Genomic DNA, 57,525 nt, shown 5'->3' with positions numbered 1-57,525 from the left:
GCGGAGTTGCTGGAGTTGCTGATGATGTCGTCGGCGATGAACAGCCGGCCCTTGTGGTAGCGGAACTCGGCCGATCCGGGGACGAACCCGGTCTCGGCCCGGCGGATGTCCTTGTCGTCGGGGTTGACCATCAGCACCGTCTGCTTCATCGTCGCGCCGTCGATGCTGACGACCTGTCCGCCCTTGTCGTAGGGCGGCCGCTTGTAGGCGATGATGTTCGAACCGTCCATGCGCAGCGGGAACATGGTGTACCGCTCGCCGGCGTCGGCCCGGTCGGTGGTCTGCTTGCCGGTGTTGAGGTCGAAGGACACGATCTCGTTGGTCCGGGGACCGCCCGCGTTGCCGGTGCCCTGGTGCTCGATGGACGGCAGGTAGACCTTGCCGTTGCCGACCACGATCTTCTGGCAGCGCTCGACCTCGGTGTAACCGCACTTCGGGTCGTAGTTGCCGGAGGTCAGCGAGATGGTGGTCTTCAGCTGACCGGCCTCGTCGATCACGAAGATGTCGCTGACGCCGGTGGCGTTGGGCGCGCTGCGGTTCACGTTCGCGGCGACCACCAGCGGCTTGGTGGAGAGGATCTGCCCGTACTCGATGCCCTGGGACATCTTGTACGAGTACTTGGGCGCGCCGGTGTTCGGGTCGAGGACCTGCGCGTGCAGGGTCTGGCTGCCGAGCCGGCCGCACTTGCGGAGGACGCCGAGGGCCTCGCCGCCGCCGTAGCCCATGTCGTAGCAGCCCTGGCCGTCGACCTTGGGCTCCCACAGGACCCGGCCGTCGTTCAGGCTCCAGGCACCGCCGCCGTGGACGCCGCCGGCGGCGACGGTCTGGCCGCTGATGGTGACCTCGTCCAGGCGGATCTTGCGGTCGCCGCCGGTGCTGGACTTGGCCTCGGCGGACCAGAGCAGCTTGCCGGAGTTCAGGTCGATGACGCCGACGCTGTTGCAGGTGGGCGACTTCTCCTCGGCGGTGGGCAGCTTGTACTGGAAGAGGACGGCCGTCTTGTTGTCGGAGACGTGCTTGCTGGCGGCGCACACGTGGCCGGGCAGCGGGACCGTCCACTTCTGGCTGCCGTCGTTCAGGTTGTAGCCGACGACCTTGGCGATGTCCGACTTGGCGTAGACGGTGTCGGTGACCCAGGAGCCGTAGGTGCCGATGGTGTTGTAGCCGCCGTCGGGGGCGGGCGGGACCTTCGGCTGCTCGACGTTGACGAGCACCTTGGAGTTGACGTTCCCGGTGGCCTTCTCGCTGCCGCCGGAGCCGCCCGGCTTGTTCTCGCCGGCGGCTGACGAGCCGTTGGCGCTGGGTTCGACCGTGCCGCCGTCGTCGCCGGCGACCAGCCAGACGCCGCCCGCGATGATCACCGCGATGGCCACCACGGCGGCACCGATGATCATCAGCTGGTTGCGCTTGGCCCGGGCGCCGGGGTTGCCGGCGGGGGCGTTCTGCGCCTGGAAGACGTGCTGCGGCGTGGTGGGGTAGCCGGGCTGCTGCGGGTAGCCGTAGCCCTGCTGGGGGTAGCCGTAGCCCGGCTGCCCCGGCTGCCCGACCGGATGTCCGGGCTGTCCGGGCTGCCCCGGGTGGCCGGGCTGCTGGGCGCCCGGGGCCTGCGGGGGCGCCGGGGGTACGGGCGGGGCCTGCGGGGGCGCCGGCGGTACGGGCGGGGCCTGCGGGGGCGCCGGCGGTACGGGAGGTGCCGCCGGGGGCGTGGGCGCGCCGAAACCGGCCCGGGGGTCCTGCGGGGCGCCGAACCCGGCCCGGGGGTCCTGGGGCGCGCCGAAACCGCCCGCGGGCGGCTGGTTCGGCGGCTGCGGGGGCTGGTTGGGCGGGGGCGGGGGCGGGGTGCTCATCGGGTGGCGTTGCCTCTCGTTCTCACTTGCCGAAGACCATCAGGAGCTTCTCCGGTCCCGAGTTCCTCCCGCTCAGACGGCTGGCGGAGAGGAAGAGCCGGCCGTCCGCGAAGTCGACCTGCGGGCTGAAGAAGGTGCGTTCGACCGTCGCCGCACCGGACGGGTTGCGCAGCAGGGTGGTGGGCTGGCCGCCGGCGGCCGGGTAGGAGACCACCTCGCCGCCCTTCTCGAAGCCGGGCTCCAGGTAGGCGATGAGCCGGCCGTTCTCCGCCTTCAGGGGGAGCGCGCTGCGGCCCTCGCCGGAGGGGACGCGCCACTTGACCTTGCCGGTGCCCAGGTCGAAGGCGGCGATCTCGTTGGGAGATCCCTCGGTGGGCATGTACATCGTGTTGGCGGCGCCGTCGACGACGACGCCCTGGCAGCTCTGCGGTCCGGCGAAGACGGAGAACCCGCAGCGGGCCGAGAACTTGCCCTCGCCGCTGAGGTTGGTGCGCAGCTTGCCGTCGTTCGTGAAGACCGCGATGGCGCGTTCCTTGGTGGCGCGCTTGGTGGCGTCCACCACGACCGGGTCGGTGGAGTACACCTTGCTGACCGACCAGCCCTTCTCCAGCTTGAAGGTCCACTGGGGCTTGCCGGTGGCCGGGTCGACGCTCTGGAGTTCCTCGCTGTCGCCGCCGCAGCCGGCGATGGCGATCAGCTTGGTGCCGCCGCCCGCGAAGGAGTTGGGCTTGCAGCCGGTGGCGGGCGGGCCGAAGAGCTTGTCGCCGGTGCTCACCTTGAAGGCGCTGGCCGTGCCCATGCGGCTGACGGTGACGGTGTCACCGGTGATGGCCAGGGTGGAGGTGGTCATGATGTCGAAGGGGCCCTCCTTGGGCACCTCCTTCGTCCAGCCCTCCTTGCCGGCCTTGAGGTCGATCAGCTTCAGCTGGTTGCAGTCGCCGGACTCGCTGGTCTTGACGGCGAGGACCGTCCTGGCGTCGGCGGTGCGCTGGCCGGTGGCGGCGCAGATGGTGCCGTTGATGGGCACGGTCCAGCGCTGCTTGCCGTCGGTCACGCCGTAGGCGGTGACGGACTTGTAGACGGCCTTGACGACGGTGTCGCCGACGACCCACTGGGCGGGCGCCTCGGCGCCGCCGCCGGGCAGCTCGACCTGGTTCGTCTTGAGCCAGAGCACCTTGTCCTCGCCGGGCTTGCGGCCGGCGTTGAGGTCCTGCTCGGTACCGCCGTCACCGCTGCCGTCGCCGTCGTCCACGGAGGCCGACGGGGACGGCCCGCCCGGCTTGGCGTCGCCGCTCGCGCCGGGAGTGCCCTGGGCGGTGGGGGTCGTGGAGTCGCCGTCGTGGACGAAGGCGAAGTAGCCGCCGGTGCCGAGGACGAGGACGCCGGCCACCGCGGCCGCGATCAGGACGGTGGTCTTCCGCTTGCCGGGCGGGGTGGGGAAGGGCGGGCCCTGCGGGGGGCCGGGCGGCATCGGCGGCGGGAAGCCGTAGCCCTGCGGGGGCTGCTGGGGATACCCGTGCGGGGGCTGCTGGGGTTGCTGGGGCTGCTGCTGCGCGTAGGGGTTGGGGCCCTGCTGCGGGTAGCCGTACCCCTGTTGCGGTGGTCCGGGCAGGTGCCCGTAACCCTCGGGAACAGGCGGCGGGTTCGTCATCAGCGCATACCTTCGCTTCGGGCGGCCGTGGGGGGATGACCTTTCTACCACCCGGCACCGACGCGGCACGGGCCGGTCGCACCCCTGTTCCCAAGGGAGGACCGGCCCGTGATGCCGTCGTTATGGGGGCCCGGGGGCCGTCCGGCGCCGGGTCAGGCCCCGGCCTCCTCGGCGAGCTCCAGCCAGCGCATCTCCAAGTCCTCCCGGTCGGAGAGGAGTTCGCGGAGCTCCGCGTCGAGTTTGGCGACCTTGTCGTAGTCGGTGGCGTTCTCGGCGATCTGGGCGTGCAGGTTGCTCTCCCGGTCGGACAGCTTGTTCAGCTGCCGCTCGATCTTCTGGAGCTCCTTCTTGGCGGCCCGCGCGTCGCCCGCCGAGGAGGTCTTGGCGGGGGCCGGAGCGGGCGCCGGGGCGGCCGCCTCGACCATCCGGCGGCGGCGCTCCAGGTACTCGTCCAGACCGCGCGGCAGCATCCGCAGGGTGGCGTCGCCGAGGAGCGCCATGACGGTGTCCGTGGTCCGCTCGATGAAGAAGCGGTCGTGGGAGATGACGATCATCGTGCCGGGCCAGCCGTCGAGCAGGTCCTCCAGCTGGGTGAGCGTCTCGATGTCGAGGTCGTTGGTGGGCTCGTCGAGGAAGAGGACGTTCGGCTCGTCCATCAGCAGCCGCAGGAGCTGGAGCCGGCGCCGCTCGCCGCCGGAGAGGTCGCCGACCGGCGTCCACTGCTTCTCCTTGGTGAAGCCGAACTGCTCGCACAGCTGGCCCGCCGTCATCTCGCGGCCCTTGCCGAGGTCGACCCGGTCGCGGACCCGCTGCACGGCCTCCAGGACCCGCAGGGACGGGTCGAGCTCACCGACCTCCTGCGACAGGTAGGCCAGCTTGACGGTCTTGCCGACGGTGACGGTGCCGGCCACCGGCTGCGACTCGCCCTGGGTGCGGGCGGCTTCGGCCAGGGCGCGCAACAGGGAGGTCTTGCCCGCGCCGTTGACGCCGACGAGGCCGATCCGGTCGCCGGGGCCGAGCTGCCAGGTGAGGTGCTTGAGCAGCACCTTGGAGCCGGCCTGGACGGACACGTCCTCCAGGTCGAACACGGTCTTGCCGAGGCGGGCGTTGGCGAAGCGCATCAGCTCGCTGCGGTCGCGGGGCGGCGGCACGTCCGCGATGAGGGCGTTCGCGGCCTCGATCCGGAAGCGGGGCTTCGAGGTGCGGGCGGGGGCACCGCGGCGCAGCCAGGCGAGCTCCTTGCGGACCAGGTTCTGCCGCTTGACCTCTTCGGTGGCGGCGATCCGCTCGCGCTCGGCGCGGGCGAACACGTAGTCGCTGTAGCCGCCTTCGTACTCGTGGACGGCGCCGCGCTGGACGTCCCACATGCGGGTGCAGACCTGGTCGAGGAACCAGCGGTCGTGGGTGACGCACACCAGGGCGGAGCGGCGCTCCTGCAGGTGGGCGGCGAGCCAGGCGATGCCCTCGACGTCGAGGTGGTTGGTGGGCTCGTCGAGGACGAGCAGGTCCTGCTCGGCGATGAGCAGCTTGGCCAGGGCGATGCGGCGGCGCTCGCCGCCGGAGAGCGGGCCGATGACGGTGTCCAGGCCCTGGCCGAAGCCGGGCAGGTCGAGGCCGCCGAACAGGCCGGTGAGCACGTCGCGGATGCGGGCGTCGCCGGCCCACTCGTGGTCGGCCATGTCGCCGATGATCTCGTGCCGGACGGTGGCGGCCGGGTCGAGGGAGTCGTGCTGGGTGAGGACGCCGATCCGGGCACCGCCGGTGTGGGTGACCCGGCCGCTGTCGGGCTCCTCCAGACGGGCGAGCATCCGGATGAGGGTGGTCTTGCCGTCGCCGTTCCGGCCGACGACTCCGATCCGGTCCCCCTCGGACACGCCGAGGGAGATGCCGTCGAGCAGGGTACGGGTGCCGTACACCTTGCTGACTGCCTCGACATTGACCAGATTGACGGCCATCAGACGCGCTCCAGGGAAAGGGAAGGATCAGCCCCTCAGCCTAACCTTCCCGCCGGGCCGTGAGCGCTCGACCAGCGCCCATCCGGTGACCACCATCCCGATGGCGACGGGCGCGGTCACGGGCACGGCGACGAGGACGGCGCTGTGGCCCTCCAGCAGCCCGCCGAGGCCGGTCATGGAGAGCCCGAGCACCCCGAACAGGCACAGTGCGATCCCGCAGGCGGCGATCGCTCCGGGCCCGGGCGCCGCCGGCCGGGCCGGCGGCGGGGTCTCGAACCGGCGGAACACGGCGACGAGCAGGGCGGTGCCGGCGGCGGCGAGGACGACCCGTACGGGCAGCTGCGCCCACCAGGCCGCGGTGGCGGGCCGGGGCAGCGCGGGGCCGAGGGCGAGCTGGGCGGCGTACACGCCGAGCATGGCGGTGAGGTGCCAGAGGAAGGCGGTCATGGCGATGCCGTTGGCGGCGACGACGGCCCGCCACGCCCGGGGCCGGGCGAGCATCCGGGCGGCGGGCCCGCGGAGCAGTTCCACGGCGCCGACCAGCCAGAGGGCGTGGCAGAGCAGGGCGAGGGTGGGCGGGGCCATGTTGGAGACCTTCTCGCCGGGCATCCCGACCATGGACAGCGGGTACGGGCCGAGGGCCACCAGCAGGACCGCGCCGGCGAGCCCGGCGGCGGCGAGGGCTGCCGGGCGGGTGATCCGGCCGTCGGCGCGGAGGAAGCCGAGCTGGTGGACGGCGAGCCAGACGAAGGCGAAGTTCAGGAACTCCAGGTAGGGCACGCCGGCCGCGAACCGCAGCCCGTCGACGGCGGCGGCCGCGGCCGCGAGGGCGGCGGGCACGGCCCAGCCGTGGCGCTCGTGCAGGTGGAGCAGGGGCGGGGTGAGGGCGACCATGGCGAGGTAGATCCCGATGAACCACAGCGGCTGCGTGACCAGCCGGAGCGCGGCACCGGTCAGCCCGTGCCCGCCGCCGGCGGCCTGCACCGCCAACGCGAGCGCGGCCCACACCAGGACGAACACCAGCGTCGGCCGCAGCAGCCGCCGCAACCGGGCCCGCACGAAGGCGGTGTAGACGGGCTGCCCGCCGAGCCGCCGGGCGAGGGAGCGGTGGCTGAGCGCGTGCGAGAACCCGCCGACGAAGAAGAACACGGGCATGACCTGAAGCAGCCAGGTCAGCGGTTGGAGCCCGGGCAGGACGGCGAGCAGGTTCCCCATGCGGCCGTCCGGGGTGACGGCGGCCATGAGCCAGTGCCCGAGCACGACGGTCGCGAGCGAGGCGACGCGCAGGAGGTCGACGTATCGGTCCCGCCCGGCGGGCGTGGCGGCGGCGATTTCACCGGCGGTGTGTCCCATGCGGACACGTTCCCGGCCGGCCGGGTGCCCGCGGCACCGCTCGGCTACTCATCTCCGCCTGAGTACCGGTGTCGGCCCAGCCGGACCGCCTTGACCGGCGGGCCTGCTAGGCCGGGAGGACGGTGGCTCCCGGGGCCGGGGAGGGGGCCGTGCGGGTGGTGCGGCAGGTGCCGGACGCCTCCAGGGCCGCGGCGACCTTGAGGGCGGACTCCTCGTCCCGGACCAGGAACGCCGTCGTCGGGCCGGAGCCGGAGACCAGCGCGGCCAGCGCACCCGCCTCCGTGCCGGCGGCGAGCGTGGCGGCCAGTTCGGGGCGCAGGGACAGGGCCGCCGCCTGGAGGCCGTTCGACAGCTCCCCGGCCAGCGCGTCGGGGTCGCCGGACGCGAGCGCGGCGAGCAGGGCCGGGGACGCCTCCGGCGCCGGGACGTCCTGCCCGGCGGTCAGCCGGTCGAACTCGCGGAACACGGCCGGCGTCGACAGTCCGCCCTCGGCGACCGCGAACACCCAGTGGAAGCGGCCCGCCGCGACCGGCGTGAGGAGTTCACCGCGCCCGGTGCCCAGCGCCGCCTCGCCGACCAGGCTGAAGGGGACGTCGCTGCCCAGCTCCGCGCAGATGGCGAGGAGCTCTTCCCGCGGCGTGCCGAGCCCCCACAGGGCGTCGCAGGCCAGCAGGGCACCGGCGCCGTCGGCGCTGCCGCCCGCCATCCCGCCGGCGACCGGGATCCGCTTGGCGATGTGCAGGTGGACGGCGGGCTCCAGGCCGTGCCGGGCGGCGAGGAGCGCGGCGGCCCGGGCGGCCAGGTTGGTGCGGTCCAGCGGGACCTGGTCGGAGTCCGGGCCCTCGCAGGTGATCCGCAGCCCGTCGGCCGGAGTGGCCGTGACCTCGTCGTACAGGCCGACGGCGAGGAAGACGTTGGCCAGGTCGTGGAACCCGTCGGGCCGCGCGGCGCCCACCGCCAGCTGGACGTTGACCTTCGCGGGGACGCGTACCGTGACGCCGGCGGCGGCGCTCACAGCGCGGGCCTCTCGGCCGCGGGCTTGTGCTCGGCGATGGCCGCGAACTCCTCCACGGTGAGGGCCTCGCCGCGGGCCTGCGGGGAGATCCCCGCCCCGACCAGCGCGGCTTCGGCGGCGGCCGCCGAGCCCGCCCAGCCGGCCAGCGCGGCCCGCAGGGTCTTGCGGCGCTGCGCGAAGGCCGCGTCGATCACGGCGAACACCTCGGACTTGGAGGCGGTGGTCCGCACCGGTTCGGCCCGGCGGACCAGGGAGACCAGCCCGGAGTCCACGTTGGGCGCGGGCCAGAACACGTTGCGGCCGATGGCGCCGGCCCGCTTGACGTCGGCGTACCAGTTGGCCTTGACCGAGGGCACGCCGTACACCTTGTTGCCGGGCTTGGCGGCCAGCCGGTCGGCGACCTCGGCCTGCACCATCACCAGGGTCCGCTCGATGGTGGGGAACCGGTCGAGCATGTGCAGCAGCACCGGGACGGCCACGTTGTACGGCAGGTTGGCTACCAGCGCGGTCGGCGCCGGGCCGGGCAGCTCCTGGACGAGCATCGCGTCGGAGTGCACCAGGGCGAACCGGTCGGCCTTCTTCGGCAGCCGGGCCTCGATGGTGGCGGGCAGCGCGGCGGCCAGGACGTCGTCGATCTCCACGGCGGTGACGCGGTCGGCGGCCTCCAGCAGGGCGAGGGTCAGCGAGCCCAGTCCGGGGCCGACCTCGACGACCACGTCCTCCGGACGCACCTCGGCGGTGCGGACGATCCGGCGGACGGTGTTGGCGTCGATGACGAAGTTCTGGCCCTTCTGCTTCGTCGGTCGGACGCCGAGGGCCCCGGCCAGTTCCCGGATGTCGGCCGGCCCGAGGAGGGCCTCGTTGCCGGCGCTGCTGTCGTGCTGCTCTGCGGTGCTCACCGGTAAAGCCTACGGCCGCAGTGCGGCCACGGACTCGCCCCCCGCTGCACGTAGAGCTTCTTCGCCCGGTACGTCTGTTCCGCCCCGCTCGCGTCCTGGGGGCGTCCGCTGCCGCCGAGGCCCTGCCAGGTCCGTACGTCGAACTGGTACAGGCCTCCGTAGGTGCCGGACGGGTCGACGGCGCCGGGCCGCCCGCCGGACTCGCACTGGGCCAGGGCGCCCCAGTCGAGCCCGTCCGCCCCGGCCACCGAGGTGGGCAGCGGCTTGGTGCCGACCTTGATCAGGGCGTCGACGGGCTCGCGGACGGTCTCCTCGGCGATCCGGCGGGGCTTCTGCCGGACCCCGTTGACCGTCCGGAGGGCGAAGGTGACCCGGCGGGCGCCCGGACGGCCGGCCCGTTCCACGACCTCGGTCCCGGCGAACAGCCCGGGGTCCTTGACCCGCCTGGTGGCGTACGGGATCTGCTCCTCGCGGACCTCACGGGTGCCGGTGATGCGCAGGACGGTGACGGTCTGGCCGTCGCGCGGGAAGGAGTCGGGCGGCACGGAGGTGGTGTCCTGGCCGCTGAGGACGATGCCGGCCTGGTCGAGGGCCTCGCGGACGGTGGCGGCGTTGGTGCGGATCGTGGACTCGCGGCCGTCGGCCATGAAGGTGACGCTGCGCTCGGTGCGCACGTTGAGGGCGAGGCCGCGGCGCGGGACGGGCGCGCTGCGGGACGCGGACAGGTAGGCGCCCTCCACCCGTACGCCGAGCTGCCGCAGGGCGGCTTCGACGGTGACGGCGGTGGTCCAGGCCTGGCGTTGTTCGCCGTCGAGGGTGAGCCGGAGCGGGCGGCCGTAGCGGACGACGATCTCGTCGCCGTCGTCGAGGTCGGAGCCGGGGGCGGGGGCGACGAGGTCGTGCGCGCCGATGCCTACGCCCTCGCGGCGCAGCAGTTCGTCGACGTCGTCGGCGAAGGTGTGGAGGGTGCGGGGGACCCCGTCGACGGTGAGGCGGACGGACTTGTCGGCGGCGACGAAGGCGGAGGTGCCGCCGGCGAGGAAGGCGACGACGAGGGCCTGCGGGACGATGCGGCGCCAGCTGTCCGCGGCGGGCCGGCCGGCCGGAGCGCCGCGGCGGCGGCCGCCGGTCCGGGCGGGTGCGGGGGTGGCGGGCGGGGCGGGGGCCTTGCGGCGCCGGCCGGGACGGGGGCCGGGGACCGGGGCGGTGGGGTCCGGCGGGGCCTGGTCCGGGAGGTGGGGGTCCGGGAGGGTCGGGGCGGGGGCTGCGGGGTCGGGGCCGTCGTGGGGGTCCGCCGGGAGGGGGCCGGCCGGCCCGTAAGGATCGGGGGCGTACGGATCGGGGGCGTACGGGCCGCCCGCGGCCCCGTCCGGGTACGGGCTCGGGTACGGGTACGGCTCCCGGGGACGGGCCGGGCCGGGGTCCGGGCCCGCGCCGCCGTACCGGCCGGCCTCCGAACCGCCGTAGGGATCGGGGTACGCGCCGGGCTGCGCGACTGGGTACGGGTCGGGGTGCGGATCGGGAAACGGCTCGGGGTACGCGTACGCCTCCGGGTACGGGTACGGGTACGGGGCGACGGCGGCGCCCGCGTACGCCGGCGCCGGGCCGCCGTAGGGGTCCCCGTACACGTCCGGCTCCGCGTACGCGTCCGCGTACGGCTGGGTATCGCTCACGGCGCTCGCTCCACTGGTCCGGCCCCCGCTGGTTCGGGCAGGGGAGACTAGCGGAGCGGCGGTCACGGAGTAAATCCGTGTGGTCACACAGCGTGTCGGCGACCCGGCCGGAGCCCTAGTAGTCGAAGGCGCGTGCGGTGTTCGCGGCCAGGGCCTCGCACAGGTGGTCCACGTCGATCCCGCGGACCGCGGCCATCGCCCGGACGGTGACGGGAATCAGGTAGGGCGCGTTGGGGCGGCCGCGGTACGGGGCCGGGGTGAGGTACGGGGCGTCCGTCTCGACCAGGACCCGGTCCAGCGGGGTCACGGCCAGGGCGTCGCGCAGCGGCTGGGCGTTCTTGAAGGTGACGGTTCCGGCGAAGGACAGGTAGTAGCCGGCTTCCGCGCACTCGCGGGCCATGTCCGCGTCGCCCGAGTAGCAGTGGAAGACGGTGCGCTCGGGGGCGCCTTCCTCGCGCAGGATGCGCAGCACGTCGGCGTGGGCCTCCCGGTCGTGGATGACCAGGGCCTTGCCCTGCCGCTTGGCGATCTCGATGTGCGCGCGGAAGGAACGCTCCTGCGCGGCCATGCCGTCGGGCCCGGTGCGGAAGTAGTCGAGCCCGGTCTCGCCGACCGCCTTGACGTGCGGCAGCGCGGCCAGGGACTCGATCTCGGCGAGGGCGTCGTCGAGGGCGGCCTCGCCGCCGCCGGGCCTGGCCCCCTGCCGCGACCAGCCGTCCGGATCCCCCAGGACGATGCGGGGCGCCTCGTTCGGGTGTAGGGCGACCGCCGCGTGGACGCTCTCGTACGCGGCGGCGGTCTCGGCCGCCCACCGGGAGCCCTTCACGTCGCAGCCGACCTGCACGACGGTGGTCACGCCCACCGAGGCGGCCCTGGCGAGTCCCTCCTCGACGGTTCCGCGCTGCATGTCGAGGTGGGTGTGGGAATCGGCCACCGCCACCCGGAGCGGTTCGGGCAGCGGCGGCATCTCGTCCTTGGAGCTCATACGGCCGATCTTATGACCGGCCCAGCCACGACCTGAGGCGGGCACGGAGGCCGCGGCCCTCGCCCCGGTCCTCGGGCGTCACCCGGACCGGTCCCGGCGAGTCGTGCGGTACGGCGCCGGGGGCGCCTGCGGTGAGCCGCTCGCCGGAGCCGGTGCGCCCGGCCCGGTGGCGGCCCCGCCGCTCGTGCTCGGAGTGGCCGGCCGCGGTGGCGGGCACGGGGCCCGCGATTCCCGGCGCGATGCGGCTGTAGTGGTACAGGCGGTCGAGCGTGCCGAGCACGGACGACACCTGGCCCTCCCGCATGATGCGGACCACGTGGCCGCCGCAGTTGAGGCAGGTGGGGTTGGACAGCGGTGAGGGGACGCGTTCGCCCGCGACCGTGTAGACGATGAAGGGCTGGCCGTGGGCGTCGGTGTGGTGCTCGATCTCGTAGCCCTGCTCCCAGCCGTAGCCGCAGCGCATGCAGGCGAAGGAATAGGCCTCGTGCACCCTGGGAACTGCCGGGGCGGGGCCGGTCACCGGGGTGTCTGCGATCTCACTCATGCCTGCTCCTCCTGTCCGCCGGTGGTCACTCACCAGTGGACGCCTCGGCGGGCGGGAGCGCATCAGGCCATGTCGACTGTTGGACCGTCTTTGGGAGAATCCTTCCCAAAGCGCCCGCTGCGCGGCCTAGGCTTTGCCTTTCAGGTTAGCCCTTTACTCGTTTACGGCACCTTTTGTTCCGCGTTCTTTGCCGCGACCACGGCGTCGAACACGTCACGCTTGGGCAGGCCCGCCTCGGCCGCGACGGCCGCGATGGCCTCCTTGCGCCGCTCGCCCGCCTCCTCGCGCACCCGCACCCGGCGCACCAGTTCCGAGGCGTCCAACTCACCGGGGCCCTGGGCCGGGGCGCCCTCGACCACGACCGTGATCTCGCCGCGCACGCCCTCGGCGGCCCAGGCGGCCAGTTCGCCGAGCCCGCCGCGCCGGACCTCCTCGTACGTCTTGGTCAGTTCGCGGCAGACCGCGGCCCGCCGGTCCGCGCCGAACACCTCGGCCATCGCCGCCAGGGTGTCGTCCAGCCGGTGCGGGGCCTCGAAGTAGACGAGGGTGCGGCGCTCGGCGGCGACCTCGCGGAGCCGGCCGAGCCGCTCCCCGGCCTTGCGGGGCAGGAACCCCTCGAAGCAGAACCGGTCCACCGGCAGCCCGGACAGGGCCAGCGCGGTCAGCACCGCGGACGGGCCCGGTACGGCCGTCACCCGGATCCCCTGCTCCACTGCGGCCGCGACCAGCCGGTAGCCGGGGTCGGACACGGACGGCATGCCGGCGTCGGTGACCAGCAGCACCCGGGCCCCGCCCTGGAGGGCCTCCACGAGCTCGGGCGTCCTGGCGGACTCGTTGCCCTCGAAGTACGACACGACCCGGCCGGTGGTGTGCACGCCCAGGCCCTGGGTGAGCCGGCGCAGCCGCCGGGTGTCCTCGGCCGCGACCACGTCCGCCTTCTCCAGCTCGGCGGCGAGCCGCGGCGGGGCGTCCGCGAGGTCGCCGATCGGGGTGCCGGCGAGGACGAGGACTCCGGTGTGGGCGGGCTGCGTATCTGTCACCCCCACATCCTCTCAGCCCGCGCCGCCCGTACCGGTCCCGCAACCGATCGGCGGATGGGAGCGGCCGCCACGGATCCGTTCCCTACGATGACCCGGTGACCAGTACCGCGACGCTCCACAAGCCTCCCGCGCCCGACCCGTCCCGCCGGCCGGCCGACGTACGCGCGCGCCTGGTGCCGCCGTACGCAGAGCCGTCCGCGCAGCTGTGGGTGGCGCTGGGGGTCCCGGCGGCGCGGACGGCGGCCGTGAACCGGCTGCTGGCCTGGGCGGGTCCGCTGCTGGTCGCGCTGGTCGCCGGCGTGCTGCGGTTCTGGCACCTGGGCAGCCCGAAGGCGGTGATATTCGACGAGACGTACTACGCCAAGGACGCCTGGGCCACCATCAGGCAGGGCTACGAGGCCAGTTGGCCCAAGGACATCGACAAGTCGGTCATCGCCAACCCGGACGGGGTCGCGCTTCCGCTGGACCCTGGCTACGTGGTGCACCCGCCGGTCGGCAAGTGGGTCATCGGCCTCGGCGAGTGGATGTTCGGGTTCGAGCCGTTCGGCTGGCGGTTCATGACGGCCGTGCTCGGCACGCTGTCCGTGCTCATGCTGTGCCGGATCGGCCGCCGGCTGCTGCGCTCCACCTTCCTCGGCTGCCTGGCGGGCGCCCTGCTGGCCGTGGACGGCCTGCACCTGGTGATGAGCCGCACGGCACTGCTGGACCTGGTGCTGATGTTCTTCGTGCTGGCCGCGTTCGGGGCGCTGCTGATCGACCGTGACCGGGCCCGGGCCCGGCTCGCCGCCGCGCTGCCGGTTGACGGAGACGGCCGGGCCCGGCCGGACGCGGTGGTCGCGGAGACGCTGCGGCTGGGGTGGCGGCCGTGGCGGCTGGTCGCGGGCGTCAGCCTGGGCCTGGCGTTCGGCACCAAGTGGAACGGCCTGGTGGTCCTCGCCTTCTTCGGCATCCTGACGGTGCTGTGGGACGCCTCGGCCCGGCGGGTGGCGGGGGCGGGCGCCCCGTACGCGTCGATGCTGCGACGGGACGCGCTGCCGGCCTTCGTCTCGACCGTGCCGGTGGCGATCGGCGTGTACGTGGCGTCCTGGACGGGCTGGATCCTCAGCCCCGACGACGGCGACGGCGGCTACTTCCGGGACTGGTCGGCGAAGCAGGGCGGGGTGCCGTGGCTGCCGGACTGGCTGACCAGCCTGTGGCACTACGAGACCGAGGTCTACAGCTTCCATGTGAACCTGCACGACAACCACACCTACGAGTCCAACCCGTGGAGCTGGCTGGTCCTGGGCCGTCCGGTCTCCTACTTCTACGAGTCGCCGTCGCCCGGCACCGACGGCTGCCCCGCGACCGAGACCGCCAAGTGCGCCCGGGAGGTCCTCGCCCTCGGCACCCCGCTGCTGTGGTGGACGGCCTGCTTCGCCCTGCTGTACGTCCTGTGGCGGTGGGCCTTCCGCCGCGACTGGCGCGCGGGCGCCATCGCCTGCGCGGTGGCCGCGGGCTACCTCCCCTGGTTCAACTACCAGGAGCGCACCATCTTCTACTTCTACGCGGTGGTGTTCGTCCCGTACCTCTGCCTGGCGGTGGCGATGCTGGTGGGCGCCTTGCTGGGCCCGGCCGGCTCGACCGAACGCCGGCGCGCGATCGGCGCGATCGGGGCGGGCGTGCTGGTGCTGCTGATCGTCTGGAACTTCATCTACTTCTGGCCGGTCTACACGGGCCAGACCCTCCCCATGGACGCCTGGCGCAACCGCATGTGGCTGGACACCTGGGTGTAGCGGGTACGACGCGGGCCCGGCCCCCGGGCGTCGGTGACGCCGGGGGCCGCGGGCGGTGGGTGTCAGCCGCTGCTCTGCAGAGGGAAACCCGAGAACCCGTCCTCGGTCTGGTAGATGAGCGCGATGTTCCTCGCAGCGAGCAGGTCCTTCACGTCCGGTGTGGGTTCGTCCGGCAGTAGGACCGCCGTGCGCAAGGTGTTCTCACCGGGGATGTGCCGGCGGTAGTCGGCGAGCTGGCCGATGGCCATGCGGACGTTGTTGCGGCTCGCCTGCCCCTTGGCCTCGTAGAGGACGTGGTCGGTCTGGTCGTACAGGTCCGGGGTCAGCACTCCGGGCTCGCCGGCCACCGTGATCTGGAAGCTCTTGAACGAGTGACCGGCTTGGGCGAGGTGCTCCTCGAACGCCTTGACGAGAACGCCCTCACGTCGCATCACTCGCCGGATGCCGCCGGCCACGTTCGCCGTCGTTTCACCGGTGACGTGCTGCTCGGTGTTCTTTTCCGTGACTCCCACCTGGGCGGGGAGAACGCCGAGCTTCGCCGCCGGCTCCATGTCGAGGACCGTCGTCTTCGTGGCGGGCTGCATCGCGTCCTTCTCCGTGAGCAGCAGGTTCTGCCCCTGCGCCGCTCTGAGCCGGAAGACGAGTACGCGCCGCAGCTCCCCCTGCTGATCGGGGGCGCGGCGTTCCACGAAGGGCTGGATCGGGTCCACGACCACCTGCCCGACGTACCTCTGGAGGACGGTGGCACTGCCCGCGACCCTTCCGTCCGCAACGAACAAGTGGACCTCGCGTCCGTTGCGAAGGGTGTCGTGGAGGACCTTGTTGCCCCGGACGAGATCCTGGTCGCCCTCACCGCCGGCCCCGGTGTACATGTACAGGGTCCCGTACTCGTCGTCGTCAGCCTGACCGTCGAAGGTGTAGCCGTGCTTCGCTCCGGCGGCCGGGTCCGAGAACACGAAGACCATTCCTGATGCCTTGGCCGGAACGATGCCACCGCTGTACTTCGAGCCCCCGAAGGTTTGGGCGATCTGTTCCCTGGTGGTGGTCAGCCCCGGCTCAAGGATGATCTTTGTCATGCCGTTGAACCTAGCCCCAGGTTCAGCCGACTTGCCAGGGATCTACCTGTCGCACTGGACACTAAGGCCCAGATATTTGAACATGTTCATACAGTTGTGTCTTCTGGGGAGGGGACTGTCTTGAACGGGGTGGGCAAGGGGGCCGTGGTCGGCGGGGTGTTCCTGCTGATGGTGGGCGGCGCCGGGTACGGGGTCTATTCGCTGATCGGGGCCGAGACCGGCGGCGCCGGAGGTACGGAGGGGAAGGCCGCGGCGGTCGGCAGCGGGCCGCCGACGGCGGCGGAGGTCGAGCGTACGGCGAAGGGGTTCCTGGCCGCCTGGGCCGCGGGGGACGAGCGCGCCGCGGCGGACCTGACGAACGACGCGGGGTCGGCTCAGCCGGCCGTGGCCGAGTTCCGGACGAAGGCGCACGTCACCAAGGCGGTGATCACCCCCGGCGCCCCCGCCGGGGCGACCGTGCCGTTCAAGGTCGAGGCCGAGATCGGCTACGAGGGCGGTACGCGCCCGCTCGTGTACGAGTCGAAGCTGACCGTGGTGCGCGGGGCGACCACCGGCAAGGCGCTCGTGGACTGGCAGCCGTCCGTGCTGCACCCGCAGCTGCAGAAGGGCGAGAAGCTGCGTACGGGCACCCCCGAGGCGCCCCCGGTCACCCTGGTGGACCGCAACGGCAAGGAGCTCTCGGCGGACGCGTACCCGTCGCTGCGGCCCGTGCTGGACCAGCTGCGCAAGGCGTACGGCGCGAAGGCGGGCGGCAGCCCCGGCACGGCGCTGTGGATCGAGCCGGCGCTGGCGGACGCGCCCGAGCGGATCCTGCTGACGCTGGCCGAGGGCCGGCCCGGGCGGATCCAGACCCGGCTGGACGCGGTGGTGCAGGCGGCGGCGGAGAAGGCGGTGGCCAAGTACCCGGAGTCCTCGGCGGTCGCGGTCCAGCCGAGCACCGGCGACATCCTGGCGGTGGCCAACAACCGCCGGGACGGCTTCAACGCCGCCATGCAGGGCGCCCGCGCCCCCGGCTCCACGATGAAGATCGTCACGGCGGAGATGCTGCTGGACAAGGGCCTGGTGGCGGCCGACCGGGTCGCGCCCTGCAACGCGACCGCGACGTGGGACGGCCGGACCTTCGGCAACCTCAAGGGCTTCAAGCTGGACGGCGCGACCTTCGCGACCAGCTTCGCGAAGTCCTGCAACACGGCGTTCATCGGCCAGATCGACGACGTGGGCGACAACGGCGCGCTGCCGCGCGAGGCGCGCGAGGTGTTCGGCATCGGCCGGGACGACTGGAAGACGGGCGTCCCGTCGCGGGACGGCACGGTCCCGGAGAGCTCGGGCCCGGCGGCGGCGGCCGCGTACATCGGGCAGGGCGAGGTCCAGATGAACCCGCTGAACATCGCGTCGATCACGGCGACGGCGAAGACGGGCGTCTTCCGGCAGCCGGTGATCGTGCCGGCCTCGCTGGACGGCCGGGCGCTGGCGACGGCGGAACGCCGGATGAAGCCGGAGGTCCGGCGGCAGCTCGTCGCGATGATGCGGCAGACGGCGACCAGCGGGACGGCCGCGGGGGCCATGGCCGGGGTCGGCGGGGACAAGGGGGCGAAGACCGGCTCGGCGGAGGTCGACGACGCGGCGAGCCCGGACAGCTGGTTCACGGGGTACAGCGGGGACGTGGCCGCGGCGGCGATGGTGGAGGGCGGCGGGCACGGCGGCGACACGGCGGGCCCCCTGGTAGCCACCATCCTCCGCGCCCGCTGACCCCACCCCCGGCCCACGGCCGCCCCGGCCCATCGGCCCGCTCGTCCTGCACCGCCCCGGCCCATCGGCCCGCTCGTCCTGCGCCGCCCCGGCCCACCGGCCCGCTCGGCCGCCGCCGGGGCCCGCGTCGGACCACCCGGCCGCCCGCCGCGTGCGCCCCGTCGGCGGGCCGGCCGGACGCGCCGGGCCGGGCCGGGCCGCGTCGGGCCGGGTCGGGTCGGGCCGGGCCGGGCCGGGTCGGGTCGGGTCGGGTCGGGTCGGGTCGGGTCGGGCCGAAGCTACGTGAGGGACTTGCGGAGCGCCTGGATCAGGGACTGGGCGCGGGGGTCCGCCGTGACCGACTTCGCCAGCGCGTTGGTGACGTACCCGAAGCCCACCCCGGCCGACGGGTCCGCGAAGCCGAGGGAGCCGCCCCGCCCCGGATGCCCGAAGGACGCCGGCGAGAGCAGCGGCGACGCCGGCCCGTGCAGCATGTACCCGGGACCGAAGCGCGTGTTGACCACCAGGACGCGGTCCGGCCCGGCGGAGACCTCCGTGCCGGCCAGCGCCGTCATCGCCGGCGTGAAGATCCGCGCGCCGTCCTCGACCACGCCCACCGTGGCCGCGTAGAAGCGGGCCAGCCCGCGCGCCGTGCCGATGCCGGCCGACGCGGGCAGTTCCGCCGCGCGCCACTCCGGCGCGTTCTCGTCCGGCAGCGGGTCGATCGCCGCGAACGCCCGCCGGGTCAGCGAAGCCGGGTCCGCGTACGCCTCGGAAACGTTCCTTCGCGGCCGGGTCCGCAGTGCGCCCGCCCGCTCCGGAGGGTCGACCTGCGCCACCCGGCCCACCCGGTGGGCCTCCGCCCCGGGCAGCCCGATCCAGAAGTCCACGCCCAGCGGCTCCGCTATCTCCTCGGCCAGCCAGGCGCCCAGCGACCGCCCGGTGACCCGCAGGACCAGCTCGGACAGCAGCCAGCTGTAGGTCTGCGCGTGGTAGCCGTGCGCGGTGCCCGGCTCCCAGAAGGGCCGCTGTGCGGCGGTCTCCCGCGCCCCGGTGGTGCCGTCGACGGCCTCCGCCGGGGTGAGGTTCCGGTCCAGGGCCGGTACGCCCGCCCGGTGGGCGAGCAGGTCCCGGACCGTGGTCCGGTCCTTGCCGCCCGCCTTGAACTCGGGCCAGTACGCGGAGACCGGCGCGGCCAGGTCGAGCAGCCCCCGCTGGTGCAGCAGCAGCGGTACGGCGGCGGCCACGCCCTTGGTGGCCGAGCGGACCACGACCGCGGTGTCCTCGGACCAGGCCGGGCCACCGGCGCCGTCCGCGTCCCGGGTGCCGGCCCACAGGTCCACGACCTTGCGCCCGTCCCGGTACACGGCGACCGCCGCGCCCCGGTCGCCCAGCACCTCGAAGTTCCGCGCGAACGCGTCCCTGACGGGCTCGAAGCCCTCCGCCACCACACCCTGGATGTCCACGGCCGGTGCAACACCCACGAATGTGCGCCTATGCCGCGCTCGCGCCTTCGTTATGTCACCGCAACGCGCCCCGCGCCGTCGGAAGCGGGGTGCGCGGGTCGAAGCCGAAGGGCAGCTCCAGCCGGTGGGCGCGCATCAGCTCCTCGTCGCAGAGCAGTTCCCGGGTGTCGCCGTCCGCCGCGATCACGCCCCCGCTGAGCACCACCGAGCGGGGGCAGAGCTCCAGCGCGTACGGGAGGTCGTGGGTGACCATCAGCACGGTCACGTCCAGGGAGCGCAGGATGTCGGCGAGTTCCCGCCGCGAGGCGGGGTCCAGGTTGGAGGAGGGTTCGTCCAGGACGAGGATCTCCGGCTCCATGGCCAGCACGGTCGCGACCGCGACCCGCCGCCGCTGCCCGAAGGACAGGTGGTGCGGGGGCCGGTCGGCGTAGCCGGCCATGCCGACCCGTTCGAGCGCGGTGCGCACGCGCTCCTCCAGCTCGGCGCCGCGCAGTCCGGCCGCGGCCGGGCCGAACGCGACGTCCTCGCGGACGGTGGGCATGAAGAGCTGGTCGTCGGGGTCCTGGAAGACGATCCCGACCCGGCGCCGGATCTCGGGGAAGTTGCGCTTCTCCACGGGCAGCCCGGCCACCTTCACCGTTCCGACGCCGCCGCCCAGGATCCCGTTCAGGTGCAGGACGAGGGTGGTCTTGCCGGCGCCGTTGGGCCCGAGCAGGGCGACCCGCTCGCCGGCCCCGACGGTCAGGTCCACCCCGAACAGGGCCTGGTGGCCGTCGGGGTAGGCGTAAGCCAGGCCGGACACCTCCAGCGAGGGGACCGGTTCGGGCGCGGATGCGGGCCTGGGCGCGGATGCGGTGTTCACGAGATCCATCCCATCAGACAGACGGCCAGCGCCGAGACGGGGAGCACGGCCGCGTACGCCCACTGGGCACGGCCGGCCGTCACCTCGTCGATCGCGGGCATGGCACCGGCGTAGCCGCGGCTGACCATCGCCAGGTAGACCCGTTCGCCGCGCTCGTACGAGCGGATGAACAGGGCGCCGGCGGTCTTGGCCAGCACGCCCCAGTGGCGGATGCCGCGCGCCTCGAAGCCGCGGGAGCGACGGGCGACGGACATGCGGCGCAGCTCGTCGGTGACCACGTCGCCGTAGCGGATCATGAAGGAGGCGATCTGCACGAGCAGCGGCGGGAGCTTCAGCCGCTGGAGGCCGAGCAGCAGCTCGCGCAGTTCGGTGGTGGAGGCGAGCAGCACGGAGGCGGCCACGCCGAGGGTGCCCTTGGCCAGGACGTTCCAGGCGCCCCAGAGTCCGGAGACGGACAGGGACAGGCCGAGGAACTCGGTCCGTTCGCCTTCGGCGACGAAGGGCATCAGGACGGCGAAGGCGACGAACGGGACCTCGATCAGCAGTCGGCGCAGCAGCAGCCCGGCCGGTACGCGGGCCACCGCGGCGACCCCGGCGAGCAGGACGGCGTAGGCGCCGAAAGCCCACATGGCCTCGCGCGGGGTGGAGACGACGACCAGGACGAAGGCGAAGGCGGCCGCGAGCTTGCAGTGCGGGGGCAGGGCGTGCACGGGCGAGTGCCCGTGCACGTACAGCTTGTGGGTGTGCCCCGCGCCCATGTCAGACCGCCGTGGCTTCGGTGGCCGCGCCGTTGCCGGAGCCGGTGCCGTCGGCGTCGGCGTCGGCGGCGCGGCGCCGGCTGCGGGCCGCCCAGAAGATGCCGGTGCCGACGGCGACGGTCGCGCCGACGCCGATGACGCCGGCGAGGCCGACGGAGAGCCGCTCGTCGTCGACGTCCTTCACGCCGTAGTCGGCGAGCGGGGAATCGGCGGTGGCGTGCTCGTACTGGTCGGCCTTGGCGTCGATGCCCTGGTCGGCGGCGACCTTCTCCAGGCCGTCGGGGCTGGCGGAGGCGTAGAAGGAGACGAAGCCGGCCAGGACCAGGGCGGTGACCAGGCCGGTGGCCCACACCTTGCGGGTGGAGCCGGTGGACGCCGGGGCGGGCCGGGCGGCGGCCGGGGCGTCGACGAGTTCGCCGTCGACGCGGAGCTTCAGCGGGGCGAGGAGGCCGCGGGCGCCGTGGACGAGGTCCGGGCGGACGGCGAGGACGGCGCCGACGGTCGCGGCGGTGATGGCGGCCTCGCCGAGGCCGATGAGCAGGTGCACGCCGACCATGGCGGTCAGCACCTTGCCGACGGGCACGTCCGTGGTGCCGCCGACGGCGTAGAGGGCGGTGAAGGCGGCGGCGGAGGCCGGCACGGAGACCAGCGCGCCGGCGAAGGCGGCGACGGTGACGGAGGTGCGGACCTTGGGCAGGACGGCCAGCAGGCCGCGGAAGACCAGGTGCGCGGTGATCACGGTGACCACGCCCATGACCGTGATGTTGACGCCGAGGGCGGTGAGGCCGCCGTCGGCGAACAGGATGCCCTGCATCAGCAGGACCACGGAGATGCAGAGCACGCCCGTCCAGGGGCCCACCAGCATCGCGGCCAGCGCGCCGCCCAGCAGGTGGCCGCTGGTGCCGGCGGCTACGGGGAAGTTGAGCATCTGGACGGCGAAGACGAACGCGGCGACGAGGCCGGCGAGCGGGGCCGTCCGCTCGTCGAGTTCCCTGCGGGCACCGCGCAGGCTGACGGCCACGGCGCCGGCGGCGGCCACGCCGGCCGCCACCGAGACGGGTGCGTCGATGAATCCGTCGGGTACATGCATGGAGTGCACTCCGCTTCGCAGCTCTTCACAAAATCTTTAACCGTCCCAGGATCCCGTCAGTTGCAAACCGTTGGCAATAGCGGGCGGGTCACAAAACCGCCCGCGCGGGTTCGTCGGAATGTGCGAGGCTGGAGAGCAATACGGACTGCTTTGTTCCGCTTTGTGGCGCGAGATACGAGGAGTCGGCCGATGTCTGCGACCACCACCACCGCCGTCGAAGAGCGGGTACGCGCCCGAGTGATCACGGACGACCCCCTCTACCGCGCCATCCCCGTGGCCCTGCGGTTCGACCCCGCCGAGCCCCTCGCCGTGCGGATCGTCTTCCCCGCGGGCCTGTCCCCGGACGGGGTCGAGAACCAGTGGGTCTTCCCGCGCGCCCTGCTGGAAGCCGGGCTCCAGGCCCCCTCCGGCAGCGGGGACGTACGCGTCTGGCCCTGCGGCCGGGTGCAGGCGGTGGTCGAGTTCCACTCCCCGGAGGGAGTGGCGGTGGTGCAGTTCGACATCGCGGCCCTGCGCCGCTTCCTGCGCCGGACGTACGCGGGCCTCACCCGATAGGCCGAAGGCCCGGCCCCCGGTTTTGGCGAATTCCGGGGGCCGGGCCTCCTTTGGTACGCACCGGACGGGACGGGCCGCCGCGGGCCCGGCCGCGTCAGGCGTTGACCAGCTCGCGGTCCGCGTCCGGGCCCTGCTTGCCGGCGGGCGCCTCGGCGGACTCCAGGTGCTTGCGCAGCCCCTCGCCCTCCACGTCCACGTTCGGCAGCGCCCGGTCCAGCCACTTCGGCAGCCACCAGGCACGGTGTCCGAGCAGCGCCAGGACCGCCGGGACGATCGCCATCCGTACCACGAAGGCGTCGAAGAGGACGGCGATGGCGAGGCCGAAGCCGATCATCTTGACCATCTGGTCGTCCATGCCGATGAAGCCCGCGAACACCGCGATCATGATCACCGCGGCGGCGGTGACCACCCGGGCGCTGTACTGGAAGCCGGTCACGACGGCCTGGCCGGGCCGCTCGCCGTGGACGTACGCCTCGCGCATCCGGGTGACCAGGAAGACCTCGTAGTCCATGGCCAGGCCGAAGACGACGCCCACCATGAAGATCGGCATCATGCTCATGATCGGGCCGGGCTGGGAGACCCCGAACAGCGAGCCCAGCCAGCCCCACTGGTACACCGCGACCACCGCGCCGAGCGCGGCGACCACCGAGAGCAGGAAGCCGAGCGCGGCCTTGAGCGGGACCAGGACCGAACGGAAGACCACCATCAGCAGCAGGAAGGCGAGGCCGACGACGAGCGCCAGGTAGGGCAGCAGGGCGTCGTTCATCTTCTGCGAGAAGTCGATGTTGATCGCGGTCTGGCCGCTGACCATCACCTTGCCACCGGCCCCGGCGGTCTCGCGGATCTCGTGGACCAGCTCCTCGGTACCGGCGGAGGACGGCCGGTCGGCGGGGATCACGGTGATGATCGAGGCGTTGCCCGCCTTGTTGGGCTGGGGCGGCAGCACCATCGGGTTGCCGTCGGGCGCCTTGGCGATGCCGTCCAGCCCGGCCAGCTTGCGATGGGTCTCGTCGGCGAGCTTCTTGTCCCCGTCGACGACCACCATCAGCGGGCCGTTGAAGCCGGGGCCGAAGCCCTCGGAGAGCAGGTCGTACGCCTTGCGCTCGGTGGTGGCGACGCCCTTGGCGCCGTCGTCCGGCAGGCCCATCTCCAGCTTGGCGACCGGGATCGCGACGGCGCCGAGGCCGATCACACCGGCGAGCAGGACCATCACGGGGCGGCGGAGCACGAACCGGGCCCAGCGGGTGCCGGCGTTGGGCTTGTCCTCGTGGCCGGCCGGCTTGGCGCGGCCGCCGCCGAGCAGCTTGCTGCGCTGGCCGGCGGGGAGCACCTTGCGGCCGAAGATGCCGAGGGCGGCGGGGACCAGGGTCAGGGCGACGAAGACCGCGATGACGACGGTGCCGGCGGCGGCGACGCCCATCTTGGTCAGCATCGGGATGTTGACCACGGCGAGGCCGACCAGGGCGATGACCACGGTCAGGCCGGCGAAGACCACCGCGGAGCCGGCGGTTCCGACGGCCCGGCCGGCCGCCTCGTCGCGCTCCCGGCCGTCGGCCAGCTCGGTGCGGTAGCGGGAGACGATGAACAGGGCGTAGTCGATGCCGACGGCGAGGCCGATCATCATCGCCAGGGTGCCGGTGGTGTTGCCGAGGTCCAGGACGTTGGCCAGGGCGGTGATCGAGGAGACGCCGATGCCGACGCCGACCAGGGCGGTCAGCAGCGGCAGGCCGGCCGCGACGAGCGAACCGAAGGTGATCACCAGTACGACGGCGGCGACGGCGATGCCGATGGCCTCGCTGGAACCGGTCTCGGGGGCGGCCATCAGGGCGTCGCCGCCGATCTCGACCTGGGTCGCGGAACCCTGGACGGCGGAGCCCGCGTCCTTGAGCGCCTCACGGGTGTCGTCGGTCAGCTCCATGCCGCTGACCTTGTACTTGGCGCTGATGTAGGCGACGGAGCCGTCGTTGCTGACGGCCTGTGCCTGGTAGGGGTCGGCGACCGAGGCGATCTGGTCCTTGCCGGGCCCGTTCCTCAGGTCCGAGACGATCTTCTCGACCTGGGTCTTGACGGCCGGGTCGGTGACCTTGGCCCCCTCCGGGGCCTTGATCACGATCCGGGCGGTGGCGCCGTCGGCGCTCATCTCGGGGAAGCGTTCTTCCAGCAGGTCGAAGGCCCTCTGGGCCTCCGTGCCGGGTATGGAGAAGGATCCGGCGCTGGGGGCGGAGGCCGTCGCCGCGCCGAAGCCGGCGGCGACGAACAGCGCCACCCAGGCGAGGGCGACGAGGAAGCGGCGCCGGAACGCGCCTCTTCCGAGCCGGTAGAGGAAGGTGGCCACGTCGGTGGTTCTCCCGTTCGAGTCGTGGGATGGGATCGGGCAGTGGTGAGCCGACCCGACGACGAGAGCGGCGTGTCAGGAGCAGCAGGAAACGGTGGGTCGCCGTGTGTTTCGCGGTGTTCGGTTGTCGTTCCGGCCGTTCAGACGCCGAGGGCGGGGAAGACCACGGCGTCGGTGAATGCCTTGAGGAAGGACCGGTCGACCGGCCTGTCCTCGATCAGCGGGAGCGAGATGAACGCCCCGATGAGCATGTGCGGGACGAAGGCCAGCGCCGGACAGTCCGGGGCGATCTCGCCCCGGTCCACGGCTCGCCGGAGCATCGCCTGGAGCCCGGTGATCTCAGGGTCGACCAGCAGGTCACGCAGGGCCTGGTGCAGCTCGGGGCTCTCGTGGACCGCGTGGGCCAGGCCACGGATGAGCGCCGTGTCCTTGGCCATCTGGTCGTCGTCGGACGCCTGGATCATCACCGCGAAGTCGCCGCGGATGCTGCCCGTGTCGATCTCCGCGACGGAGACCGGCTGGGTGCAGCGCAGCGCTTTCGCCACCAGCTCGGCCTTGCTCCCCCACTGGCGGTAGAGGGTGGCCTTGCTGGACCTGGTACGGGCGGCGACCGCGTCCATGGTCAACGCCTCGTAGCCGACCTCGCGGAGCAGGTCGAGGACCGCTCCGTGGAGCTCGGCCTCCCGCTCGGGGGTGAGGCGGCCTGCCATCTCTGCCACCTCCCGACGAGCGGAACCGTTTCGTACACCGGAGACGATACCCGTCGCAATACCGAAACGAAACCGTTTCGTTTCGATCCTGGACGTGTCCTCCGTCACCCCTCCGCCCGGCCCCGACCGGCCCCAACCGGGCCCCCTGCCCGCGCCGGTTCACCGTACGAGCACCAGTACGAGTTGCCGGGCCCCCTCCGCGCGGAAAGCATTGGGGGGTGAGCCACGACGTCGCGTACCTCCGGTTCCCGCACCTCCACGACGACCTGCTGTGCTTCGCGACCGAGGACGACCTGTGGGTCGCCCCGCTCGTCGCGGAGGGCGGCGATCCCGGCCGGGCCTGGCGGATCACCGTCGACCGGACCCGGGTCGGCCACCCCCGCTTCTCCCCGGACGGCCGCCACATCGCCTTCACCACCTGGCGCAGCCTCGACCCCGAGATCCACCTGGTCCCGGTGGAGGGCGGCCCGGCCCGCCGACTCAGCTACTGGGGCTCCACCGACACCCGGGTGTGCGGCTGGACCCCGCCCGACAAGGACGGCCGCAGCGACATCCTGGCCGTCTCCTCGCACGGCCAGCCCTTCTCGTACTACTCGTGGGCCTACAGCCTGCCCACCGACGGCAGTCCCGGCGGCCGGCTGCCCTGGGGCCCGGTCTCCCACATCGCGGTGCACGACGAGCCCGACGGGGAGGACGGGGCCCTCGTCCGGCACACCCTGCTGCTGACCGGCAAGCCCCCGCACGAGCCGGCCGCCTGGAAGCGCTACCGGGGCGGCGCCACCGGCCGGCTCTGGCTCCACGGCAAGCGGCTGCTGGAGGGACTCGACGGGCACATCGACGCGCCCATGTTCGTGGACGGCCGGATCGCGTTCCTCTCCGACCACGAGGGCATCGGCAACCTCTACTCCTGCCTGCCCGACGGCGGCGACCTGCGCCGGCACACCGACCACGAGGAGTTCTACGCCCGGCACGCCGCCAGCGACGGCCGCCGCGTCGTCTACCAGTGCGCGGGCGACATCTGGCTGGTCGACTCGCTCGCCCCCGACGCGTCGCCGCGCCGGCTCCCGGTCCGGCTCGGCGGCCCGCGCGCCGGCCGGCGCACCTACCAGGTGCCCGCCGCCAGCCACGTCGAGAGCGTCTCCGTGGACACCACCGGGCGGGCCAGCGCGGTCACGGTGCGCGGCAGCCTGTACTGGCTCACCCACCGGGACGGGCCTGCCCGGACCATCGCCGACACCCCCGGCGTCCGGGTGCGGCTGCCCGAGATGCTCGGGTCGAGCGGGCAGGTCGCGTACGTCACGGACGCCGAGGGCGAGGACGCGATCGAGATCGGCTACCTGCCGCGCGCCTCCGGCGACCGGGAGCCGCGCCGGCTGGCCTCCGGCGGGCTGGGGCGCGTACTGGAACTCCTCTCGGACCCCGACGGGGAGCGCCTGGCCATCGCCTCGCACGACGGGAGGCTGCTGCTGCTCGACACCGACGAGGAGTCCGGGGGCGAGGTCACGGAGTTGATCCGGTCCGTCAACGGGCCCGTGGCCGACCTGGCCTTCTCGCCGGACGGTGCCTGGCTGACCTGGTCGCACCCGGGGATCGGGCGTTCGCTGCGCCAGATCAAGATGGCGCGGATCTCCGGCCCCGGGGCGCGCACGGTCGTGGACGTCACCAACGGCCGCTTCGAGGACGAGAACCCGGTGTTCACCCGGGACGGCCGCTACCTCGCCTTCCTGTCCTGGCGCGGCTTCGACCCGGTGTACGACGTGCACACCGGGGACCTGTCCTTCCCGCTGGGCTGCCGCCCGTACCTGGTGCCGCTGTCCTCGGCGACCCCCTCGCCGTTCGCCCTGTCCGCGGAGGGCCGCCCGGCCGCGGGCGGACTCGACCCGGCCGAGGGGGACTCCGGCGACGGCACGGTGACGGTCGAGGTGGAGGGCCTGGAGAGCCGGGTCACCCCGTTCCCGGTGACGGCCTCGAAGTACTCGGCCCTGCACCCGGTCAGCGGCGGCGGTCTGGTGTGGCTGCGCTGGCCCATCTCGGGCGCGCTCGGCGAGACCTTCGCCAACCCGGCCGACACCACCGGCAAGCCGACCCTGGAGCACTTCGACATCACCAAGGCCCGCAAGTCCGAACTGGCCTCCGGCCTGGACTGGTTCGCCGTCAGCGGGGACGGCACCCGGCTCGTCCTCAACGACGACGGGGACCTGCGCGCGGTGCCCGCCACCGAGTCCGGCGACGGCGACTCCACCGTCTACCTGGACCTGCGGCGCATCCTGCACGAGGTGGACCCGGCGGCCGAGTGGCGCCAGGCGTACGCGGAGGCCGGGCGGATCATCCGCGCGTACTTCTGGGAGCCGGAGATGTGCGGCATCGACTGGGACGGGGTGCTCGACCAGTACCGGCCCCTGGTGGAACGGGTGGCCTCGCCCGACGAGTTCGCCGACCTGATGCGGGAGGTCCTCGGCGAGCTGGGCACCTCGCACGCGTACGTGGCGCCGGCCCGCCGCAACGAGGGCCCGCCGCACTACCAACGGGCCATCGGGCTGCTCGGCGCGAACCTGGTGTGCCGGGACGGTGAGTGGATGGTCAAGCGGATCCTGCCCGGCGACTCCTCCGACTCCAAGGCCCGCTCGCCGCTGGCCGGTACGGGCATCCGCGAAGGGGCCGTCCTGACCCATGTGGACGGCCGGCCGGTGGACCCGGTGGCCGGCCCGTACCCGCTGCTGTCCGCCGCCGGCGGCACCACGGTCGAACTCACCTTCCGCCCGGCCGGCAACGGGAGCGGGGACGGGGGCGACGCAGGCGAGGGGGGCCGGGCGCGCCGCGTGGCGATCGTGCCCCTGATCGACGAGCGGCCGCTGCGCTACCAGGACTGGGTCGCCAAGCGCCGCGAGGTGGTGCGCCGCCTCAGCGGCGGCAAGTGCGGCTACCTGCACATCCCCGACATGGGCGGCTCCGGCTGGGCCCAGTTCAACCGGGACCTGCGGATGGAGATGTCCCGCCCGGCCCTGATCGTGGACGTGCGCGGCAACGCGGGCGGGCACATCAGCGAGCTGGTGGTGGAGAAGCTGAGCCGGAAGATCCTCGGCTGGGACCTGACGCGGAACGCGCAGCCGGTGTCCTACGCCTCGAACGCTCCCCGCGGCCCGGTGGTCGCGCTCGCCGACGAGGCGACCTCCTCCGACGGCGACATGATCACCGCGGCGTTCAAACTGCTCGGTCTGGGCCCGGTGGTGGGCCAGCGCACCTGGGGCGGCGTGGTCGGCATGACGGGCCGGCACACGCTGGGCGACGGCACGGTGATCACGGTGCCGATGAACGCGGCGTGGTTCCCGGAGTACGGCTGGTCGGTGGAGAACCACGGCGTCGAGCCGGACCTGGCGATCCTGCGGACGCCGCTCGACTGGGCGGAGGGGCGGCACGCGCAGCTCGACGACGCGGTGCACCTGGCGCTGGAGCTCCTGGACCGCAACCCCGCGGCGGTCCCCCCGGGCTACGCCGACGCCCCCGACCGCCGCCGCCCCAAACTCCCCCCACGCCCCTGACCCACCCGCGCCCGCCGACCGGCACACACCCCCAGGGGCGCGGGGAACTGCGCGACCAGCCACCCACGGCCCGCGGCCGGGGCACCGCCGGGCCTCGCCCCCGCCGGGGCCGGGCCGGGCCCCGGGCGCGGTGGGTCAGGGGGTGGGGCGGGAGCGGGCGTGTTCGTCGGCGGCGCCGCCCGCGCCGACGAGCCCCCGCTTCCCACCCCCCACCAGCCGCGGCTCGAACCGCCGCATCTCCCGCTGCCCCCCGAACGCGATCACCGCCGGCAGGTACCCCCGCACCGACTGCATCCCCCGCAGCCACCACTGCGCGTACACGTGCGCCGAGCGGCGTTCGATGCCGGCGACGATCCGGTCGACGGCCGGCCCCAGCGGGTACGTCCGGTTCGCCGGCCAGGGCAGCCGCTGCCGCATCTCCCGCATGACGTCGTCCTCGTCGGCACCCCGCACCATGTCGGTGTCGGTCCAGGACAGGTAGCCGACGCCCACCTTCACCCCCTTGTGGCCCACCTCCGCCCGCAGGCAGTGCGCGAAGGCCTCGACGCCCGCCTTGGACGCGCAGTACGCCGTCATCATCGGCGCCGGGGTGATCGCCGCCAGCGAGGCGATCTGCAGGAAGTAGCCGCGGCTCTCCGCCAGCACCGGCAGGAACGCCCGCGCGGTGACCGCGCCGCCGATCAGGTTGACCTCGACGACCCGCCGCCAGGTGTCCGGGTCGGAGTCCACGAACGGCCCGCCGCCCGCGACCCCGGCGTTGGCGATCACGATGTCCACCTTGCCGAAGCGCTGTTTGACCTCCTGCGCGACCCGGACCATGGCCTCGTGGTCGGTGACGTCGGCGTACCAGTGGTCGCTGTCGGTGTGGAGCCGCTCGGAGACCTCCTTGAGGGCTTCCGGCTCCAGCCCGACCAGGGCGATCCTGGCGCCGCGCGCGGACAGCTTGCGCGCCAGGAGTTCGCCGACGCCGCGCGCCGCGCCGGTGACGACGGCGACCTGTCCTTCGAGACTGCTGCGACCACTGCTCACGAGGCCTTCTCCTTGGCGTCGACGGGGCTGACGAGGGTGCGTATGGCGCTGCTGACGGCTTCGGGCGCCTCGATCGGCGTCATGTGCCCCGTCCCGGTGAGTTCGGTCAGGCCGGTGCAGCGGGGCAGTGCGGCGGCCAGCCGCCGGGCGTGCGTGATGGGCGTCAGGCGGTCGGCGGTGCCACAGAGGACGGCCGTCGGCAGGGTGAGCCGGGCCAGCTGCCGCTCCAGGTCCAGGCCTGCCAGCACCTGCGACCAGGCGTGCCGGACCGGGGCCGGGCAGGCGTGGACGACGCGGGCGCAGGCCTCCACCTTGTCGGGGGCCGAACCGGGGGCCATGGTGGCGTACTTGAGCACCTTCCTGGCGAGCGGCGTGACCGGTCCGAGCGGCGCGCGCGAACCGAGTACGGCCCGGGTGATACGGGTCCGGGCGCGGCCCGGGCCCAGCGGCACCACCCGCGCCTCCTCGACCAGCCGGGCGGCGCCGGTGCTGCACAGCAGGGCGGCCGAGACCCGGCTGTCGAAGCCGGGCCGGCCGGCCGCGGCCATGACGGTCATGCCGCCCATGGAGTGCCCGGCGACCACGGCCCGTTCGCCCTCGCCGAGGGTGGCGGCGAGGACCGCGACGAGGTCGTCGGCGAGCGAGTCGGTGCTGTAGAGGCCGCCCGCGGGGCTGCGGCCGTGGCCGCGCTGGTCGTAGGCGATGACCCGGTGGTCGCGGCAGAGTTCGCGGATCTGGGCGGCCCAGAAGGCGGTGGAACAGGTCCAGCCGTGGGCGAGGACCACGGGCGGGGCGTCCTCCTCGCCGTGCACCTCGACGTGCAGCCGGGCCCCGTCGGCGGAGGTGGCGACGAGTTCCCGCCGGGCGGCGGGCGGCGCGTACGGGCCGCTGGTGACGTGCGTCAGGCGGCTCACGCGGCGTCCTCCCCCGCGGCGCCGGCGGACCCGGCCCGCGGGACCACGGACGGAACGGGCTCCCGGTCCCGGTCCCGGTCCCGGTCCCGCGTCCCGTCCCGGTCCCCGTCCCGGACCCGCAGCACCTCGTACTCGGCCAGGTCCACCGTGCGGGTCTCGCGCCGGAACTCGCCCGTGGTGCCGGGCCAGACGGTCGTGTTGCGGCCGGCCGCGTCCAGGTACCAGCTGGTGCAGCCGCCGGTGTTCCACACGGTCCGCTTCATCCGGTCCTGCACCCGCCGGTTCCAGGCGTGCACCGCGGAGGGCCGCACCGCGAGGGCCACCCGCCCGCCCCGTCCGCCGTCCCGCAGGACGTTCAGCTGGCGCAGGTAGTCCGCCATGTAGTTCAGCTGGGACTCGATCATGAGGATCATCGAGCTGTTCCCGAGTCCGGTGTTCGGGCCGATGATCGTCATCCAGTTCGGGAAGCCCGCCGCGGTCGCCCCGCGCAGCGACTGCATGCCGTCCTTCCACTCCTCGGCGAGGGTCCGTCCCTCCGCGCCGACCACCCGGTCGGCGATCGGCATGTCGGTGACGTGGAAGCCGGTGCCGAAGACGATCGCGTCGACCTCCGCCTCCGTGCCGTCGGCCGCCACCAGCACCGAGCCGCGGATCTCCTTCAGCCCGCTCGCCACCAGGTCCACGTCGGGCCGGGCCAGCGCCGGGTAGTACTCGCTGGACAGCAGGATCCGCTTGCAGCCGATCCGGTAGTCGGGTGTCAGCCGTTGCCGCAGGGCCGGGTCCTTGATGGACCGGGCCATGTTGGCCTTGGCCATGGACTCGATCAGGCCGAGCCGGTTCGGGTGCTTGGTGAACGCGCTGACCTGGAGTTCCCGGATGCCCCAGAGCAGTCCGCGCCGGGCGGCGCGGGTGAACGGCAGCTGCCGGTGCAACCAGCGTTCCACCGTGCTGATCGCCCGGTCGGTGCGCGGCAGCACCCACGGCGGGGTGCGCTGGAACAGGGTCAGCCGCTCCACCTGCGGCGCGATGGCGGGCACGATCTGGATGGCCGAGGCGCCGGTCCCGATCATCGCGACCCGCTTGCCCCGCAGGTCGTAGTCGTGGTCCCAGCGGGCGGAGTGGAACACCTTGCCGGGGAAGGAGTCCAGGCCGGGCACCTCGGGCGTCTTCGGGTCGGAGAGCGGGCCGGTGGCGGAGACCACCACGTCGGCGGTGAGTTCGCCGCCCGAGGTCTCGATCCGCCACCGCAGCTCGTCGGTGTCCCAGCGCATCGTGAGGACCTCGTGGTTCAGCCGGATGTGCGGCCGCAGCCCGAAGGTGTCGGCGACGTGCTCCAGGTAGGCGCGGATGTGCGGCTGCCCGGAGAAGGTCCGGGGCCAGTCCGGGTTGGGCGCGAAGGAGAAGGAGTACAGGTGGGAGGGGACGTCGCAGGCGCAGCCGGGATAGCTGTTGTCCCGCCAGGTGCCGCCCACCGAGTCCGACCGCTCCAGCACCACGAAGTCGGTGATGCCCTCCCGGCGCAGCCGGACCGCCGCCCCCAGCCCGCCGAATCCGGACCCGACCACCGCCACGCGCACATGCTCGCCCACGCTCGCCGCCCTTCACAGACCCACAGACCCTGCCAGCAATCACTGGCACGATTGGGAGAGTAGGGCTTCCCCGTACTCATGGGTAGGGGTCGTGCCGGGAAAGTTACCCCCGGTACGCCATAGGCTGCGACCGTGGCGGACGAACAGACGGTACGCGAATACCGGACGGAGGAGCTGGCCGAGGCGGCCGGCATCCCCGTCCGCACCCTGCGGTTCTACCGCGAGCGCAAGCTGCTCCCCCCGCCCCGCCGCCAGGGCCGCATCGCCTGGTACGACGACCACCACCTGGCCCGGCTGCGCACCATCGCGGCCCTGCTGGAGCGCGGCCACACCCTCGGCGGCATAGCCGAGCTGACCGCGGCGTTCGAGAACGGGCGGGACGTGGGCCAGCTCAGCGAGCTGCTCGGGATGGGCTGGTCGGAGGAGACCCCGGTGCGTCTCACCCCACAGGCCCTGGCCGACTACTTCGAGGGCGAGGTCACCGCGGAGAACCTGGCCGCCTCCATGGACCTCGGCTACCTCGCCGCCGACGGCGACGAGATCGTCCACGTCAGCCGCCGCCTGCTCGACGTCTCCTCGGCCCTGGTCCGCGAAGGGGTCCCGCTGGCCGCCGTACTGGAGGCCGGCGCCCGGGTGCGCGAGCACGCGGACGCCCTGGCGGCCCTGTTCGCCGGCCTGATCGCCGAGCACGTGCCGGACCCCGGGGCGACCGCCCGGCTGCGGCCGCTCGCCAAGAGCGTCGTCGAGGCGGAGCTGTCCATGGCCATGGACCGGCTGCTCGCCTCGCGGGGTCAGCCCAGCTCGTAGACCACGGTGACCGGCGCGTGGTCGGACCACCGCTCCGGGTGCGTCTCCGCCCGCTCCACGAAGCCCTTCACCGCCCTGGCGGCCAGACCCGGCGTCGCCACGTGCAGGTCGATGCGCCAGCCGGCGTCGTTGTCGAAGGCCCGGCCACGGTAGGACCACCAGGAGTACGGGCCCTCCTGCTCCGGGTGCAGCTGCCGCACCACGTCGACGTACCCGGCGTCGGCGTAGACCCCGCCGAGCCACTCGCGCTCCTCGGGCAGGAAGCCGGCGCTCTTCCGGTTGGTCCTCCAGTTCTTGAGGTCGGCCTCCCGGTGGCAGATGTTCCAGTCACCGCAGACCAGCACCTCGCGGCCGTCCGCGGCGGCCCTGACCCGGAGCTGCTCCAGGTAGGTCCGGAACTCGGCCATGAAGCGGTACTTCTCGTCCTGCTTCTCCGTACCGGCCTCGCCGGACGGCAGGTAGAGGCTCGCCACGGTCACGCCCGGCAGGTCGATCTCCAGGTACCGGCCGCTGCCGTCGAACTCCTCGCTGCCGAAGCCGACCTGCACCCGCTCCGGCTCCCGCCGGCTGAACAGCGCCACCCCGGCCCGCCCCTTGGCGGCCGCGGGCGCGAAGACGGTGTGCCAGCCTTCCGGGGCCCGCACCTCGTCCGGGATCTGCGTCTCCTCGGCCCTGACCTCCTGCAGGCAGATCACATCGGCGTCGGTCCCGGCCAGCCACGGCACGAAGCCCTTCTTCGCGGCGGCGCGGATGCCGTTCACGTTGACGGAGGTCACGGTGATCAAGAAAGCTCCCCAGATCGGCACAAACGCCCAGCAGCGTACTCGGCCGCGGCCCGCTCCGGTGTGATCCGCCACATCCCGGACAGCCCGGCCGGTCGTACGATGGCCGGATGTCTGACGGGATCGAACTGCGCACGGTGACGTACGACCACCCCGACGCGGTCAAGCTCAACGACGAGGTCCAGATCGAGTACCAGCAGCGTTACCAGGGCGAGGGTGACGCGACCTGGCTGGACCCGGCGATGTTCGAGCCGCCGCGCGGCCGCTACCTCCTCGCCTACGACGCCGACGGCGCACCGGTCGGCAGCGGTGGCTGGCGCAGCCAGGACCGCAACGACGAGGGCTATTCGGACGGCGACGCCGAGATAAAGCGCATGTACGTCATACCCCGCGCCCGGGGCGTGGGCCTCGCCCGGCGGATACTCGCCGAGCTGGAGGCCGACGCCACGGCCGCCGGCCGCACCCGCATGGTCCTGGAGACCGGCGACCAGCAGCCGGAGGCCATCGCCCTGTACCTCTCCGCGGGCTACGAGATGTGCCCCAAGTTCGGCTACTACCGCGAGTACGACTCCAGCCGCTGCATGGCCAAGCCGCTGGACCCGCGCTGACCGGCCCGGAAGCTCAGCCCCGTTCCGCCCACGCCGCGCGGTCCGTGCCCCAGCGGGACGGGCCGCGGGCCCAGTCGCCCGGCCCGAAGGCCAGCGGCGGTGCCGCGTACCGGAGCCGGCCGTAGCCGGAGGCCGCCTCCCGCAGCCAGGGCCCGGGCGCGTACCCCGGGCCTCCGGCGGCCCCCGCGTCCCGCGGCACCTCCCGCACCAGCCAGGACGCCGTCCCGGCCAGCGAGAACCGCAGCGACCGTCCGCCGCCCCCGGCCAGCGCCCGCATCACCCCGGCCGCCGCCAGGTAGCCCGTGCCGTGGTCCAGCGCCTGCGCCGGCAGCACCCCGGGCACGCCGTCGGGCGAGGCGTAGGCGGCGGAGATCCCGTACCCGGCCTGCACCAGCGAGTCGAAGCCCCGTCGGCCGGCCCACTCCCCCGACCAGCCCCAGGCGCACAGCTCCGCCACGACCAGCCCGGGGCGGCGGGCCGTCAGCTCGTCGGCGCTCAGCCCCAGGGCCGCGAGCGCCCCGGGCCGGTAGCCGCTCACCACCACGTCCGCGCCGGCCAGCAGCCCCTCGAACACCTCGCGGTCCGCCGCCCGAGCGAGGTCCAGCCGGGCCGACCGCTTCCCGAAGCCGGTGTCGGCGTGGGCGTCGTCGGCCTCCGGCAGCCCCGGCGGGTCGATCCGGAGCACGTCGGCGCCGAGCAGGGCGAGCGTGCGGGTGGCCACCGGTCCGGCGATCACCCGGGTCAGGTCGAGCACCCGTACGCCGGCCATGGGCAGCCCCGCCGGCGCGGCCGGCAGGGGGCGCGGCCGCGGCCGGCCCGTCCGGGTCTCCACCAGCGGCCGCGGGGCCCCGTAGCCGGTGGCCACGGCGACCGCCAGCCCGCCCGCGGCGTGGACGAGTTCCTGCACCTCGGCGGCCGGCCGCCCGGCCACCGCCGCCGCCAACTCCTCGGGGGACTCCCCCGCCGGCGCCAACGCCCGTAGCAGCGCGGCGCGGTGGTGGGGGTAGTTGGCGTGGGTCCGCACCCAGCCGTCCGCGGCCCGCCAGAACCCGGAGAGCGGCGCGAAGACCACCGGGGCCCGGCCCTCCACCAGCAGGTGCCGCTCGCTGACGAACGCGGTGGCGACGGCCCCTTCGTCCACCCACAGCTCCGCCGGCCCACCCGGCCCGCCGCGCGCCGCCTCCAGCTCCGCGGCGGCCAGCGAGCACACCCCGACGGCCGCCCGGGCCAGCTCCCGTACCGGCAGCGCACCTCCGTCCAGGGGGCTCCCGGCGCCACCCCGGAACCGTACCCGCGCGGCCTGGCCCTCCGCCCCGCCGAGCGCCCGCCAGGCCTGCGCGGTCGCCCCGTCACACCCCATGATCGTCATGCATCCATTCTGCCGACCGGGAAGCAGCGGGAAGCAGCGGATCCCGCCCGGTCCCTGCCCGCCGTCGACGGCGCCACCCCGCTCGACGAGGGAGCGCACCGCCTCGATGCCCTGCGTGGACATCGTCGCCACGGTGGCCGCGCGCAGGGCCACCGAGCGCACGTCGTCGGCACGCATGGCCGCGATGAGCGCCAGCTGTGCCGCTACGCGGGCCGCCACTTCGTCGTCGAGGAAGTAGGCGAGCGGCACGCCGAAGAAGTCTCCGAGGACGCGCAGCGTGCCGATGGTCGGATTGGACGCCTTGCCCTTGGCCAGCGACCACAGTCGGCCGACGGAGAGCTTCGGGTCGTTCGCACCGGCGGCCTCCTTGATGCCGTCGACGACCTCCTGCAGCGTGTAGCGCCTGCCCAGCGGCTGCACGTAGGTGAAGAGGTACTCGATCCGCTGACCGAGCACTTGCTCTTCGGTCATCTCCTGCTCCTCACGCCGGCTGCCGGCACTCTGGCGCCGGGGCGGGTGCCACGCCCTGGAGAAGCCGTGGGCCCGGGAGGACGGCAGTTCCCGGACCCACGGTCCTCGATTGGGGGTGGGGTTACCTGGGCTGGCCCCAGTCGATGTAGGTGGGGGTGCCGTCGTCGTTGCGGAGGTGGAAACGGGCCTGGGAGGGACGCCAGATCCCGATGTTCGCGGCCGGGTTGTCGTTGCCGCCGTCCCAGTTCCCCGACACCGGTATGTCGTTGCCGCCGCCCCAGTCCAGGACGACCAGGCTGCCGTCGTCCATCCGCAGGTGGAACTGGCCGGTCGAAGGCCGGAAGATACCGACGTTGTCCGGACCGGCACCGTCCCAGTTACCGGAGACGGGACGGTCACCGGCCTGGCCCCACTCGACATACGTCGGGCTGCCGTCGTCGTTGCGCAGGTGGAACGTGCCGTTGCGCCAGATACCGACGTTGCCCGCCGCCCCACCGTCCCAGTTCCCCGCCACCGGGATGTCACTGCCGCCACCCCAGTCGAGCAGCACCAGGCTCCCGTCATCCATGCGCAGGTGGAACTGGCCGGTCGACGGCCGGAAGATACCGACGTTGTCCGGACCCGCCCCGTCCCAGTTCGCGGACACCGGCACGTCGCTGCCGCCACCCCAGTCCACGTACGTGGTCGAACCGTCGTCGTTGCGCAGGTGGAACATGCCGTCACGCCAGATACCGACGTTCCCGGCCTTCCCCCCGTCCCAGTTACCCGCAACCGGAACATCCCCGCCGTCGTCCCCGCAGTTCTGGCTGGCGAGCGTCGATCCCATGGTGAAGGGGGTTCCGTCGAAGACGGACCGGCTGACCGAACCGCCGTACTGCTGCTCGTAGTGGAGGTGCGCCCCGGTGGAGTTCCCCGTGTTGCCGACGATCCCGATCTGCTGTCCGCGTGCGACGCGTGTGCCGGCGGTGACGTTGAAGCCGTTGAGGTGGGCGTAGAGCGTCTTCCAGCCGCCCCCGTGGTCGATCACGACGTACTTGCCGTAGCTGCGGTACGAACCGTCGGGATTGGTCAGGGCCGTCGCGATCGTGACAGTGCCTTCGGCGCTGGCCAGTACGGGCTGGTTGACGGTCCCCGCACTGCGCGTCCAGTCGATGGCCAGTTCGGACGGGCTGTGCCCGCTGCGGGTGGTGCCGAACCATGACTGGCCGCAGCTGAAGGGCATCTGGTAAGCGGGACCCGCCGCGTACGAGGGTGACGCGGCGAGGGCGACCAGCCCGGAGGCGGTCAGAGCCAGCGCGGCCACGGATGTCAGGGCGCGACGGGCGACGGTGATGGACATGCGGATTCCTCCGGATTCGGCTGAGGTAGGCGCGGCTGCACCGCCGTGCCCGGCGCGCCGCTGGTGGGCGCGCCGGGTGGGCGTTGGGTGGTGTTACCTGGGCTGGCCCCAGTCGATGTAGGTGGGGGTGCCGTCGTCGTTGCGGAGGTGGAAACGGGCCTGGGAGGGACGCCAGATGCCGATGTTGGCGGCCGGGTTGTCGTTGCCGCCGTCCCAGTTCCCCGACACCGGTACGTCGTTGCCGCCGCCCCAGTCCAGGACGACCAGGCTTCCGTCGTCCATCCGCAGGTGGAACTGGCCGGTCGAAGGCCGGAAGATACCGACGTTGTCCGGACCGGCACCGTCCCAGTTGCCGGAGACGGGACGGTCACCGGCCTGGCCCCAGTCGACATACGTCGGGCTGCCGTCGTCGTTGCGCAGGTGGAACGTGCCGTTGCGCCAGATACCGACGTTGCCCGCCGCCCCACCGTCCCAGTTCCCCGCCACCGGGATGTCACTGCCGCCACCCCAGTCGAGCAGCACCAGGCTCCCGTCATCCATCCGCAGGTGGAACTGGCCCGTCGACGGCCGGAAGATACCGACGTTGTCCGGACCCGCCCCGTCCCAGTTCGCGGACACCGGCACGTCACTGCCGCCACCCCAGTCCACGTACGTGGTGGAACCGTCGTCGTTGCGCAGGTGGAACATGCCGTTACGCCAGATACCGACGTTCCCGGCCTTCCCCCCGTCCCAGTTCCCCGCAACCGGAACATCCCCGCCCTTCCAGAGGGCGCTGACGATGCGCTGGGCGTCGGCGACCTGAGTCTCGTACCGACTGGGGTACGCGGATCGCTGGACCGCTTGGCAGACCTCGCCGATCGGCCTGCTCTCCCAGTTGCTCACCCTCAGCATCGGGTTCAGGAAGGCGTTCGTCGCCCAGGTCGGGTCCATGCGCTGATCGAAGGAACCCCAGCTGGCCCGCTGCTGGAAGAGACCCACGCTGTCGTGGTCCTCCATGTTGGGGTTGTTGCGCAGGGTGGTCTCGACGATGGCGGTGGTCACGGCGATCACGGCGGCCCGCTGCGGGAGGTCGCGAGCCCGGACGGTCTGGATGATGGCCCGGGCGCAGGAGACCCGGTACGCGGTCAGGTAGCCGTGCAGCGTCCCGGTGAGCTGGCTGCTGAGCTGGCCGGCGACGGTGCGGTCGGAGTCGGTCACCGTTCCGCAGGAGTAGTCCGGGGCGAGGGTGACGGCGGCCGGGTTGGAGAGGTCGACGCCGCTCGCATGGGCGGCGGAGGTCGAGGTGAGGAGGCCGGCGGCGAGAGCGGTGGTGGTGGCGAGGGCGGCGATGTGCCGGCGCGGTATTCGGTTCACGGTGAGGTTCCTGGTCCCGTTCCTTGGTGGTCGCTGATGGCTGGTCAGGCAGGGTGGCCCGGGGGCGCGGCGTCCGCGCCCCCGGGGGAGGGCTGCCTACCTGGGCTGGCCCCAGTCGATGTAGGTGGGGGTGCCGTCGTCGTTGCGGAGGTGGAAACGGGCCTGGGAGGGACGCCAGATGCCGATGTTCGCGGCCGGGTTGTCGTTGCCGCCGTCCCAGTTCCCCGACACCGGTATGTCGTTGCCGCCGCCCCAGTCCAGGACGACCAGGCTGCCGTCGTCCATCCGCAGGTGGAACTGGCCGGTCGAAGGCCGGAAGACGCCGACGTTGTCCGGACCGGCACCGTCCCAGTTACCGGAGACGGGACGGTCACCGGCCTGGCCCCACTCGACATACGTCGGGCTGCCGTCGTCGTTGCGCAGGTGGAACGTGCCGTTGCGCCAGATACCGACGTTGCCCGCCGCCCCACCGTCCCAGTTCCCCGCCACCGGGATGTCACTGCCGCCACCCCAGTCGAGCAGCACCAGGCTCCCGTCATCCATCCGCAGGTGGAACTGACCCGTCGACGGCCGGAAGATACCGACGTTGTCAGGACCCGCCCCGTCCCAGTTCGCGGACACCGGCACGTCACTGCCGCCACCCCAGTCCACGTACGTGGTGGAACCGTCGTCGTTGCGCAGGTGGAACATGCCGTCACGCCAGATACCGACGTTCCCGGCCTTCCCGCCATCCCAGTTCCCCGCAACCGGAACATCCCCACCCGCAGACGCGCCGTCGTCGACGATGCTGTTGTTGCGGACCGGCCGGTAGGTGCCGTAGCCGGAGTAGTAGGGGTACGGAATCGTGCGGTGGTGCACGCCGCTGGCGGTGAACTCGTAACCCTTGTACGAGGTCTGAGAGGAGTCGGTCCAGCCGCCGAAGATGACGATGTGACCGCGGGCCCCGGCCGCGTCGTTGAGCAGGGCGTCGCCGGGCTTCAGCTCACCCTTGCCTATCCAGGACGCGACACCGCTGGGGACGAAGCTGGTGGTGTCCAGCCCGGGGGTGGCGAGCTTCCATGCCATCGAGGCGAAGCCGGAGCAGTCGGTCCGGTAGCCCTGGTAGGTGTTGTCCCAGCTGTACTGGAGCCCGAGCCCGACCCAGGAGGAGGCCCGCTTGATCACCTCGCTGCGGGTGATCGCGGTGGCGGCGACGGAGAGCCGGTTCGGCGCGACGGACGCTCCCTGGCCGGCACCGCCCTTGTCGCTGGCCGCGACGGAAGCGGCGGACGGGCCCTTCGCGGGCTCGTCCGCGTGGGCCGGCGCCGCAGCCAGAAGGCCGACAACCAGCCCGGCGGCGGCAGCACCGGCCAACCCGCTGTTCAGGGCATGCTTGTTCGACATGAAATCCCCCCATGAAGACGAATGCGTGACGTGAGTCGTGTCCGACCTGGCGGAGCCCGTCCGCGGCCCGCCCAATGGGTGGGAGCGGGGCTCGAGTTGCTGGCGTGACACCAGGTCAGGTGCGGTGAGCATCGCTGCATGGCTTGAACGTTGTCAATCTTTATTGAAAACAGCGGGCCGGGCGACCGAGGGCGATTACCAGCCACCCGCGCGGCACTTTGCACCAACTTGCGGGGATATGCGGGGGGAGTTTCGCAAGGATGGGGTGCGCTCGCGAGCCCGGCACCTGGCTTGATTTTTCAGTACAGATTCACTTCAACGTTCATGGCCGCGTCTGGTGAGGCGGGTTCCGGCCGACGGGTGCGGTGCCGCTCGGACCGACCGGGCCGGCCAGGGTCGGGGCGCGAGGGTCGCCAGGGGCACCAGGGTCGCCAGGGTCGCCGGGGGCGCCGTCGATCCGGACGGCTCCGGACGCGGCTCCCGGTTGTCGCTGCCATGACGAGCGGCTGCTGGATCGCGCCGGTGCCGGAGCTCGCGCATGCCCGGAAACGCAGAGATCCCGCTCCGCCTTCCGGCGGAACGGGATCTCGTGACGATTCTTGAGAGCTACTCAAGAACTGCCGTCTGTGGACCTGTGGGGATTTGAACCCCAGACCCCCTCGATGCGAACGAGGTGCGCTACCAGACTGCGCCACAGGCCCTTGCGACGTGTGAAACATTAGCACCCCGTCGCCGCTGGTCCAAAACCGATGATCACTCGTTGGCCGCGCGCGGCCGCTCGTCGGATTCGAACTGGTCGAACAGTGGGGTCCGGCCGCGTTCGCGGGGGCGGCGCGGGGTCGGCGGGCGGGTGTCGTGGGCGGGCTGCGCGGGCCGCGCGGTGTCACCGGCATGCTGGGCGCGCAGGCGCGGGTCGGTGGGCTCGGCCGTGCTGGAGCGGGCAGGGCTCCAGGCGTCGGGCGCCGGGGAGCCGGTGGCGCGCGGGGCGACCGGCGCCGTGACGTACGTCGGCAGCGGGACCGGGACCGGCTCCCAGCTGTCGCCGCGGGCCGGGCCGCGCTCGCGCTCCTTCTGCTGGTCCACCCATTCGGCGTGGTCGGTCTGCTCCACCAGCGCCCAGCGGCCCGCCTCCTGCGGGGAGACGGGTGGCGCGGGGTCCGGGTCGGCGCCCGCGGCCTCGGGCTCGCGGTGCCGCGGCGGCCGGTTCTCGCGCAGGCTGCGGGCGGCGGCCTCGGCGCGGCGGCGGTCCATGGTGAACACGAACCGGCGCCGCTCCTGGACCCGCAGGTGGACGATGTACGCGCTCAGCAGCACGGCCGGCACGGCGGGGGCCCACAGGAAGCGCATCCCGCCGACGCCGGCGACGACGGCGCCGAGGGTGAAGGCCAGGAAGAGCATCGCGGTGGTGCGCCGGCGCCGGGCGAGGACCGCGAGGCGCTGCTCGCGCCGGTTGCGCTCGATCCGCTCGGCGGTGACGGCCCTGGGCTCGGCGCGGGTCGGGGACATGCCGGAGGACCGGGCGTCGGCTTCGACGGAATCGACCGTCTCCGTCGCGGCGTCCGGATCCGCGTGGGGTTCCGCCTGCTCGCCCCGCTCACGCAGGCTCCTGGCGTAACGGCGCTCCATTCCCGCGCGTCCGGAAAGAAGCCGGATGGCGGTGGAGAAGCGTTCCGTCGGACGGGCTTCGTTCAGCTCGTCCTGCCTCCGGAGCCACATGGGCACCAAGTAGGCGGCCCAGGCCCCGACGATGACTGCGTAGATGAGGCCGCTGCTGCTCACACCTCACACCGTAGAGGTGTACGGCCTGGGGCATCGGCCAATTGGGCCGGTGTGTCGCACGATCTGGCTGATATCACGGACTTTTTTTGTGATTCTTCTGATCAGGTTATGGGGCCGACCCGACAGAATTCGAACGATTATTCGAAGTTTCGGGTTCTCGGGTTTCTGTCTTTCACCGCGCCCGGCTGCGGTGCCAGCGGTTCAGCATGCCTTCCGGGACTTCCTCGGCGGTGAGCGCGTACACCAGGTGGTCGCGCCAGGCCCCGTCGATGTGCAGGTAGCGGGGGCGCAGGCCCTCCTCGCGGAAGCCGAGCTTCTCCACCACCCGGCGGCTGGGCGCGTTCTCCGGGCGGATGCACACCTCGATCCGGTGCAGACCCACCTTGTGGAAGCAGTGGTCCACCGCCAGCGCCACCGCGGTGGGCATGACGCCCCGGCCCGCGACCTCGCGGTCCACCCAGTACCCGACGTGCCCGGCGCACATCGAGCCCCAGGTGATCCCGGCGACCGTCAGCTGCCCGGCCAGCCGGCCCTGGTACTCGACGACGAAAGGCAGCATCCGGCCCGCGTTCGCCTCGGCCCGCAGGTGGCGGACCATCTGCCGGTACGTGGGCCGCTGGATCACCGGTCCCCACGGCGCGGGCGGCGGGATCGTCGCCTCCCAGGGCCGCAGCCACTCGCGGTTGCGGCGGTTCACCTCGCGCCAGTCCCGCTGGTCGCGCAGCTTTATCGGCCGGAGCGTGACGTCACCGTCGTGGAGCACCACCGGCCAGGAGGGTCCGTTCAGCTCTGGCTCCCGGTCACCGGCGGTCTGGGGTGGTCGCCGCCCCGGATCTGGTCCACCGCGTGCAGCAGGATGCGGGAGAGGACCGCCAGGCCGTCCTTGACCCCGCCCGTGGAGCCCGGCAGGTTCACGATCAGGGTGTGGCCGGCCACGCCCGCCAGGCCGCGGGAGAGGGCCGCCGTCGGGACCTTCGCGAGGTTCTCGGCGCGGATCGCCTGCGGGATGCCGGGGATCTCATAGTCGATCACCTTGGCGGTGGCGTCGGGAGTGCGGTCGGTGGGCGAGATGCCGGTGCCGCCGGTGGTGAGGACGACGTCGTACCCGGCGGCCACGCCCTCGCGCAGCGCCTGCTCCACGGGGTCGCCGTCCGGGACCACCCGGGGGCCGTCGACCGCGAAGCCGAGCTGCCGCAGGCCCTCGGCCAGCACGGGGCCGCCCTTGTCGGCGTAGACGCCCTGGGAGGCGCGGTTGGAGGCGGTGACGACCAGGGCGCGCAGGGGCCGCGGTTCGGGCGCGGCCGGTGCGGTGCGCGGCTCCCAGGCCTCGCCGGCCGGCGGCGCGGGGTGGGCGTGGCTGTGGACCTCGCCGCCGCGCGGGCTCACGAGCGGGCCCAGTCGCCGGACTTGCCGCCGGTCTTCTCCTCGACCCGGACGTCGGTGATGACCGCGCCCTTGTCGACCGCCTTGACCATGTCGATGACGGTGAGACCGGCCACGGCGACCGCGGTGAGCGCCTCCATCTCCACGCCGGTGCGGTCGGTGGTCTTGACGGTGGCGAGGATCTCGACCGCGTCGTCGGCGACCGTCAGGTCCACCTTCACGCCGGAGACCGCGAGCGGGTGGCACAGCGGGATCAGGTCCGGGGTCTTCTTCGCTCCCATGATCCCCGCGATCCGCGCGGTGGCGAGGGCGTCGCCCTTGGGCACGCCCTCGCCGCGCAGCAGCTCGATCACCCGGGCCGAGACCAGGACCCGGCCGCTGGCCCGCGCCGTGCGGGTGGTGACGTCCTTCTCCGAGACGTCGACCATCCGGGCCGCCCCGGCCTCGTCGATGTGGGTGAGCCTGCTCTGGGTACTCATCGCTGTGCCGCTCCGCTCTGGGCCCTGGCGAGGGCCTGTGTGGTGCGTAACACGCTACCGGTACCGGGCCCCGCTCAGCCGAGCAGGACCACGTCCAGCTCGGTGCCCGGTTCCACCGTGGTGACGTCCTCCGGTACGACGATCAGCGAGTCGGCGTGGGCCAGGGCGGCGATGAGGTGCGAGCCGGAGCCGCCGACCGGGCTGACCGTGCCTGACGCGGGGTCGTAGGCGCCGCGCAGGAACTGCCGGCGGGCCGCGGGCGAGCCGAGCGGCCGGTCCGCCTTCAGGGTGGCGCGGACGACGGGCCGGGAGACGTCCGGTAGGCCCATGAGGGCGCGGATGGCGGGCCGTACGAACAGCTCGAAGGAGACGTACGAGGACACGGGGTTGCCGGGCAGGGCCAGCAGGGGGGTGCGGTCGGGGCCGACCGAGCCGAAGCCCTGGGGCTTGCCGGGCTGCATGGCGAGCTTGCGGAAGTCGACGCCGGTGCCGGCCGGGTCGCCGTCCTCGTCGGTGCCGGAGGGCGAAAGGGCCTCCTTGACCACGTCGTAGGCGCCGACGCTGACCCCGCCGGTGGTGACCAGCAGGTCGGCACGGATCAGCTGGTCCTCGATGGTGGCGCGCAGGGTGTCCGCGTCGTCGGCGACCGCGCCCACCCGGTAGGCGATGGCGCCCGCGTCCCGGGCGGCGGCGGCCAGGGCGAAGCTGTTGGAGTCGTAGATGGTGCCGGAGGTCAGGGCCTCGCCGGGCTGGACGAGCTCGCTGCCGGTGGAGAGGACCACCACGCGCGGGCGGGGGCGCACCCGGACCGTGCCGCGGCCGATGGCCGCGAGCAGGGCGATCTGCGGGGGCCCGAGGACGGTCCCGGCGGCCAGCGCCAGGTCGCCGGCCTGTACGTCGCTGCCGCGCGCCCGGACGTGGGCGCGGGCCTCGGCGGCCCGGTGGACCCGGACCTCGCCGCCGGCTCCCTGGGGGGCCGCGCTGGCCGGGGTCATCCCGGAGGCCGCGCCGCCGCCGCTGCCGCCGTCGGTCCACTCGACCGGTACGACGGCCTCCGCGCCGGGGGGCAGCGGGGCGCCGGTCATGATCCGTGCGGCCTGGCCGGGACCCACGGCGGGCAGCTCGCCGCTGCCCGCCGCCACGTCACCGACCACCGTCAACACCGCGGGGAACTCCTCGCTCGCACCCTGGACGTCGGCCACCCGGACGGCGTAGCCGTCCATGGAGCTGTTGTCGAAGGGCGGCAGGGCGACGGGCACGGTGACGTCCTCGACCAGGACGCATCCCTGGGCCTCCAGCAGCTGGAGCTCGATGGGCTCCAGCGGCCGGACAGTGGCCAGGACGTCGGCCAGGTGCTCGTCCACCGACCACAGTCGCTGCTGCTGACGGCCGGTGTCCTGCGGTGCGGTGCTGCTCAAGGTGCTACATCTCCTCCGTGACGTAACGGTGAAGCCAGGTGCGGAACTCCGGGCCCAGGTCCTCACGCTCGCACGCGAGGCGGACGATCGCCCGGAGGTAGTCGCCGCGGTCTCCGGTGTCGTAGCGGCGGCCCCGGAAGACCACGCCGTGCACCGGGCCGCCGACGGTCTCGTCGGCGGCCAGCTTCTGCAGGGCGTCGGTGAGCTGGATCTCCCCGCCGCGGCCCGGCTCGGTCTCCCGCAGTATGTCGAAGATCGCGGGGTTGAGGACGTACCGTCCGATGATCGCGTAATTGCTCGGCGCGTCGGCCGGGTCCGGCTTCTCCACCAGGTCGGTGATCCGGACGACGTCCGTCTCGTCGGTGGCCTCGACGGCGGCGCAGCCGTAGAGGTGGATGTTCTCGGCCGGGACCTCCATCAGGGCGATGACGGAGCCGCCGGTGCGCTGCTGGACCTCGGTCATCTGGCGCAGCAGGGGGTCGCGCGGGTCGATGAGGTCGTCGCCGAGGAGGACCGCGAAGGGCTCGTCGCCGACGTGCGGGGCGGCGCAGAGGACGGCGTGGCCGAGGCCGCGCGGGTCGCCCTGGCGCACGTAGTGCATGGTGGCGAGGTCGCTGGACTCCTGGACGCGCTTGAGGCGGTCGTCGTCGCCCTTGGCGGAGAGCGCCGACTCCAGCTCGTAGTTGCGGTCGAAGTGGTCTTCGAGAGCGCGCTTGTTACGTCCTGTGATCATGAGAACGTCGTCGAGCCCGGCCGAGACGGCCTCTTCCACCACGTACTGGATGGCCGGCTTGTCCACGACGGGGAGCATTTCCTTGGGGGTGGCCTTGGTCGCCGGGAGGAAGCGAGTGCCGAGGCCCGCGGCCGGGATGACGGCCTTTTTGATCACGGGGTGCAACTGAGTCATGCGCAGAACGATAGTGGGTGAACGGACACCCGATCGTTTGTTCTGGTAATTCCGTCCAGTTTTGCCCCTTTGCCGAGAGGACTGTGCACCAACCGTGACAATGAGTTCTTCCGACAAGTCCGCTCTCCGCCGCGAACTGCTGGCGAACCGGCGGGCGTTGTCGCCCGACGCCGCCGCGGCGGCGGCCGCGTCCATCGCCCGACGCGCCCTGGAGCTGCCCGAACTGGCCGGTGCGCGCACGGTGGCGGCGTACGTGTCCGTGGGGACCGAGCCGGGTACCCGGGACCTGCTCGACGGACTGCGCCGGGCCGGGAAGCGAGTGCTGCTGCCGGTGCTGCTGCCCGACAACGACCTCGACTGGGGCCCGTACGAGGGGCCCGGGAGCCTCGCCGAAACGGCGCACCCGGGGAAGATGCGGCTGCTGGAGCCGTCCGGTCCGCGCCTCGGGCCGGACGCGGTGACCGGTGCGGACGCGGTGCTGCTGCCCGGCCTCGCGGTGGACGGCCGGGGGATGCGGCTCGGCCGCGGCGGCGGCAGTTACGACCGGGTGCTGGCGCGGCTGGAACGGGCCGGGGCGCATCCGGCGCTGGTTGTGCTCCTCTACGACGACGAGGTGGTCGCACGGGTCCCGGAGGAACCGCACGACCACCCCGTGCAGGCGGTGGCGACCCCGTCCGGGGTCCGCCGCTTCGGCCGGGCGGACCCGGCCGGGGCCACGGCTTCGGTTACGGCGTGAGGGTGAGCGTGTCCTCGGTCGCGCCGTTCACCGCGTCCGGGCTGAACGGCCAGTCCAGCAGCTCGCCCTTGGCCCAGAGCTCCGTCTGGTCCGTGTAGTGGCCGTGGTAGGCGTGGCCGGACGCGCCGGTCAGGTTGATCCAGCGCGACTTGTCCAGGTCGTTGAGGTTGACGACCATCCGCATCGACGGGACCCAGGTGACGGCGTAGCCGCTCGCCGCGTTCCAGCCGGTGGCGTTGACGGTGGCCTCGCCGCCGCCGAGGTTCCAGGGGCCGCGGTTGAGCAGCCACTGGAGGTAGCCGGGGCCCCCGGTGCCGAGGGTCTGGTTGCGCAGCATCAGCTGGTGCAGCCGGCCCCAGCTCCAGGTGGAGCGGTCCTTGCCGAGCTTGGCGGTCAGCTCCCACTGGGCGTCCTTCATGGCCCGGGCGAAGAGCTCGTCGCGGGTGGTGGTCGCCTTCTGGTTGCGGGCGGCGGGCGAGGTCCACCAGGCCGACTTCTCGTCCTTGACCAGGCGGCGGACCACCTCGAACCAGCGGTCCCCGCCGTCCGGCTGGGCCGACTCGGAGTCGCGCATGCCGCACTCGCGGACCGTCTCGGCGAGGTCGTCGACCGGGCCGGAGGAGTCGTCGCGGACGTACCGGCACTCGCCTTCGAGCCGCAGTTCCTTGGGCATCTTGTCGCCGAAGGCCAGCTTGAGGATGTTGCGCCAGACCGCGTTGAAGTAGGCGGCGGCGGCCGAGTCGGGCTCCTGCGTGTAGTTCCAGCCGTCGAGCAGCTTCTGGGCGGCCCGGACGTCGGGGTCGGAGACCTGGATGCGGGTCAGCACGGGCGTCAGCAGCGCGGCGATCTCGCTGCTGTTGTCCATCTGCATGGTCCGCATGTCGTCGGTGGAGATCTTGCCGCTGTCCTTGATCTTCGCCTCGATGAGGTCGTTGATCCGCTGGCTGCGGGCGCCGTAGCCCCAGTCGGTGGTCAGCGTGTGCGGGTACTTGCCCTGGCCGGACTCGACCACGGCCTGGTTGGCGGTGACGACGTAGCCGCGCTTGGGGTTGTAGTCCCACGGCATCTCGTCCTGCGGGATCCAGCCGGCGGTGCTGTCGGCCGTGCCCTTCCAGGCGTACTTGGAGTCCCAGCCGGGGGCGGGCATCCGGCCGGCGTCGGGCTGGGTGCGGACCGGGATCCGGCCGGGGGCCTGGTAGCCGATGTTGCCCGTGGCGCCCTTGCCGTCCGCGTAGATCATGTTCTGCGAGGGGACCTCGAAGTCCCGGGCGGCGGCCCGGAAGTCCTTGAAGTCCTTGGCCTGGTTGAGCTTGAAGACGGCGTCCATGGACTTGCCCGGGTCGAGGGCGGTCCAGCGCAGGGCCACCGCGTAGCCGTTGCCCCGGTCGGGGGCGGAGGCGGCGACGGGGGCGCGGGAGCCGACGGTGCCGAGCTCGTCGCTGCGGTCGGAGACCAGCGGGCCGTTGCCGGTGGACCGGACGGTGATCTTCTTGTCGGCGCCGCCGGCGACCTTGATGACCTCTTCACGGGTGGTGAAGGGCTGCACCTTGTTGTCGCGGACGTAGCCGTCCGGCCGGACCTGCTCCAGGTAGAGGTCGGTGACGTCGGCGCCCAGGTTGGTCAGGCCCCAGGCGATGTCCTGGTTGTGTCCGATGACCACGCCGGGCATGCCGGAGAAGGTGAAGCCGGACACCTGGTACTTGCAGTCGGGCGAGGTCTTACGGCAGTGCAGGCCCATCTGGTACCAGACCGAGGGCAGCTGCGGGGACAGGTGCGGGTCGTTGGCCAGCAGGGGCTTGCCGGTGGTGGTGTACCGGCCGGAGACGACCCAGGAGTTCGAGCCGATGCCGCTGCCGTTGGGGCCGAGCAGGGCCGGGATCTCGTCCAGGGTGGCGGACAGGGCGGTGAGCTGGGTGCGCAGGCCCTCCGTGGCGCCGGCCGGGGAGGTGGCGCCGGAGCCCGTTCCGGTGCCGGTGCCGGTGCCCGTGCCGCTGCCGGAGGCCGTCGCGCCCGCCGCACCCGCCGCACCCTGGGGGACGTACTTGCCGGACTCGACCTTGCCGCCCTCGACGACCGGCTTGTTCCGGTCGAACGGGTAGGGCGGGTAGAGCTCGTCGACCTGCTCCTTGGTGAACTTCCCCGACATCAGCGCGCGGTCGATCTCGTCCTGCATGTTGCCGCGCAGGTCCCAGGCCATGGCCTTGAGCCAGGCCACCGAGTCCACCGGACCCCAGGGCTCGGGGGCGTAGCCCTCGGCGAGCTCGAGGGCCGCGTGCTCCACGGACAGGTCCTTGCCGGACTTGCCCTTGAGGTAGGCGTTGACCCCGTCGGCGTAAGCCTGGAGGTTCCGCTTGGTCTCGGGGGAGAGCTTCTTGTCGTACTCCGTCTGCGCGACCCGGCGCCAGCCGAGGGTGCGCAGGAACGCGTCGGTCTCGACCTGCTCGCCGCCGAACATCTCGGAGAGCCGGCCGGCGGTCATGTGCCGCCGGACGTCCATCTCCCAGAAGCGGTCCTGGGCGTGGACGAAGCCCTGGGCGCGGAAGAGGTCCTCGTCGTTGTCGGCGTAGAGCTGGGGGATCCCGTGGGCGTCGCGCTTGACCTCGACCGTTCCCTTGAGGCCGGCGAGCTGGAGGCTGCCGGTCGTCTGCGGGTGGGAGGAGCGCACACCGTCCACGCTCCAGTACGCCCCGTAACCGAGGCCCGCGACGAGCGCCAGCACCAGGGTGAGCACGATCAGACGGGCGCGTCGCCCCTTCTTCTTGACGGAGGGGGCGGATTCGTTGGCGGGCATCGCTGTCCTTCGAGGGGCAGGGTGGTCCTGAGTGCTGGGAGCAACCATAGGCGCAGCACCGCGCCCGTTCGGACGCGGTGTCAGGGACTACGTCGAACTGGCGTTTCACAATGTGGGTAGGGCGTCAAGAAAGCGTCAAAGATTAGGTAAGGTAACGAATTACTTGGGTCCCGGCGGAAGCTCCGTCCGGCCGTCACGAGGAGGGGTGTCCGCTGACCGTCCACCAGCTCAACGAGCTCCTGCTGGTCTGTTCGCTCGTGTTGCTCGTCGCCGTGGCCGCGGTGCGGGTCTCCTCGCGGAGCGGACTGCCGAGCCTGCTCATCTACCTCGGCATAGGCATCGCGATAGGCCAGGACGGCATAGGCAACGTCGTCTTCGACAACGCGGAGCTCACCCAGGTCATCGGATACGCGGCACTGGTCGTGATCCTGGCCGAGGGCGGCCTGGGCACGAAGTGGAAAGAGGTCAGACCGGCCCTCCCGGCCGCCGTCGTGCTCTCCCTGCTCGGCGTCGCGATCAGCGTGGGGGTGACCGCGGCCGGGGCGCACTACCTGGTCGGGCTGGAGTGGCGGCAGGCGCTGCTGATCGGAGCGGTCGTCTCCTCGACGGACGCGGCGGCGGTCTTCTCGGTGCTGCGCAAGGTGCCGCTCCCCTCGCGGGTGACCGGTGTGCTGGAGGCGGAGTCGGGCTTCAACGACGCCCCCGTGGTCATCCTGGTGGTGGCCTTCGCCACGGTCGGCCCGATCGACGAGTGGTACGTCCTCCTCGGCAAGATCGCCATGGAGCTGGCCATCGGCGCGGCCATCGGCCTCACCGTGGGCTTCCTCGGCGCGTACGCGCTGCGGCACGTGGCACTGCCCGCCTCCGGCCTCTACCCGATCGCCGTGATGGCCATCGCCGTCTCGGCGTACGCGGCGGGCGCGATGGCGCACGGCTCCGGCTTCCTCGCCGTCTACCTGGCCGCGATGGTCCTGGGGAACTCCAAGCTGCCGCACTGGCCGGCCACCCGGGGCTTCGCCGACGGCGTCGGCTGGATCGCGCAGATCGGCATGTTCGTCCTGCTCGGCCTGCTGGTGACCCCGCACGAGCTGGTCAACGACTTCTGGCCGGCGGTGATCATCGGCCTGATGCTGACCATGGTGGCGCGACCACTGTCGGTCTTCCTGAGCCTGGTCCCGTTCCGGCTCCCCTGGCAGGAGAAGACCCTGATGTCCTGGGCCGGCCTGCGCGGCGCGGTGCCGATCATCCTGGCCACGATCCCGATGGTGTCCGGGATCGAGGGCAGTGACCGGGTCTTCAACATCGTCTTCGTGCTGGTGGTCGTCTACACCCTGGTGCAGGGCCCGACCCTGCCCTGGCTGGCCCGGAAGCTGAACATCCGGGATTCCGGCGAGGCCGCGGCCGACCTCGGCATCGAGTCGGCGCCGCTGGAGCGGCTGCGCGGGCACCTGCTCTCCTTCGCCATTCCCGCCGGCTCGCGGATGCACGGTGTCGAGGTGAGCGAGCTGCGGCTGCCGGCCGGCGCCGCGGTCACCCTCGTCGTCCGGGACGGCAAGAGCTTCGTACCACTGCCGTCGACGGTGCTGCGGCGCGAGGACGAGCTGCTGGTGGTGGCCACGGACCCGGTGCGGGACGCGGCGGAGGCGCGACTGCGGGCGGTGGCCCGGGGCGGCAAGCTGGCCGGCTGGCTGGGCACCGGCGGGGGCTCGCTGCACTGAGCGGCGCAGTATCGAACGGGCACCCGTACGCGGCCAGCGGCGGATCGCACGATCCTCATTGGGGCCCGCCCGGACGATCATCTGACGGATTCACGTCTTGCTTCCCCAGGGAAACGGCGCGTTTCACGCTGGTTTCCATGGTTACGGAGGGCGAAGATCCGGTTAATGCCAGGTGAAGACATGGGTTGTCGGCGGAATCACAGGGCGTGGCGGCGCTTTTGCCTGTACAGTGAAGGAACACAAACAGAACCAACTCTGCCTGACGCAGAGCTGGCGCGACCGCTCGGCGGCCGTGGCACCCTCCGCAGTGGGCGCCCCTGGTATCACTCGGTCCTGCGCAAGAGGACAGCTCTCGGAGCTCCCATACGTACGGGTGCGGCCCACGAGGCACCACGCACCGCCCGCAGACGGGGATGCTCTACCAGGTGGTAGAAAGGCAAGGACCGTGGCATCCGCGGTCGCGACCGACAAGTCCGAGACTTCCTCCGCCCCTGCCCGGCCCGGGTACGGTGCACTGCTGCGCACGCCCGGCGCGCTGAGCTTCCTGCTCCCCGGGTTCGCCGCACGTCTTCCCTTCGGAATGCTGACCCTCAGCATCCTCCTGCTCGTCCAGCACACCACCGGTTCCTACGCGAACGCCGGTGTCGTGGCCGCCGTCACCGGTGTGTCGATGGCGCTGTCCGCCCCGGTGATGGGCAAGTTCACCGACCGCCGTGGCCAGGCCGCCGTCCTGGTCCCCGTGGTCCTCACGCACGCCGCCGCCGTGAGCGCACTGACCGCGCTCGCGCTGGCCGGCGCCCCGCTGTGGGCGCTCGCGCTGGCCGCCGTCCCGGCCGGTGCGAGCGTCCCGCAGGTCGGGCCGATGGTGCGGGCCCGCTGGGCCGCGCGCCTGGAGGGCTCCCCGCTGCTGCCGACGGCCGCCGCCTTCGAGTCCGTCACCGACGAGTTCACCTTCGTGGTCGGACCGGTCCTGGCGACCGCGCTGTGCACCGGAGTGCACCCGGCCGCGGGCCTGGTCACCGAAGCCGCGCTGACGCTGCTCGGCGGCCTGCTGTTCGCGGCGCAGCGCGCCACCCAGCCCAAGGTCCACGCCGCGGCCTCGGCCACCGGCGAGAAGCACGCGTCGGCCCTGTCCTTCCCGGGCCTGCGGGTCCTGATCGTGGCCTTCATCGGCATCGGCGCCGTCTTCGGCGGCATGCAGGTCTCCCTGGCCGCGTTCTCCAACGAGATCGGCAACCCTGGCGCCAACGGCGTGCTGTACGGCGTCTTCGCCGCCGGCAACATGATCGCCGGCATCACCATGGGCGCCGTCGCCTGGAAGATCGGCCCCCGCCGCCGGCTCATCCTGGGCTACGTCGGCCTCACCGCCGCGGCCTCCGTGCTGTGGGCCGCGAACTCCGCGGTGGTCCTCGGCACCCTCGGCCTGGTGGTCGGCCTGTGCATCGCCCCGGCCCTGATCACCGGCTACACGATGATCGAGAGCCTGGTCCCGGCCGCCTCCCGCACCGAGGCCTTCACCTGGCTGACCGGCGCGGTCGCCTTCGGCCAGGCCGGCGCGGTGACGCTGGCGGGCCGGCTGACCGACGCGCACGGCTCCGCCTTCGGGTTCCTGGTGCCGATGGGCGCCACCGCGCTGGCGCTGGCCACCCTGCTGGCACTGCGGGCCAAGCTGGCGCCCAAGGCGCCCAGCCGCATCATCACCACGTCCGTGACGCGGGTGAACGAGCGTGGCATGGGTCACCGAGTGCCGGTGACGGTGGACTGATCCGCCGGAATACGTCACCATGGAGCATCGTTAGCACTCATCGAGTCAGAGTGCCAGGAGGAAGATCGTGCCGACCTACCAGTACCAGTGCACCGAGTGCGGTGAAGGCCTCGAGGCCGTGCAGAAGTTCACGGACGACGCCCTGACCGAGTGCCCGAGCTGCCAGGGACGCCTGAAGAAGGTGTTCTCCGCGGTCGGCATCGTCTTCAAGGGTTCCGGGTTCTACCGGAACGACAGCCGCGGCGCCTCTTCCAGCAGCACCCCGGCCTCCAAGCCGGCCGCCTCCTCGACGACCTCCACGGCGTCGGCCCCGGCGTCCGCGCCGGCCTCCGCTCCGAGCAGCAGCCCGGCCGCCTGACGGCCCCGTGCGCGCACGAGCCCCCTCGCCCGCGGGCGAGGGGGCTTTCGCACGTCCGGGCTAATCTTGGCCGCATGGTGAACGCAGAGATCGGTGTGATCGGCGGGTCCGGCTTCTACTCCTTCCTGGAGGACGTCTCCGAGGTCCAGGTCGAGACTCCCTACGGAGCTCCCAGTGACTCGCTCTACCTCGGGGAACTGGCCGGCCGCCGCGTCGCCTTCCTGCCCCGCCACGGGCGCGCGCACCACCTTCCGCCGCACCGGATCAACTACCGGGCCAACCTGTGGGCGCTGCGCTCGGTGGGCGTGCGGCAGGTGCTGGGCCCGTGCGCGGTGGGCGGGCTGCGGCCGGAGTACGGCCCGGGCACGCTGCTGGTGCCGGACCAGCTGGTCGACCGTACGAAGGCCCGTACGCAGACCTTCTTCGACGGGCACCCGCTGCCCGACGGCACCGTCCCCAACGTGGTGCACACGACCTTCGCGGACCCGTACTGCCCGGTGGGCCGGGCCGCGGCGCTGGAGGCGGCCCGGGGCCGCTCCTGGGAGGCCGTGGACGGCGGCACGATGGTCGTCGTCGAGGGCCCGCGGTTCTCGACCCGCGCCGAGTCCCGGTGGCATGCCGCGATGGGCTGGTCGGTGGTCGGCATGACGGGGCACCCGGAGGCGGTCCTCGCCCGCGAGCTGGGGCTCTGCTACACCTCGATGGCGCTGGTCACGGACCTGGACGCGGGTGCGGAGACGGGTGAGGGCGTGTCCCACACGGAGGTGCTCAAGGTGTTCGGCGAGAACATCGGGCGGCTTCGGGAGGTGCTGTTCGACGCGGTGGCGGCGCTGCCGGAGACCGCGGCGCGGGACTGCCTGTGCACGCACGCCCACGACGGCTGGGACCTGGGGATCGAACTGCCGTAGCCCGTGTGTCGCACGTGTGTCGCCCGTGTGTCGCCCGTGTGTCGCCCGTGTGGGTGGCCGCGGTATCCACAGGCTGGGGACGGTCCACAGGGGTGGGCGGGGCGGCGGGGGGCCGGCGCATCGTGAGGGGTGTCCGGGCGACCGCCCGGGGTGGGTCTCCTCCTGACGTTGGGTGGTGGTCGGCATGTCCGGCGCTTCTCGTTCCCCTGCTCCCGATGCCGGTTCCGGTGCTTCCCGCGCCTCCACGTGTCCCCCGCCGCGCGCGGTTCCGCCGTTCCCCCCGCTGCGGGTGGGGCGGGGGGCCGGGCGGCTGCGGCGGGCGCTGAGGCGCCGGCGGCGGGTGGGCGCGGTCGTCCTCGCCGGGGCGGCCGCGGCCGCGCTGGCGGCGGGCGGGAGCCAGGCCCAGGCCTCCCGGGCGGAGGCGCCGGCCCGCGGCGCTCCGCCGCAACCGGCCGTGGTGCGGCCGGTGACGGCCCCGGTGCGGATCGCGGACGCGGCCACGGTGCGGCTGCTGCGGCCCGGGGACCGGGTGGACGTGGTGGCGGCCGGCCGGGACGGGCCGCCGCGGGTGGTGGCGGCCGGCGCCCGGGTGGCGGAGGTGCCGGCGGCGGACGGGGCGGAGGGGACGGCTGCGGACGGCGGTGCGCTCGTACTGCTGTCGGTGCCGCGGGAGACGGCGCGGGAACTCGTGGGTGCGGGCGCCGTGGCACGCCTGGCGGTGACCCTGTGCTGATCCGCACTCATGATCGGGCAATTCACCCGAGGACGTGCCTCGATTGGACAGGGCGCGCCCGGACTGCCGTAGTTTTCGGAACCGTTGGCTCCGCGTCCTGTCCGATCGAAGAAAGGCTCAGTGGTGAGCGAGAAGAAGGAGAGCGTCCTGGCGGGCTTCAAGGCCTTCCTGATGCGTGGCAACGTGGTGGACCTGGCGGTGGCCGTGGTCATCGGTGCCGCGTTCACCAACATCGTGAACTCCGTGGTGAAGGGGATCATCAGCCCGCTGATCGGTGCGGTCGGCACGAAGAGCCTGGACGGCTACACCTCCTGCCTCAAGGGCCCCTGCGGCGTGGACCCGAAGACGGGCGACGCGATCGGGGTGAACATCCTGTGGGGCAGCGTGCTCAACGCGGCGCTCACCTTCCTGATCACCGCCGCGGTCGTCTACTTCCTGATGGTGCTGCCGATGGCGAAGTACCTGGCCCGGGTGGAGGCGCGGCGCAAGGCCCGCGAGGGTCTGCACGAGAGCGTGGAGGTCACCGAACTGGAGGTGCTGAAGGAGATCCGCGACAACCTGGTCGCCCAGCGCGCCGGTGTCGACGGCACCGCCCGGCAGCGGACGGGCGGCGGACCGGCGGTCTGAGCCGGACCGCTCAGAGGTGGTGCGGGGGCTTCTCGTCGAGGAAGCGCGCCAGATCGGCGGCGCTGTCGGCGGGGGCCCGCTCGCCCCAGCCCCGGTCGGTGTCGTCCGAGGACTGCTGGTCCAGCGGGTCGTCGAAGACGAGGGAAGGCTTGGGCCGGGCCTGGGGCCGGGACGGGCCGGAGCCCGGCTCGGGGGCGGGGGCGGGGGTGCTCATGCGTCCAGGGTACGGCCGCGCCCGCCCGGCTCAGCCGGGCCCAGGACGGCGGCGGTGCTTGACGTCGGTGACCGACCAGACCTGCCGGACCTGCCGGACACGCCGGACCACGAACCCGGGCACCAGCGCGGGTCACCGGTCCTTGGGGTCGAGGCGCCACAGTCCGAGCACCACCAGGAAGGAGAGGATCAGGAATCCCGCTCCCCACCAGGCCGTGCCGGTGTTGCCCTTCATCCACTCGTTGACGGTCACGGTCAGGGCCCAGAGCTGCCCGACCAGTACGGTGAGGGCGAGCACCAGACGCGCGTTGAGCTTGGAGGAGCGCTCGGGTTCCTGTTCGGTGCCGGCGCCTGGGCCGGGGCCGGTGTGCCGGATCCGCGGGTCCCCGTAGCCGCTGGTGGGGCGGATCTGCGGGTAGCGGTCGCGGACCGGCCGGTTCAGCCGTGGCCGGGCGCTGCCCGGCTGGTAGTCGGGCCGGGGCGGCAGCGGTGCTTCGCTCATCATGTCCGCCTGTTCTCCGTGGCGCGTGCCGTTCCCGGGCAGCCGAGGCGCTGGGTCATCTCGGGGCGGGAGTCGCCGAGCTGCCGGCACAGGGCGTCCTTGGCCGGCTCTCCGGACCGGGCGGTGGCGACGGCCCAGACGCTGCCGTCGCCCTGCTCGGTCAGGAAGATCCTGGGCAGGGGGCGCGGGGGCGGGCCCGCGGTGACCTCGCCGGTGCGGGCGTCGAAGACGCCTTCGTGGCAGGGGCAGTAGAGCTCGCCGTCCGAGCCGCGGTCCTGGCGCCAGAGCACCGCGCAGGCCAGGTGGGTGCAGACGGCCGAGTAGCCCACGAGGGTGCCGTCGGCGAGCCGCACGGCCAGGGCGCGGTCCTCGTCGCCGGGGTACCGGAAGGCCACAGCCTGTCCGGGGGGCAGTTCGTCGGCGACCTTCCTGGTGGCGGGGAGGTCCTCGCTGTCGCCGTGCCGGTGCAGGATGCCGGCGGCGACGCCGACTCCGCCGATGGCGAGGCCGCCGGAGACGGTGGCGACGATCCGCAGGTAGTCGCGGCGGGTGGTGAGGGAGTCGGCGCTGATCCGGTCGCGGAGCTGCTGCCGGGCCTCGTCCGGGCCGGTGCCGGGTCTGCCCTGGGCGGGCTGGGGCTGTTCGGTGACGCTCAACGGACATCCACCCCGTTCACCTCGACGACGGGAAGCCCGCCGGGCACCGGCCACT

The 57,525-nt window shown here is 73.0% G+C and carries 49 protein-coding genes and 1 tRNA gene (2 of these 50 running past the window's edge); 13 read left to right on the top strand and 37 right to left on the bottom strand.

The window, feature by feature from the left end; translation table 11 throughout:
• The 10 genes from ACFY61_RS18075 to rsmI form a co-directional block, all read right to left on the bottom strand.
• On the bottom strand, positions 1 to 1,847 hold the 5' portion of the coding sequence (locus ACFY61_RS18075) for a PQQ-binding-like beta-propeller repeat protein (protein ID WP_389473071.1). 49 nt of this gene lie to the left of the window's left edge; the window shows 1,847 of its 1,896 coding nt (coding positions 1-1,847); it begins with the start codon at positions 1,845 to 1,847; its stop codon lies beyond the left edge, outside the window.
• A gap of 22 nt (positions 1,848 to 1,869) precedes the next feature.
• Positions 1,870 to 3,498, bottom strand: a complete 1,629-nt coding sequence (locus ACFY61_RS18070; protein WP_389473069.1) for a PQQ-binding-like beta-propeller repeat protein — start codon at positions 3,496 to 3,498, stop codon at positions 1,870 to 1,872.
• Positions 3,499 to 3,650: 152 nt separating this feature from the next.
• A complete protein-coding gene (locus ACFY61_RS18065; RefSeq protein WP_389473067.1) occupies positions 3,651 to 5,453 on the bottom strand; it encodes an ABC-F family ATP-binding cassette domain-containing protein in 1,803 nt (600 codons plus the stop codon).
• A gap of 27 nt (positions 5,454 to 5,480) precedes the next feature.
• Complete coding sequence (locus ACFY61_RS18060) at positions 5,481 to 6,806, bottom strand: acyltransferase (protein WP_389473066.1); 1,326 nt, start codon at positions 6,804 to 6,806, stop codon at positions 5,481 to 5,483.
• Positions 6,807 to 6,912: 106 nt separating this feature from the next.
• Complete coding sequence (locus ACFY61_RS18055; protein ID WP_389473065.1) at positions 6,913 to 7,821, bottom strand: 4-(cytidine 5'-diphospho)-2-C-methyl-D-erythritol kinase; 909 nt, start codon at positions 7,819 to 7,821, stop codon at positions 6,913 to 6,915.
• Complete coding sequence (rsmA, locus tag ACFY61_RS18050; protein WP_389473064.1) at positions 7,818 to 8,720, bottom strand: 16S rRNA (adenine(1518)-N(6)/adenine(1519)-N(6))-dimethyltransferase RsmA; 903 nt, start codon at positions 8,718 to 8,720, stop codon at positions 7,818 to 7,820. The genes ACFY61_RS18055 and rsmA overlap by 4 nt, the downstream gene beginning before the upstream one ends.
• Complete coding sequence (locus tag ACFY61_RS18045; protein ID WP_389473063.1) at positions 8,717 to 10,393, bottom strand: ubiquitin-like domain-containing protein; 1,677 nt, start codon at positions 10,391 to 10,393, stop codon at positions 8,717 to 8,719. Before ACFY61_RS18045 ends, rsmA begins: the two co-directional genes overlap by 4 nt.
• Positions 10,394 to 10,508: 115 nt before the next feature.
• Entirely contained in the window at positions 10,509 to 11,378 is an 870-nt protein-coding gene (locus tag ACFY61_RS18040) for a TatD family hydrolase (RefSeq protein ID WP_389473060.1), read from the bottom strand.
• A 10-nt stretch (positions 11,379 to 11,388) separates the two neighbouring features.
• Positions 11,389 to 11,922: a hypothetical protein gene (locus tag ACFY61_RS18035; RefSeq protein WP_389473057.1), complete on the bottom strand. Its 534-nt coding sequence runs from the start codon at positions 11,920 to 11,922 to the stop codon at positions 11,389 to 11,391.
• Between the two features lie 161 nt (positions 11,923 to 12,083).
• Complete coding sequence (gene rsmI, locus ACFY61_RS18030) at positions 12,084 to 12,962, bottom strand: 16S rRNA (cytidine(1402)-2'-O)-methyltransferase (RefSeq protein WP_389473055.1); 879 nt, start codon at positions 12,960 to 12,962, stop codon at positions 12,084 to 12,086.
• 173 nt (positions 12,963 to 13,135) lie between these two features.
• On the opposite strand from rsmI, the gene ACFY61_RS18025 reads away from it, so the two are divergent.
• Complete coding sequence (locus ACFY61_RS18025; RefSeq protein ID WP_389473244.1) at positions 13,136 to 14,734, top strand: dolichyl-phosphate-mannose--protein mannosyltransferase; 1,599 nt, start codon at positions 13,136 to 13,138, stop codon at positions 14,732 to 14,734.
• Between the two features lie 62 nt (positions 14,735 to 14,796).
• Here the strand turns inward: ACFY61_RS18025 and ACFY61_RS18020 are convergent, their stop codons facing one another.
• Positions 14,797 to 15,810, bottom strand: a complete 1,014-nt coding sequence (locus ACFY61_RS18020) for a hypothetical protein (RefSeq protein ID WP_389473052.1) — start codon at positions 15,808 to 15,810, stop codon at positions 14,797 to 14,799.
• 120 nt (positions 15,811 to 15,930) lie between these two features.
• Here ACFY61_RS18020 and ACFY61_RS18015 point away from each other — a divergent pair, with 120 nt between their 5' ends.
• Positions 15,931 to 17,559, top strand: coding sequence for a penicillin-binding transpeptidase domain-containing protein (locus tag ACFY61_RS18015; protein ID WP_389473050.1), 1,629 nt, complete (start codon positions 15,931 to 15,933; stop codon positions 17,557 to 17,559).
• Between the two features lie 278 nt (positions 17,560 to 17,837).
• On the opposite strand, the gene ACFY61_RS18010 is transcribed toward ACFY61_RS18015, so the two are convergent.
• Genes ACFY61_RS18010 through ACFY61_RS17995 form a run of 4 tightly spaced genes read right to left on the bottom strand, consistent with a single transcriptional unit; the run spans position 17,838 to position 21,714 of the window.
• On the bottom strand, positions 17,838 to 19,004 hold the full coding sequence (locus ACFY61_RS18010; protein ID WP_389473243.1) for a serine hydrolase domain-containing protein: 1,167 nt from the start codon (positions 19,002 to 19,004) through the stop codon (positions 17,838 to 17,840).
• Positions 19,005 to 19,059: 55 nt separating this feature from the next.
• Positions 19,060 to 19,875 (bottom strand): energy-coupling factor ABC transporter ATP-binding protein, encoded by an 816-nt coding sequence (locus ACFY61_RS18005; RefSeq protein ID WP_389473048.1) that lies wholly within the window; start codon positions 19,873 to 19,875, stop codon positions 19,060 to 19,062.
• Complete coding sequence (cbiQ, locus tag ACFY61_RS18000; RefSeq protein ID WP_389473045.1) at positions 19,863 to 20,624, bottom strand: cobalt ECF transporter T component CbiQ; 762 nt, start codon at positions 20,622 to 20,624, stop codon at positions 19,863 to 19,865. The genes ACFY61_RS18005 and cbiQ overlap by 13 nt, the downstream gene beginning before the upstream one ends.
• Before the next feature lies 1 nt (position 20,625).
• Positions 20,626 to 21,714: an energy-coupling factor ABC transporter permease gene (locus ACFY61_RS17995; RefSeq protein WP_389473043.1), complete on the bottom strand. Its 1,089-nt coding sequence runs from the start codon at positions 21,712 to 21,714 to the stop codon at positions 20,626 to 20,628.
• A 189-nt stretch (positions 21,715 to 21,903) separates the two neighbouring features.
• Between ACFY61_RS17995 and ACFY61_RS17990 the strand changes: the two genes are divergently transcribed.
• The gene (locus ACFY61_RS17990) at positions 21,904 to 22,269 is read left to right on the top strand and encodes an SsgA family sporulation/cell division regulator (RefSeq protein ID WP_389473040.1); all 366 of its coding nucleotides are present in this window, start codon (positions 21,904 to 21,906) and stop codon (positions 22,267 to 22,269) included.
• Positions 22,270 to 22,363: 94 nt separating this feature from the next.
• On the opposite strand, the gene ACFY61_RS17985 is transcribed toward ACFY61_RS17990, so the two are convergent.
• Together ACFY61_RS17985 and ACFY61_RS17980 are read right to left on the bottom strand one after the other, a co-directional pair.
• The gene (locus tag ACFY61_RS17985; RefSeq protein ID WP_389473038.1) at positions 22,364 to 24,604 is read right to left on the bottom strand and encodes an MMPL family transporter; all 2,241 of its coding nucleotides are present in this window, start codon (positions 24,602 to 24,604) and stop codon (positions 22,364 to 22,366) included.
• A 140-nt stretch (positions 24,605 to 24,744) separates the two neighbouring features.
• The gene (locus ACFY61_RS17980; protein ID WP_389473035.1) at positions 24,745 to 25,314 is read right to left on the bottom strand and encodes a TetR/AcrR family transcriptional regulator; all 570 of its coding nucleotides are present in this window, start codon (positions 25,312 to 25,314) and stop codon (positions 24,745 to 24,747) included.
• A gap of 218 nt (positions 25,315 to 25,532) precedes the next feature.
• Here ACFY61_RS17980 and ACFY61_RS17975 point away from each other — a divergent pair, with 218 nt between their 5' ends.
• Positions 25,533 to 28,853: a S41 family peptidase gene (locus tag ACFY61_RS17975; protein WP_389473033.1), complete on the top strand. Its 3,321-nt coding sequence runs from the start codon at positions 25,533 to 25,535 to the stop codon at positions 28,851 to 28,853.
• Positions 28,854 to 28,988: 135 nt separating this feature from the next.
• Here ACFY61_RS17975 and ACFY61_RS17970 read toward each other — a convergent pair whose 3' ends face one another.
• From ACFY61_RS17970 to ACFY61_RS17960, 3 genes are read right to left on the bottom strand one after another with little or no spacing between them, the layout of a single operon-like run.
• The gene (locus ACFY61_RS17970) at positions 28,989 to 29,882 is read right to left on the bottom strand and encodes an SDR family oxidoreductase (RefSeq protein WP_389473031.1); all 894 of its coding nucleotides are present in this window, start codon (positions 29,880 to 29,882) and stop codon (positions 28,989 to 28,991) included.
• On the bottom strand, positions 29,879 to 30,796 hold the full coding sequence (locus ACFY61_RS17965) for an alpha/beta fold hydrolase (protein WP_389473029.1): 918 nt from the start codon (positions 30,794 to 30,796) through the stop codon (positions 29,879 to 29,881). The genes ACFY61_RS17970 and ACFY61_RS17965 overlap by 4 nt, the downstream gene beginning before the upstream one ends.
• A complete protein-coding gene (locus ACFY61_RS17960) occupies positions 30,793 to 32,385 on the bottom strand; it encodes a flavin-containing monooxygenase (RefSeq protein WP_389473026.1) in 1,593 nt (530 codons plus the stop codon). Before ACFY61_RS17960 ends, ACFY61_RS17965 begins: the two co-directional genes overlap by 4 nt.
• Positions 32,386 to 32,517: 132 nt before the next feature.
• Here ACFY61_RS17960 and ACFY61_RS17955 point away from each other — a divergent pair, with 132 nt between their 5' ends.
• Complete coding sequence (locus ACFY61_RS17955; protein WP_389473024.1) at positions 32,518 to 33,192, top strand: MerR family transcriptional regulator; 675 nt, start codon at positions 32,518 to 32,520, stop codon at positions 33,190 to 33,192.
• Here the strand turns inward: ACFY61_RS17955 and ACFY61_RS17950 are convergent.
• Positions 33,177 to 33,977 (bottom strand): exodeoxyribonuclease III, encoded by an 801-nt coding sequence (locus tag ACFY61_RS17950; protein ID WP_389473021.1) that lies wholly within the window; start codon positions 33,975 to 33,977, stop codon positions 33,177 to 33,179. The two genes, ACFY61_RS17955 and ACFY61_RS17950, sit on opposite strands and share 16 nt — an antisense overlap.
• 107 nt (positions 33,978 to 34,084) lie before the next feature.
• Between ACFY61_RS17950 and ACFY61_RS17945 the strand changes: the two genes are divergently transcribed.
• Positions 34,085 to 34,582: a GNAT family N-acetyltransferase gene (locus ACFY61_RS17945; protein ID WP_389473018.1), complete on the top strand. Its 498-nt coding sequence runs from the start codon at positions 34,085 to 34,087 to the stop codon at positions 34,580 to 34,582.
• Between the two features lie 13 nt (positions 34,583 to 34,595).
• Here ACFY61_RS17945 and ACFY61_RS17940 read toward each other — a convergent pair whose 3' ends face one another.
• The 11 genes from ACFY61_RS17940 to galU all read right to left on the bottom strand — a co-directional run bounded on the left by ACFY61_RS17940 (position 34,596) and on the right by galU (position 46,463).
• On the bottom strand, positions 34,596 to 35,942 hold the full coding sequence (locus ACFY61_RS17940; RefSeq protein ID WP_389473241.1) for a CoA transferase: 1,347 nt from the start codon (positions 35,940 to 35,942) through the stop codon (positions 34,596 to 34,598).
• Positions 35,943 to 36,543: 601 nt separating this feature from the next.
• Positions 36,544 to 37,761: a M23 family metallopeptidase gene (locus ACFY61_RS17935; RefSeq protein WP_389473016.1), complete on the bottom strand. Its 1,218-nt coding sequence runs from the start codon at positions 37,759 to 37,761 to the stop codon at positions 36,544 to 36,546.
• Positions 37,762 to 37,854: 93 nt separating this feature from the next.
• Entirely contained in the window at positions 37,855 to 39,114 is a 1,260-nt protein-coding gene (locus ACFY61_RS17930; protein ID WP_389473013.1) for a hypothetical protein, read from the bottom strand.
• Positions 39,115 to 39,210: 96 nt separating this feature from the next.
• A complete protein-coding gene (locus ACFY61_RS17925; RefSeq protein WP_389473011.1) occupies positions 39,211 to 40,497 on the bottom strand; it encodes a hypothetical protein in 1,287 nt (428 codons plus the stop codon).
• Between the two features lie 627 nt (positions 40,498 to 41,124).
• A tRNA-Ala gene (locus tag ACFY61_RS17920) sits at positions 41,125 to 41,198 on the bottom strand.
• A gap of 52 nt (positions 41,199 to 41,250) precedes the next feature.
• Positions 41,251 to 42,276 (bottom strand): hypothetical protein, encoded by a 1,026-nt coding sequence (locus tag ACFY61_RS17915; protein ID WP_389473010.1) that lies wholly within the window; start codon positions 42,274 to 42,276, stop codon positions 41,251 to 41,253.
• Between the two features lie 172 nt (positions 42,277 to 42,448).
• On the bottom strand, positions 42,449 to 43,042 hold the full coding sequence (locus ACFY61_RS17910) for a GNAT family N-acetyltransferase (protein ID WP_389473008.1): 594 nt from the start codon (positions 43,040 to 43,042) through the stop codon (positions 42,449 to 42,451).
• A gap of 17 nt (positions 43,043 to 43,059) precedes the next feature.
• Positions 43,060 to 43,662 carry a molybdenum cofactor biosynthesis protein B gene (locus ACFY61_RS17905; RefSeq protein ID WP_389473005.1) on the bottom strand — a complete coding sequence of 201 codons (603 nt, stop codon included), beginning with the start codon at positions 43,660 to 43,662 and terminating at the stop codon, positions 43,060 to 43,062.
• On the bottom strand, positions 43,659 to 44,138 hold the full coding sequence (gene moaC, locus ACFY61_RS17900) for a cyclic pyranopterin monophosphate synthase MoaC (RefSeq protein ID WP_389473002.1): 480 nt from the start codon (positions 44,136 to 44,138) through the stop codon (positions 43,659 to 43,661). The genes ACFY61_RS17905 and moaC overlap by 4 nt, the downstream gene beginning before the upstream one ends.
• Positions 44,139 to 44,212: 74 nt before the next feature.
• A complete protein-coding gene (glp, locus tag ACFY61_RS17895) occupies positions 44,213 to 45,556 on the bottom strand; it encodes a gephyrin-like molybdotransferase Glp (RefSeq protein WP_389473000.1) in 1,344 nt (447 codons plus the stop codon).
• A 4-nt stretch (positions 45,557 to 45,560) separates the two neighbouring features.
• The gene (gene galU, locus ACFY61_RS17890) at positions 45,561 to 46,463 is read right to left on the bottom strand and encodes a UTP--glucose-1-phosphate uridylyltransferase GalU (protein WP_389472997.1); all 903 of its coding nucleotides are present in this window, start codon (positions 46,461 to 46,463) and stop codon (positions 45,561 to 45,563) included.
• 100 nt (positions 46,464 to 46,563) lie between these two features.
• Here galU and ACFY61_RS17885 point away from each other — a divergent pair, with 100 nt between their 5' ends.
• Positions 46,564 to 47,199, top strand: a complete 636-nt coding sequence (locus tag ACFY61_RS17885) for a 5-formyltetrahydrofolate cyclo-ligase (RefSeq protein WP_389472994.1) — start codon at positions 46,564 to 46,566, stop codon at positions 47,197 to 47,199.
• Here ACFY61_RS17885 and ACFY61_RS17880 read toward each other — a convergent pair.
• Positions 47,189 to 49,990, bottom strand: a complete 2,802-nt coding sequence (locus tag ACFY61_RS17880; RefSeq protein WP_389472993.1) for a penicillin acylase family protein — start codon at positions 49,988 to 49,990, stop codon at positions 47,189 to 47,191. The genes ACFY61_RS17885 and ACFY61_RS17880 overlap by 11 nt on opposite strands.
• A 257-nt stretch (positions 49,991 to 50,247) precedes the next feature.
• Between ACFY61_RS17880 and ACFY61_RS17875 the strand changes: the two genes are divergently transcribed.
• From ACFY61_RS17875 to mscL, 6 genes are all read left to right on the top strand, one after another.
• Complete coding sequence (locus ACFY61_RS17875; RefSeq protein ID WP_389472992.1) at positions 50,248 to 51,708, top strand: potassium/proton antiporter; 1,461 nt, start codon at positions 50,248 to 50,250, stop codon at positions 51,706 to 51,708.
• 445 nt (positions 51,709 to 52,153) lie between these two features.
• A complete protein-coding gene (locus tag ACFY61_RS17870) occupies positions 52,154 to 53,473 on the top strand; it encodes an MFS transporter (RefSeq protein WP_389472989.1) in 1,320 nt (439 codons plus the stop codon).
• Between the two features lie 67 nt (positions 53,474 to 53,540).
• Positions 53,541 to 53,831, top strand: coding sequence for an FmdB family zinc ribbon protein (locus ACFY61_RS17865; RefSeq protein WP_389472987.1), 291 nt, complete (start codon positions 53,541 to 53,543; stop codon positions 53,829 to 53,831).
• Between the two features lie 74 nt (positions 53,832 to 53,905).
• A complete protein-coding gene (locus tag ACFY61_RS17860) occupies positions 53,906 to 54,739 on the top strand; it encodes an S-methyl-5'-thioadenosine phosphorylase (RefSeq protein WP_389472984.1) in 834 nt (277 codons plus the stop codon).
• A gap of 340 nt (positions 54,740 to 55,079) precedes the next feature.
• Positions 55,080 to 55,472, top strand: a complete 393-nt coding sequence (locus ACFY61_RS17855) for a hypothetical protein (RefSeq protein ID WP_389472982.1) — start codon at positions 55,080 to 55,082, stop codon at positions 55,470 to 55,472.
• A gap of 123 nt (positions 55,473 to 55,595) precedes the next feature.
• Entirely contained in the window at positions 55,596 to 56,099 is a 504-nt protein-coding gene (gene mscL / locus ACFY61_RS17850; protein ID WP_389472979.1) for a large conductance mechanosensitive channel protein MscL, read from the top strand.
• Between the two features lie 10 nt (positions 56,100 to 56,109).
• On the opposite strand, the gene ACFY61_RS17845 is transcribed toward mscL, so the two are convergent.
• The 4 genes from ACFY61_RS17845 to ACFY61_RS17830 all read right to left on the bottom strand — a co-directional run.
• Positions 56,110 to 56,313, bottom strand: a complete 204-nt coding sequence (locus ACFY61_RS17845; RefSeq protein WP_389472977.1) for a hypothetical protein — start codon at positions 56,311 to 56,313, stop codon at positions 56,110 to 56,112.
• 132 nt (positions 56,314 to 56,445) lie between these two features.
• Positions 56,446 to 56,817, bottom strand: a complete 372-nt coding sequence (locus ACFY61_RS17840) for a DUF6755 family protein (protein WP_389472975.1) — start codon at positions 56,815 to 56,817, stop codon at positions 56,446 to 56,448.
• The gene (locus tag ACFY61_RS17835) at positions 56,814 to 57,470 is read right to left on the bottom strand and encodes a ubiquinol-cytochrome c reductase iron-sulfur subunit (protein WP_389472972.1); all 657 of its coding nucleotides are present in this window, start codon (positions 57,468 to 57,470) and stop codon (positions 56,814 to 56,816) included. Before ACFY61_RS17835 ends, ACFY61_RS17840 begins: the two co-directional genes overlap by 4 nt.
• Positions 57,467 to 57,525, bottom strand: the final stretch of a protein-coding gene (locus ACFY61_RS17830) for a 4Fe-4S dicluster domain-containing protein (protein ID WP_389472970.1). The gene runs 541 nt beyond the window's last position; the window shows 59 of its 600 coding nt (coding positions 542-600); its start codon lies off the right edge, out of view — the gene reads right to left on this strand; its stop codon occupies positions 57,467 to 57,469. The genes ACFY61_RS17835 and ACFY61_RS17830 overlap by 4 nt, the downstream gene beginning before the upstream one ends.

Origin of the sequence: Streptomyces sp. NPDC012888 (genome assembly GCF_042900645.1) — a bacterium.
Taxonomy (GTDB): domain Bacteria; phylum Actinomycetota; class Actinomycetes; order Streptomycetales; family Streptomycetaceae; genus Streptomyces.
Note: the sequence above shows the minus strand (reverse complement) of the source record. Positions and strands in the feature narration are given on the sequence as shown.

Bases quoted from the DNA above. Each gene is read 5' to 3' on its own strand.
- ACFY61_RS17860 (WP_389472984.1), top strand. From the start codon at position 53,906: ATGGTGAACGCAGAGATCGGTGTGATCGGCGGGTCCGGCTTCTACTCC.
- ACFY61_RS17980 (WP_389473035.1), bottom strand. From the start codon at position 25,314: ATGGCAGGCCGCCTCACCCCCGAGCGGGAGGCCGAGCTCCACGGAGCG.
- ACFY61_RS17940 (WP_389473241.1), bottom strand. From the start codon at position 35,942: ATGGGGTGTGACGGGGCGACCGCGCAGGCCTGGCGGGCGCTCGGCGGG.
- ACFY61_RS18020 (WP_389473052.1), bottom strand. From the start codon at position 15,810: ATGACAAAGATCATCCTTGAGCCGGGGCTGACCACCACCAGGGAACAG.
- cbiQ (WP_389473045.1), bottom strand. From the start codon at position 20,624: ATGGGCGCGGGGCACACCCACAAGCTGTACGTGCACGGGCACTCGCCC.
- ACFY61_RS17945 (WP_389473018.1), top strand. From the start codon at position 34,085: ATGTCTGACGGGATCGAACTGCGCACGGTGACGTACGACCACCCCGAC.
- ACFY61_RS17845 (WP_389472977.1), bottom strand. From the start codon at position 56,313: ATGAGCACCCCCGCCCCCGCCCCCGAGCCGGGCTCCGGCCCGTCCCGG.
- ACFY61_RS18070 (WP_389473069.1), bottom strand. From the start codon at position 3,498: ATGACGAACCCGCCGCCTGTTCCCGAGGGTTACGGGCACCTGCCCGGA.
- ACFY61_RS17880 (WP_389472993.1), bottom strand. From the start codon at position 49,990: ATGCCCGCCAACGAATCCGCCCCCTCCGTCAAGAAGAAGGGGCGACGC.
- ACFY61_RS17840 (WP_389472975.1), bottom strand. From the start codon at position 56,817: ATGATGAGCGAAGCACCGCTGCCGCCCCGGCCCGACTACCAGCCGGGC.
- ACFY61_RS18040 (WP_389473060.1), bottom strand. From the start codon at position 11,378: ATGAGCTCCAAGGACGAGATGCCGCCGCTGCCCGAACCGCTCCGGGTG.
- ACFY61_RS18005 (WP_389473048.1), bottom strand. From the start codon at position 19,875: ATGGATCTCGTGAACACCGCATCCGCGCCCAGGCCCGCATCCGCGCCC.
- ACFY61_RS17990 (WP_389473040.1), top strand. From the start codon at position 21,904: ATGTCTGCGACCACCACCACCGCCGTCGAAGAGCGGGTACGCGCCCGA.
- galU (WP_389472997.1), bottom strand. From the start codon at position 46,463: ATGACTCAGTTGCACCCCGTGATCAAAAAGGCCGTCATCCCGGCCGCG.
- ACFY61_RS17935 (WP_389473016.1), bottom strand. From the start codon at position 37,761: ATGTCCATCACCGTCGCCCGTCGCGCCCTGACATCCGTGGCCGCGCTG.
- ACFY61_RS17925 (WP_389473011.1), bottom strand. From the start codon at position 40,497: ATGTCGAACAAGCATGCCCTGAACAGCGGGTTGGCCGGTGCTGCCGCC.
- ACFY61_RS17995 (WP_389473043.1), bottom strand. From the start codon at position 21,714: ATGCATGTACCCGACGGATTCATCGACGCACCCGTCTCGGTGGCGGCC.
- ACFY61_RS18065 (WP_389473067.1), bottom strand. From the start codon at position 5,453: ATGGCCGTCAATCTGGTCAATGTCGAGGCAGTCAGCAAGGTGTACGGC.
- ACFY61_RS18035 (WP_389473057.1), bottom strand. From the start codon at position 11,922: ATGAGTGAGATCGCAGACACCCCGGTGACCGGCCCCGCCCCGGCAGTT.
- ACFY61_RS17885 (WP_389472994.1), top strand. From the start codon at position 46,564: ATGAGTTCTTCCGACAAGTCCGCTCTCCGCCGCGAACTGCTGGCGAAC.
- moaC (WP_389473002.1), bottom strand. From the start codon at position 44,138: ATGAGTACCCAGAGCAGGCTCACCCACATCGACGAGGCCGGGGCGGCC.
- ACFY61_RS18060 (WP_389473066.1), bottom strand. From the start codon at position 6,806: ATGGGACACACCGCCGGTGAAATCGCCGCCGCCACGCCCGCCGGGCGG.